45 protein-coding genes and 1 pseudogene (2 of these 46 cut by a window edge) are annotated in these 57671 nt (G+C 62.6%); 31 read left to right on the forward strand and 15 right to left on the reverse strand.

The features are described from left to right. The 4 genes from R2855_00285 to R2855_00300 form a co-directional block, all read left to right on the forward strand. Positions 1 to 1487, forward strand: partial view of a phosphatase PAP2 family protein gene (locus R2855_00285; GenBank protein MEZ4529438.1) — the 3' portion only. 541 nt of this gene lie to the left of the window's left edge; only the last 1487 of its 2028 coding nucleotides appear in the window; its start codon lies off the left edge, out of view; the stop codon is at positions 1485 to 1487. 154 nt (positions 1488 to 1641) lie between these two features. After that, the gene (locus tag R2855_00290) at positions 1642 to 2898 is read left to right on the forward strand and encodes an MFS transporter (protein ID MEZ4529439.1); all 1257 of its coding nucleotides are present in this window, start codon (positions 1642 to 1644) and stop codon (positions 2896 to 2898) included. A gap of 133 nt (positions 2899 to 3031) precedes the next feature. Then, complete coding sequence (locus tag R2855_00295) at positions 3032 to 4321, forward strand: MFS transporter (GenBank protein MEZ4529440.1); 1290 nt, start codon at positions 3032 to 3034, stop codon at positions 4319 to 4321. Between the two features lie 60 nt (positions 4322 to 4381). After that, a complete protein-coding gene (locus R2855_00300; GenBank protein ID MEZ4529441.1) occupies positions 4382 to 4831 on the forward strand; it encodes a hypothetical protein in 450 nt (149 codons plus the stop codon). Between the two features lie 331 nt (positions 4832 to 5162). Here R2855_00300 and R2855_00305 read toward each other — a convergent pair whose 3' ends face one another. From R2855_00305 to R2855_00320, 4 genes are all read right to left on the reverse strand, one after another. Next, complete coding sequence (locus tag R2855_00305) at positions 5163 to 5444, reverse strand: hypothetical protein (protein ID MEZ4529442.1); 282 nt, start codon at positions 5442 to 5444, stop codon at positions 5163 to 5165. A gap of 219 nt (positions 5445 to 5663) precedes the next feature. Next, positions 5664 to 6170, reverse strand: a complete 507-nt coding sequence (locus R2855_00310) for a YkvA family protein (protein MEZ4529443.1) — start codon at positions 6168 to 6170, stop codon at positions 5664 to 5666. 3 nt (positions 6171 to 6173) lie between these two features. Further along, positions 6174 to 8282, reverse strand: a complete 2109-nt coding sequence (locus R2855_00315) for an alkaline phosphatase family protein (GenBank protein ID MEZ4529444.1) — start codon at positions 8280 to 8282, stop codon at positions 6174 to 6176. A gap of 134 nt (positions 8283 to 8416) precedes the next feature. After that, on the reverse strand, positions 8417 to 9865 hold the full coding sequence (locus R2855_00320) for a metallophosphoesterase family protein (GenBank protein MEZ4529445.1): 1449 nt from the start codon (positions 9863 to 9865) through the stop codon (positions 8417 to 8419). Between the two features lie 62 nt (positions 9866 to 9927). On the opposite strand from R2855_00320, the gene R2855_00325 reads away from it, so the two are divergent. Together R2855_00325 and R2855_00330 are read left to right on the forward strand one after the other, a co-directional pair. Beyond that, positions 9928 to 10881 (forward strand): HD domain-containing protein, encoded by a 954-nt coding sequence (locus R2855_00325; GenBank protein MEZ4529446.1) that lies wholly within the window; start codon positions 9928 to 9930, stop codon positions 10879 to 10881. 83 nt (positions 10882 to 10964) lie between these two features. After that, positions 10965 to 11123, forward strand: a complete 159-nt coding sequence (locus R2855_00330) for a hypothetical protein (GenBank protein MEZ4529447.1) — start codon at positions 10965 to 10967, stop codon at positions 11121 to 11123. 735 nt (positions 11124 to 11858) lie between these two features. On the opposite strand, the gene ilvD is transcribed toward R2855_00330, so the two are convergent. The 3 genes from ilvD to R2855_00345 all read right to left on the reverse strand — a co-directional run bounded on the left by ilvD (position 11859) and on the right by R2855_00345 (position 15629). Next, complete coding sequence (gene ilvD / locus R2855_00335; protein MEZ4529448.1) at positions 11859 to 13637, reverse strand: dihydroxy-acid dehydratase; 1779 nt, start codon at positions 13635 to 13637, stop codon at positions 11859 to 11861. Between the two features lie 117 nt (positions 13638 to 13754). Further along, positions 13755 to 14642: an EamA family transporter gene (locus tag R2855_00340; GenBank protein MEZ4529449.1), complete on the reverse strand. Its 888-nt coding sequence runs from the start codon at positions 14640 to 14642 to the stop codon at positions 13755 to 13757. 90 nt (positions 14643 to 14732) lie between these two features. Further along, positions 14733 to 15629, reverse strand: coding sequence for a dihydrodipicolinate synthase family protein (locus tag R2855_00345; GenBank protein ID MEZ4529450.1), 897 nt, complete (start codon positions 15627 to 15629; stop codon positions 14733 to 14735). A 225-nt stretch (positions 15630 to 15854) separates the two neighbouring features. Between R2855_00345 and chrA the strand changes: the two genes are divergently transcribed. Next, entirely contained in the window at positions 15855 to 17093 is a 1239-nt protein-coding gene (gene chrA, locus R2855_00350; protein MEZ4529451.1) for a chromate efflux transporter, read from the forward strand. 91 nt (positions 17094 to 17184) lie between these two features. Here chrA and R2855_00355 read toward each other — a convergent pair whose 3' ends face one another. The 3 genes from R2855_00355 to R2855_00365 form a co-directional block, all read right to left on the reverse strand. After that, on the reverse strand, positions 17185 to 18201 hold the full coding sequence (locus tag R2855_00355) for a substrate-binding domain-containing protein (protein MEZ4529452.1): 1017 nt from the start codon (positions 18199 to 18201) through the stop codon (positions 17185 to 17187). 123 nt (positions 18202 to 18324) lie between these two features. Next, entirely contained in the window at positions 18325 to 19344 is a 1020-nt protein-coding gene (locus R2855_00360) for an ABC transporter permease (GenBank protein ID MEZ4529453.1), read from the reverse strand. Between the two features lie 28 nt (positions 19345 to 19372). After that, positions 19373 to 20914: a sugar ABC transporter ATP-binding protein gene (locus R2855_00365; protein ID MEZ4529454.1), complete on the reverse strand. Its 1542-nt coding sequence runs from the start codon at positions 20912 to 20914 to the stop codon at positions 19373 to 19375. Between the two features lie 339 nt (positions 20915 to 21253). Here R2855_00365 and R2855_00370 point away from each other — a divergent pair, with 339 nt between their 5' ends. From R2855_00370 to R2855_00385, 4 genes are all read left to right on the forward strand, one after another. Then, positions 21254 to 24412, forward strand: coding sequence for a glycosyltransferase (locus R2855_00370; GenBank protein MEZ4529455.1), 3159 nt, complete (start codon positions 21254 to 21256; stop codon positions 24410 to 24412). A 49-nt stretch (positions 24413 to 24461) separates the two neighbouring features. Next, positions 24462 to 26306, forward strand: coding sequence for a hypothetical protein (locus R2855_00375; protein MEZ4529456.1), 1845 nt, complete (start codon positions 24462 to 24464; stop codon positions 26304 to 26306). Beyond that, complete coding sequence (locus tag R2855_00380) at positions 26291 to 28111, forward strand: hypothetical protein (protein ID MEZ4529457.1); 1821 nt, start codon at positions 26291 to 26293, stop codon at positions 28109 to 28111. The genes R2855_00375 and R2855_00380 overlap by 16 nt, the downstream gene beginning before the upstream one ends. Before the next feature lie 161 nt (positions 28112 to 28272). After that, positions 28273 to 31704 (forward strand): sulfotransferase, encoded by a 3432-nt coding sequence (locus R2855_00385; GenBank protein ID MEZ4529458.1) that lies wholly within the window; start codon positions 28273 to 28275, stop codon positions 31702 to 31704. Between the two features lie 389 nt (positions 31705 to 32093). On the opposite strand, the gene R2855_00390 is transcribed toward R2855_00385, so the two are convergent. Continuing rightward, a complete protein-coding gene (locus R2855_00390) occupies positions 32094 to 32486 on the reverse strand; it encodes a hypothetical protein (protein ID MEZ4529459.1) in 393 nt (130 codons plus the stop codon). 408 nt (positions 32487 to 32894) lie between these two features. Here R2855_00390 and R2855_00395 point away from each other — a divergent pair, with 408 nt between their 5' ends. After that, complete coding sequence (locus R2855_00395; GenBank protein ID MEZ4529460.1) at positions 32895 to 33548, forward strand: redox-sensing transcriptional repressor Rex; 654 nt, start codon at positions 32895 to 32897, stop codon at positions 33546 to 33548. A 54-nt stretch (positions 33549 to 33602) separates the two neighbouring features. Here the strand turns inward: R2855_00395 and R2855_00400 are convergent, their stop codons facing one another. Further along, positions 33603 to 34367: an SDR family NAD(P)-dependent oxidoreductase gene (locus tag R2855_00400; GenBank protein MEZ4529461.1), complete on the reverse strand. Its 765-nt coding sequence runs from the start codon at positions 34365 to 34367 to the stop codon at positions 33603 to 33605. 898 nt (positions 34368 to 35265) lie between these two features. Between R2855_00400 and R2855_00405 the strand changes: the two genes are divergently transcribed. After that, complete coding sequence (locus R2855_00405; GenBank protein ID MEZ4529462.1) at positions 35266 to 36945, forward strand: SH3 domain-containing protein; 1680 nt, start codon at positions 35266 to 35268, stop codon at positions 36943 to 36945. A 69-nt stretch (positions 36946 to 37014) separates the two neighbouring features. Here R2855_00405 and R2855_00410 read toward each other — a convergent pair whose 3' ends face one another. The 3 genes from R2855_00410 to tnpA all read right to left on the reverse strand — a co-directional run bounded on the left by R2855_00410 (position 37015) and on the right by tnpA (position 40749). After that, entirely contained in the window at positions 37015 to 38238 is a 1224-nt protein-coding gene (locus R2855_00410; protein ID MEZ4529463.1) for a hypothetical protein, read from the reverse strand. Positions 38239 to 38416: 178 nt separating this feature from the next. After that, positions 38417 to 39976 (reverse strand): glutamine-hydrolyzing GMP synthase, encoded by a 1560-nt coding sequence (gene guaA / locus R2855_00415; protein ID MEZ4529464.1) that lies wholly within the window; start codon positions 39974 to 39976, stop codon positions 38417 to 38419. Between the two features lie 317 nt (positions 39977 to 40293). After that, positions 40294 to 40749 (reverse strand): IS200/IS605 family transposase, encoded by a 456-nt coding sequence (tnpA, locus tag R2855_00420; protein MEZ4529465.1) that lies wholly within the window; start codon positions 40747 to 40749, stop codon positions 40294 to 40296. Between the two features lie 953 nt (positions 40750 to 41702). On the opposite strand from tnpA, the gene R2855_00425 reads away from it, so the two are divergent. From R2855_00425 to R2855_00510, 18 genes and pseudogenes are all read left to right on the forward strand, one after another. Next, positions 41703 to 42041: a hypothetical protein gene (locus R2855_00425; GenBank protein MEZ4529466.1), complete on the forward strand. Its 339-nt coding sequence runs from the start codon at positions 41703 to 41705 to the stop codon at positions 42039 to 42041. Then, positions 42038 to 43189, forward strand: coding sequence for a GNAT family protein (locus tag R2855_00430; GenBank protein ID MEZ4529467.1), 1152 nt, complete (start codon positions 42038 to 42040; stop codon positions 43187 to 43189). The genes R2855_00425 and R2855_00430 overlap by 4 nt, the downstream gene beginning before the upstream one ends. Positions 43190 to 43386: 197 nt before the next feature. Then, positions 43387 to 44601: a GNAT family protein gene (locus tag R2855_00435; protein ID MEZ4529468.1), complete on the forward strand. Its 1215-nt coding sequence runs from the start codon at positions 43387 to 43389 to the stop codon at positions 44599 to 44601. A 149-nt stretch (positions 44602 to 44750) separates the two neighbouring features. Then, positions 44751 to 45785: a Gfo/Idh/MocA family oxidoreductase gene (locus R2855_00440; GenBank protein MEZ4529469.1), complete on the forward strand. Its 1035-nt coding sequence runs from the start codon at positions 44751 to 44753 to the stop codon at positions 45783 to 45785. 987 nt (positions 45786 to 46772) lie between these two features. Continuing rightward, positions 46773 to 48359: a hypothetical protein gene (locus R2855_00445; protein ID MEZ4529470.1), complete on the forward strand. Its 1587-nt coding sequence runs from the start codon at positions 46773 to 46775 to the stop codon at positions 48357 to 48359. Between the two features lie 276 nt (positions 48360 to 48635). After that, a complete protein-coding gene (locus R2855_00450; protein MEZ4529471.1) occupies positions 48636 to 49304 on the forward strand; it encodes a GntR family transcriptional regulator in 669 nt (222 codons plus the stop codon). Next, the gene (locus tag R2855_00455; protein ID MEZ4529472.1) at positions 49301 to 50344 is read left to right on the forward strand and encodes an LLM class flavin-dependent oxidoreductase; all 1044 of its coding nucleotides are present in this window, start codon (positions 49301 to 49303) and stop codon (positions 50342 to 50344) included. The genes R2855_00450 and R2855_00455 overlap by 4 nt, the downstream gene beginning before the upstream one ends. 3 nt (positions 50345 to 50347) lie before the next feature. Next, the gene (locus tag R2855_00460; GenBank protein MEZ4529473.1) at positions 50348 to 50734 is read left to right on the forward strand and encodes a four helix bundle protein; all 387 of its coding nucleotides are present in this window, start codon (positions 50348 to 50350) and stop codon (positions 50732 to 50734) included. Positions 50735 to 50788: 54 nt separating this feature from the next. Beyond that, positions 50789 to 51796 (forward strand): aminopeptidase, encoded by a 1008-nt coding sequence (locus tag R2855_00465; protein MEZ4529474.1) that lies wholly within the window; start codon positions 50789 to 50791, stop codon positions 51794 to 51796. A 185-nt stretch (positions 51797 to 51981) separates the two neighbouring features. Continuing rightward, entirely contained in the window at positions 51982 to 52356 is a 375-nt protein-coding gene (locus tag R2855_00470; protein MEZ4529475.1) for a cupin domain-containing protein, read from the forward strand. Positions 52357 to 52509: 153 nt separating this feature from the next. Then, positions 52510 to 53349: a class II aldolase/adducin family protein gene (locus R2855_00475; protein ID MEZ4529476.1), complete on the forward strand. Its 840-nt coding sequence runs from the start codon at positions 52510 to 52512 to the stop codon at positions 53347 to 53349. Beyond that, entirely contained in the window at positions 53349 to 54218 is an 870-nt protein-coding gene (locus tag R2855_00480) for a xanthine dehydrogenase family protein subunit M (protein MEZ4529477.1), read from the forward strand. Before R2855_00475 ends, R2855_00480 begins: the two co-directional genes overlap by 1 nt. A 163-nt stretch (positions 54219 to 54381) precedes the next feature. Next, the gene (locus tag R2855_00485; protein ID MEZ4529478.1) at positions 54382 to 54717 is read left to right on the forward strand and encodes a 2Fe-2S iron-sulfur cluster-binding protein; all 336 of its coding nucleotides are present in this window, start codon (positions 54382 to 54384) and stop codon (positions 54715 to 54717) included. Beyond that, entirely contained in the window at positions 54714 to 55361 is a 648-nt protein-coding gene (locus R2855_00490; protein MEZ4529479.1) for a hypothetical protein, read from the forward strand. Before R2855_00485 ends, R2855_00490 begins: the two co-directional genes overlap by 4 nt. After that, positions 55310 to 55848 (forward strand): annotated as a pseudogene (locus R2855_00495) (molybdopterin cofactor-binding domain-containing protein). The gene R2855_00490 and the pseudogene R2855_00495 overlap by 52 nt, the downstream one beginning before the upstream one ends. A 42-nt stretch (positions 55849 to 55890) precedes the next feature. Next, positions 55891 to 57030, forward strand: coding sequence for a molybdopterin cofactor-binding domain-containing protein (locus tag R2855_00500; protein ID MEZ4529480.1), 1140 nt, complete (start codon positions 55891 to 55893; stop codon positions 57028 to 57030). Further along, entirely contained in the window at positions 57030 to 57260 is a 231-nt protein-coding gene (locus R2855_00505; protein MEZ4529481.1) for a hypothetical protein, read from the forward strand. Before R2855_00500 ends, R2855_00505 begins: the two co-directional genes overlap by 1 nt. Next, positions 57260 to 57671, forward strand: the 5' portion of a protein-coding gene (locus R2855_00510; protein MEZ4529482.1) for an N-acyl homoserine lactonase family protein. 353 nt of this gene lie beyond the right edge of the window; 412 of the gene's 765 nt are visible here — the first part of the coding sequence; the start codon lies at positions 57260 to 57262; its stop codon lies off the right edge, out of view. Before R2855_00505 ends, R2855_00510 begins: the two co-directional genes overlap by 1 nt.

Consider the following 57671-nt stretch of genomic DNA (forward strand, 5'->3'; position numbering starts at 1 on the left):
CGGTAGTTATCGTGGCGTCCAGCGCGTTCGGCCGCGTCTGGCAGGGAGCCCACTGGCCAAGTGACGTGCTCGGCGCGCTGCTCCTGGGCGGTGTTCTGGCGATCGTGCTCGCGGAAGTCGCAGAGCGCACCCAGTCGCTGGACAAGCTGCCCTTGATCAAGGCGCAGTGGCTCGATCACAACGAGACCACCCCGCACGCGCACGCCCTCACGAGTCTCGTGCTCTTCCAGGGTTCGACCGTCGCCAAGGTCTATGCTCCTGGTTTGCTTCCTCGCGCGTTGTACTGGGCCGCGTTTCAAGCCCCGTTCCCGTACATCTCCAATGTGCACGCGCTCTGGGCCGCGGCATACCGCCGCAACCTGGCCGGAATGCTGACCGAGTATTGGTACGGTGAGCGGCTGACCGCCGGTGTGCTTGGAGTCGACAAGATCAATGGCCGACTGGCGTTGGTGAGCGAGTTCGTCCAGGCGTCCGAGGTCAAAGACCGCGATGCGGCCAAAGCCTTCCTGACCGATCTGCGCGGCCGGTTCGAAGACGCAGGATTCCCGACCTGGCAGATCGATCCGCGCCAGCCGCGTGCAGTCGATAACGTGCTGCAAACCGCGGACGGAAGCTTCCGCATCGTCGATCTGGAATCGGGACTCGTCTCGCCGCTCGCATCGCTGAAAACCTGGAAGCGCGCGTTCAGCCGGCAGATGGTTCCCTTCTTCGATGACATCTTCTTCGACATTCTCCGGGACTACGTTGCCCGCGAAGAAGCCGCCATGGTTTCCGCCATGGGCGAGGACTGGGTGACCGAGCTGCGGGCACTGGTCGACGACGCAGAAACACAAGTCGCCAAGTGGCACGCATCGGAGACTCGCTTCTGGAATCATGCGTTCGCCTTTGCAGCCGGTGGATTCGGCATCAAAGCAACGATTGCCAAGGGCCGCGACCTCTGGCAAGGCGGCAACGTGAAGGCACTGAGCTGGATCGATGCCGGCGTGACCCGCTGGGAGACCGAAGGGCGGCTGCGCGACGACGAGACGATCAAGCTGCGCGAGCAGATCACGCAGCCGGACTTCCAGAAGATGATGCCGTACCTGGGAGGGCACATTCTGCTGAGCATTCCGCTCCGCTTCCCGTTCGGCAGCATCATTCGCCCCATGCTGGTGGCAGGCGCCCTGGGCTGGTCGACCGTGCTGCTGATGCGGCGCAAGATCGATCGCGCTGAGTGGAAACGCGAATTCGGGATTCACTCACCGCTGGTCATGCTCGTCGCCGCGATCCCGGGAGCTGGTTCGGTGGCCTATCTCGCTTCGGAACCGATCCGGCGCAATCGCCTGATGATGCGGGTCATGACAGACGCGATGCTGTTCAAACTGCCCAAGCAGGTCTATCTCAAGTCCGGAACGCGCAAGTGGATTGCGCGGCCGGCCCAGGTGGAGCCAATCGAGCTCCTCCCGGCACGCACACTGACAACTGACGCGGAGCCGCTCGCCGCATAGGGATCTGCCCCCTGGCTACGACTCCAACCTCCTCCTCACCTGGCATCGAGATCCGACGGAGCGGGACCCCTCAGCCCGCTCCCCATCGGATCTCGATGTCGTGGTGTATGATCCGCTGCCGTTCCAATCATGCGCGATCGACGCGAAGGCCCACATGAAACGTTCGAGCTCGGTTCGACGCGATCCGGATTTTCAGAAGCTCTGGTTTGGGCAAACGGTTTCGGTGTTCGGTTCGCTGATCAGCCGAATCGCCATTCCGTTCCTGGCGGTCATCGAGCTCGATGCCACCCCCTTCGATATGGCAGCGCTTGGGATCGCCGCGCTGCTGCCAGGCTTCATCGTGGGGTTGGTGGCGGGCGCGTGGATCGACCGGCGCAAACGAAGACCGGTGATGATCGGCGCGGACCTCGGGCGCGCCGCGGTGCTCCTCACGGTGCCGGTCCTGGCGCTCTCCGATCACCTGCAAATCTGGCACCTCTTGATCGTCTCTGGTTTGCTGAGCATCCTGTCGATGCTGTTCGATATCGCCTATCAGAGCTACCTGCCGGGATTGGTCGGCCGTGACCGGCTGATCGAAGGCAACAGCACGCTTACCGCGACCGAATCGGTTGCGGAGTTCGGTTCGTTTTCCATCGGCGGCTGGTTGGTGCAGATCTTCACCGCGCCGTTTGCCCTGCTGGTCGATGCGGTCACCTTTCTCCTGTCTGCAGCCGCGATCCGCAAGATCGAGCTGCCGGAGGAGATCGAACGAGACGAAGCGGTCGACACGTCGCTGGTGGAAGAAGCAGTCGCCGGTTTCAGCTACGTGCGTGACGATGGTGTCATGCGCGTGTTGGCGATCGCGCAAGCGCTCCTCAGCCTGAGCCACGGAATGACGACCACGGTCTTCTTTCTGTTCGTGGTCGACACGCTCGGATTCGAAACTGGGCCACTGGGAATGATCTTCGCCTTTGGCGGAATCGCTTCGCTGGGGGCAGCGCTCGTTTCCGGTAGGCTCTATGGCGCCGGACACCACCTGCTGCGCATGTCGTTCCTGCTCTTTTTCGTCGCATCCGCAAACGCGCTCCTTCCGTTCGCCCATACGGCGAACTGGATCGCGGTTGTACTCCTGCTCATACCCCAGCTCCTATCCGACCCCGCCGAAACGATCTTCAACATTCACAGCACCACCTTACGGCAGGTACTCGCGCCGGACGCCTGGCTGGGACGCATCAATGGATCGTTTCGGGTGCTGGAAGTCGGGGCGGTCATCGTTGGATCGCTGATCGCCGCATGGACCGGAGAGCATCTCGGCTTGCGCGCCACGATGTGGTTGGCCGCCGGACTCGTCGCACTTGGCGGATTCGCTTGCCTGCTTGGAAGCCGGCGAGAACCGATTGCGGCGAGCGTGCTCCTGGAGGAATCGGTATGAGACGTGTGTCCAGGGTCCAGCGTCCAGCACAGTCCAAGTCGAGCGCCTTCGTGTTTGGCGATGAGCAGCACATCCGCGTTCCATCGCGGGAGAGCGTGCTTCCCTGCACCCTGGACCCAGGGGACCGGACCCGATGACCACGCACTCCTACCGACAGGTTCTGCGGAACACCCAATTCAAGAATCTCTGGGCCGGGAACTTCTTCTCTGGATTGGGAGAATCCGTCGGACAGGTGGCGTTGCCGCTGCTGGTCTACGACATGACCAGTTCTGCCGCGCTCATGAGCGTCATCTTCGTCTTGCAAATGCTGCCGCGCGCGATTCTCTCGCCCTTTGCCGGAGTGCTGGCGGACAACCTCGACCGCCGCGGCATCATGCTCGTCGCGAATGCCCTTCGTGCTGGATCCATCGCGTTTGTGCCATTCGTCGACACACCTTCCCAACTCGGTGTCATCGCCGTCTTGCTCGGGATTGGGCAGACCTTCGCCATGCCAGCCAGCCTGGCCGTACTGCCGACGATCGTGGAACCAGACGCATTGGTGCCGTCGCTCTCGTTCGTGCAAGTCACCGGCGCCATCACGCGCATCGTCGGCCCGGCGCTCGGTGCCGCGATCGTAGGAATTGCCGGGCCCCGTCCGCCGTTTGTCCTGCAAGCGATCTGCTACGCCATCGCCATTGCCTGGATCTGGCGCCTGGTGCTCCCAGCGGGCGACCGGGGTTCGCGCAGTCGGTTCGGCGTGATCGCGCGCAACTCGACCCACGAGATGCGCCAGGGATTTCACACGATTTGGACCACTCCGATCCTCCGCGGCGTGTGCATCACGGAAGGTCTCTGGTCGCTGATCTTCGGAGTGCTGTCGATCACCCTGGTCGTCTACTTCGAGGAAACGCTCGATCTTGGGAACCGCGCCGACTTCCTCTATGGTTTGCTGGCCGTTGCGATGAGCACTGGCGCCGTGATCGGCGCGCTCACCGCCAGCCGGCTGGAACGGCGTACCGGACGCGCGAACATGCTTTTCCTTGGCTATCTCGGGCCACTCATCATGGTTCCGGCCGTGCTCGAACCGCCGATTCCTGTGCTCTATCTGCTTGCATTTCTCTTTGGGCTGGCCGACGCGTGGGCCGTGATCGCCATGCAGGCATACATGGCCGAATGGACCGCCGACGAGATGCGGGGACGGGTCTACGCCATCTGGGGAGGGGTGATTGCAGCGTCGGCGCTCGTCTCCTTTGCCGTCATCGGCCAGATCACCGATGTGCTCGGACCACCGCTCACCGTCGCGCTTGCCGGCCTGGTGGTTGGGCTCGGCGGCCCCGTCGCGCTGGTGACCACCGGCGCGTTGCGCTCTGTGCTGCATGGCGTTCCCCCGCATCTGCCGGTGAACGACATACCGGCCAGGGATGAAGCCCACTCGATCGGGTAGAATCTGCACGATGCGCGTCCGGCCAGTTGCCGGTCGAATTCAGCACGTCCGAGGGAAGAGATGGGCATTTTCAGCCGGCAGAAGATCAATCCGGGACAACCCTGGTGGACTGTGAACCGCAAGAAGCCCGTGCCGAAGAAGGTCGACGGCTATCGCTTCTCGCTCAAGGGTTCTCCCCGGCATTACGAAGATGTCCTTCGCATCATCGAAGCCGACCCCAAGGCGACGGTCTACTTCGGAGAAGCGCTGACCTATGAGCGCGGCGCTGGTGTCGCGCTGTGGCGTGTCAACGCCGAGAGCTTCGATTGGCTGCCCAAGCTCTACAACTGGTGGGCGGAAGCCGAGCGCATCGAGCCGGTCGTCTCCACCTTCCACCTCTACCTTCCCTCGAATTCAAAGTACCCGGCGGTCGATTTGCGCACCCAAACCCCGGCCGAAGTCGAGCGATACATCAAGGCCTACGCCCCGCAGTCGGAAGCGCAAGTCCAGGCGGAATCGAGGCGGATCTAGAAGGCAACAGGCAATAGGCAAAAGTGAAAAGCTGAACTTCGCAGCGTTGCTTTGCCGAGCCTCCCGTATACGAAATCCGGGTGTTGCCGAGGGGTATAGCCCAGCGTTTCAACGGTGGGATTTCGCGGACAGACGGTGTGCCGCCCCTGTGAGTCAGGTCTGATTCCGTATCAGATCTCCCCTCCGCCGATTACCCCTCTATCTCTTGCCCATTGCCCTTTGCCTGTTGCCCATTGCCTCTTCCTCCGCCCGTTCCCTCAAAACACCAAACACCCGCCCCAGTAGACCGGGACGGGTGCTATTCGAGAGATTCTGGCTTCGTTCGAATGCCCTAATCAGCAGTGGCCTTAGATTCGATCAGCATCACGGTCTCGATCTCGACGATCGGGAGTCGTTCTGGATGGACTTTCCAGCAATCAGCTACTGACTCGGTCGCCTGACAGTTCGCCGCATCCCCGGCCCCGTGAATCGCCCAGCCGATATTGCATCGCCACGACGGCTGGTCGGGATCGATAGGATTCGAACGACACCTGGCAAGCATGGGGCAACCGAACTGACCCGAGTCCTCCACCGGCTCTTCGACCACGAAGAGCCCGCGCCGGCCGCGGCTCATAGTTGACACCTTCCCGTGTCCGTGCGCTCCCGCAACTCTGCCGAAAGCTGCCTGGATTTCGGGTGAAATCACGTACGTTATGCGGTGCTGTCATAATCGGCGAACTCGCCGATCACATTCGCTCCGCACCTTCAGCCAGCATTGGGAGATGGGCTTTGCACGTCCGATATAGCCCATCGAACCCAGTATACACAACCATTTCACAATCTCTTCAGATTGTCAGACCGATGCTTCCCCGTGGTCGATCCTGCGGCGCAAACGCCCACCGGCCGAGCGGACCGCCCGTCCCACCCCACGCGCGGTCCGGCGCGCCCCGGATTTGACGAGGTAGATCGACGTGTCGCGTACGGTGCGCAGGTCTTCGGCGAAGTCCTCGTCGCGCAATCCAGCGCGCTCCAGATGCTCTTCTCGCACCTCTACGGGCGACTGCGCCAGCGCGAACCGCAAGCCCAGCAGCGCCACGAGCAAGTCGTCGAGCTGACCAAGCACCGGAATGAAGCCGGGAATCAGGTCGATCGGCGAAATGACATAGGCGCCACCCGCCACAAGCGCGCTTCGCGCCTCCAACGGAACGCGATCGTCTCGCAACATATTCGCCGCAAGCCGGCCGTACCGGGGCAAGCGCCGCACACTCGCCTTGAAACGCGCCATGATGCGGTCGTATTCGGTGACTGGCTCCTCGAATGGACGCTCGCCCTCAGAACCAAGACTCTCGTCGGTTTCCATGGGCTAGTCCGCCGCCGCGGTCGAAGGCGCCGATTCCACAGCTGGTGGCAGCGCCGGGAACGGACCTTGCGCCTGGTCGATCCACCCCTTCATGATCTTGCTCAGGTGACCTGCTCCCACGATCGGATCGGTCGGCGCGGCGTAGATCGCCGGGTGCAGGATGAACGGCCGTTGTTGCGGGCCGCCCAGGCCGCCATGGTTGCCGACGAGTTCTTCGAACGCGGCAACCTCCTCAGTGTCGGGATCGAACATGCTGTTCACATAGAGATCTGGCGCGTTCGAGAAGCTGTTCGCGCGACGCAAATGCTCGGGCGCGAAGGGTCCGAAGTTAGCCAGCGGGTTCTCGCCTGCGAACGTGTCGTTGTCGAGGTAGTAGACCCCCTTCGGGCCAAAGACGACGCCGCCATCGACACTCGAATTCGCCAGCACAAAGCTAATGCCTGGATGCGTCATCAAACCGGGGACCAGATTGGGATAGAGCTCGGCGATCTCTTCGGCAGTCAGACGCTGGGGATGCTTCGGAAACGAGATCAACCCGAGGTTTCCGGACGCGAGCACGACCACGTCGACCTCGCCCTGCTGTGTCGTCGATTCGACCGCCTTGTCCTTTTCCTTGTAGGCGCCGAGATGAACGGAGCCGTTGTCCGACTTGCCTTTGAGCATGCGAGCGGTCAATGCCGAAGTACGGCTATCTCCCTTGACGGCCTGGGTCACTGCCATATTGATGTTGCCCATCGCCTCTTGCGAATCGAGAATCGCCTTGATGTTGGCATCTTCCCCAATGAGCTCCTGCACCAGATCCTCGAGGGACTTGCCAAAACGCTGCAAGAAGGTTTGTCCCTGACTCTGACCATGATCGCTGAGCAGGAAGAGATGCACCGGCCGCGGCGCATCCTGAGCCGCGCGTTCCAGACCGGCCAGCATGCGGTCCATCACGTGGAGTACTTTCAGACCATCCGTGCTTCGGATATTGGAATGGTGCGCCACTTCGTCATAGCTGAAGAACGTGTAATAGGCCGATGGGAGTCCCTGCATGATGTCCGCGGTCGCCACGAAGCGTCCGCCTTCCAGCATCACCGTAGTGGTGGCCGCGCGGGTCAGCACATATTTGAACTTGCGATGCCCGCGGGGAATCTCGTTCGCGCGGCGCTGCTTGAAGCTTTCGATGACTTCGCGTCCGCAATCGGCGATGAAGAGTCCCAGGGTGCGTGGCAAGAGATACGGATTGGCCAGATACGCCAGATATGACGCGTTCTTGCCCAACTTGGAGGTAGACACCTTGCTGAATGTAGCCACGGAGTCGGCCGCATCGCCGGAGAAGACGTTGAAGCGGCTCCCTCCCTCGTGCACCAGCAGTCCGTCTCCAGACGAAAGCTCATCCTCCAGCGCGGCGGCGGTATGCATCGAGCTCGAGACCATCAGCTGCCCACGCGTCTTGTCCCACCAGCGGAACGCGGGGATGTTCTCGTTGCTGCCCAGCAAGATGCCGGCCTGGCTCGCAGACGTCTGGGAGGAAAGATCCGGCTCCCAGCCAGTCAGCACATACTGGCCTGAATCCATCCAGCGCTTGACCGTGGGCATATAGCCTTCGCGCACCGCGCGCTGCAGCACGTCGATGGAGAGCCCGTCGAACTCGATGAACAGGAGCGCCGGCTTGTCGGATGTGACCTTGATGTTGTCATAGCTCTTGCGGAGCTGGTCGGTAACGAAGCGGTCATATCCGACCTCATCGTTCAGTGAGAAGATCGCTCCAACGATGGTTCCGACGAAGGTGATGCCGAGCGCTATCCAAAGCGCCGTCTCCCATCCCACGATGTGAACGCCATCGATACCAATTGCGTCGAGGAGGTCGGGAGAGATGAAAACCAGGATCGCCGAGAGCGCGAAGGCGATCAACGGAAAGACGATCGGGTGAATCAGGCGCGCAAACCGAAACGCGATGGCAACCGCCACACCGGGAACGATCGACATGAGCAACGCCATGCCGAGCAATCCCCACCATGTTTCGATCCTGAAGTCGTCGATGATCCAGTTCAGGATGGCAAGGCCAACGATATTGACCAGCGTTGTCCCGACGAAATACTGAAGATAGCTGAGGAAACGGCTGTTCATTCGATCGCAGACCTCGAATTGGCGGGCTTGACGAACCCCCGAAGGCGCCAGAGGTTAGGGAACATTCGGTTGATTGTCTCTGTTTGCCTATCAGACGGTCAATGGATGCTGGCAGTTTTCGCGTGAATTGGTTCCTATGAGGTTGGCAATCCCCAGGTCGAAATCCAGTCAGCTCGATGCGGCATGGCGCTGGTTGCCTGGGCGCGCACCCGTTCCAGATCGAGCGGAACCGCGCGCAGCGAGACGTCGATCGTGCCGCGCTCCACAGTGACTACCCCATACTCCGCCCAGGGAGGAGCGCCGCTTTCCCAATCGGTCTGCGTACGTCGATGGGTGAGTCCGACACTCCCAGGATTGATGAGCCATTGCCCGTCGAAACGACGCAGCAGCTGATGGTGAGTATGTCCGCCCGCCAGCAACGTGGCAGTCGAACCGTCGATCGCCTCCCGCAGCGCATTCAGCCCAGTCTCGGCTGCGATGATTTCCGTGTTCGAACGCGGCGATCCGTGAAAACAGAGCAGGCGCACACCCGACCCGAGATCGAGCTCGAGCGTCGGCACGAACGCCGACACAACGGCGCGTTGATCGGCGCTCATCAGTGATTGCGTCCAGAGAATCAGATCGCGCACGATCGGATTCGAGACCCTGGCCGCGACTTCCGACAGGTTGGTGAAGAGCTCGGTGTCAGCGTTACCCATGATCACCGGACAGCCAACCGAACGCAGCAACTCGATCGATCCGATCGGATCGGGTCCCATCACCGCCACATCACCGAGGCAAACGATCTGGTCTGGCGCATCTCGTTCGATCGCAGTGAGGACGGTCTCCAATGCCACCGTGTTTCCATGAATATCGGAAATGAGCGCCACACGCATCAGACCGCCTCCGGAGCGTTCCGCGGGACCAGTCCCCCCGGAACTGCAATGCCGACCACTGCCGCACAGATCATGATCGCGGGGAAAGAGAAACGCGGCGTCATAGCTGAACGCGTCCGTAATCACGCCAGCCAGGAGCGGACCGACAACGAGCCCGAGATCGCTCGTCTGCCGCAGCGAGCCGACTGCCCTGGCGCTCGCTCCCCCGCGTTGCAGCACGATATCACCCGCGCAGTTGACCGAGCCAACCATACCAGCCCCGTAGAAGATCAGCGGAATCGCCAGCCACCAGAGCGATGGAGCCAGCAAGACACTGACCGCTCCGATCCCCGCGAAAACGACAGAAACAACCAGCACCCTTGGCGCCCCAACTCGGTGATGCCGCGCCGCGCCGGCTGGCGCGAACAGATTGATCGACGCCCCGGCCACCAACACGCCGCCCATCGAGGCAGTGCGCGGCGAGCCGAGTGAATCGAGCAGGCGCGGCGCAGGGAAGTTCCCAATCAACCGCCCGACAAAGAGGAAGGAAACGATCAACCCCGCGGCAGCCGCGGAGAGCCCGAAATCGTCCTGCATGGAAGGCAGCGCGGGCGACGTTGCATCGACCGACCAGACGGTGCAGGTTACCAACACCAACGCGAAACCGTACGAAATGAACGGCACGGGAGCCGCTCGGCTCGATTTGATCAGGCTGCCTGCCCGCGACACAGTTCGCGCTCCATCGGTGGTTTCCGCCCAAGCGCGGCGGTGTTGACGCGTATTCTTTCACCATGCTGGAGAAGACACCTGTCACACATCCAGAATCGCGCCTTGGGCGCACGGCTGGCACCGGGTTTCCGGTGTCCACCATGCTGCGCGACAGTCTGTACGATATCGTCCCGCTGGCGGACGCCGAACTGGCGTTGATCGATGCGCAGGCATTTCTGCGGCTGGAGCGCGTCCAGCAACTGGGTTTCGTCTCGCGTGTCTGGCCGGGTGCGCGGCATACCCGCTTCGAGCACTCGATCGGGTTCCATCTCGCCCGGCAAGCCATCGAACACTTGCGTGCTCGGTCCGACGCGCAATGGATCACCGATGAAGACGCTCGCACGATTTGCGCGGCAGCGTTGCTTCACGATATCGGTCACTATCCCTTTTCGCACGCCATCGAGGAACTCGGCGATCCGGTGATCTCGCACGAGCAGGTGGGGAGAGCGATCGTGCTCGGCGACGAGATCTCCCCGATTCTGCGGGAGCATTGGGGGGTCGATCCCAAACGGGTTGCATCGATCATCGATCCTGCCGGGCAACAGTTGCACCCTGCGGACACCGTGCTCCGCGGCATTCTGTCTGGTCCGCTCGATGTCGACAAGCTCGACTATCTCCCGCGCGATGCACATGCATGCAGCGTGCCTTACGGCGGCGTCGACACCAATCGACTGATCGCGTCGCTCATCTTTGCCACGTCACCGATGGTTTCGGCCACCGAACTGACCGACAACGACGACGCGTCGCTGCTTGCGCTCATGATCCGCTTCCGCATGCCAGAAACGACCAGGCGGTTGGCGAATGCGCTGCAACGGCGCGAGATCCACAAGCGCGCGGTCGAGATCGGCGCCCAGGCAGCCGATCTCTACGACCGCGTCGGCGCGCTCTTCCACAATCCAGCGCAATGCCGGACGGTCGAACTCGGCATGACCCGCCGCCTGGAAGCACTGCTGGCGAATCGCTTCCCGATGAAATAATCCCATCGATATTCCCAAACTGGCTGGCGAACCGACGTTTGGGTCTGGTTCGAATCCGCCCGCCGGTGGGATTCCGGCGGCTCATGCCATGGCGAGAGGTCGTCGGGCTTGGCGACGACGACTTCAAGCGGTTCGAGGAACACCGCCGTCTGGTGCGCATCATCGCGGCCGGACCCTACCGTGACGCGGTCCGGCAGCACTGGGAGGCACTCCTGCTGCCAGAGCTCGGTGGGGTTATCTGAAGGTTGCCGAAACACGTGCCTGCCGTGCGAATGCCGTCATCCCGACCGAAGCGAAGCGGAGTGGAGGGATCTCCTCGCCACAGCGAGGGCAACAAGGTCACGCTTCTTTGAGATGGCAGGCACTTCCTTGAAGAACCGCTCTAGCAGTCAGGGTGCACGGCTGGAATACTCCAATTCCGCGCACCGAACTCCTCACTCCTCGGGTACACTCTCCCCGTGGAAGGAAACGACACCATCGACGTTATCGAAATAGAACAACCGGACACCGATCCGGAAGTCGAGCCCATCGGCGCACAGCCAGTCGAACCGGAGGAACCCTCCAACCCCGACGCCTGGCTGCAATGGGCGCTCATCACTACTTCTGCTCCCTCTTCCCTCGGGTTCGCCTGGCGCCCGTCCTCATCGGCTGGAACAATCGGTAACCCCTGATCGCGCCCGGATCGTAGTGGCGGCACCCGTGGCCGCCAACCGCGCCGCGGCGCGATAACGGGGTCGTCAAGCAACCATGTTGCGCGTCCGAAACGTTGTCGATTCGAAACGAAGTAGCGGCCTGCGGCCGCTGGCGGGCACAGGTCCCGCCACTACGAGGAATTCGAAAACGCAACGGCCCCGGAAGGTAACACCCTTCGGGGCCGTTCGAATTCAGATTCGTTACTACTCAGGGCCCAAGACTCAGGACTCCGGACTCCAGGCTCCGGACTCTGGACTCTGGACTCAGGACTCTGGACCCAAAACCTAAAGAATCGGACGCGTCACCGCGCCTTCGTCTGCCTGCGTCACCAGCGACGCGTACTTGGCCAGGACGCCCCGCTTGTAGCGTGGTTCGGGCGCCTTCCAGCTCTTGAGCCGCTTGGCGATCTCCTCGTCCGACACTTCGATGTTGAGACCGCGGTTCTCGATGTCGAGCACCACCATGTCGCCCTCATGCACCGCGGCGATCGGACCGCCCACATAGGCCTCTGGCGCGACGTGGCCGCACATGAGTCCCTTGGTGGCGCCTGAGAAGCGCCCGTCGGTAATCAACGCGCAGGTGCCGCCGAGCCCCTGACCGATCATGCCGGCGGTGATGGCCAGCATCTCCTGCATGCCGGGACCGCCCTTCGGTCCCTCGTAGCGGATCACCACCACATCGCCGTCATTGATCTTGTTGGCATAGACCGCTTCCAGCGCGTCGTGCTCCGAGTCGAAGACGCGCGCGGGACCACGGTGGTATGGCCGCTCGTATCCGAAGATCTTGATGACCGCGCCGTCCGGAGCGACGTTCCCCTTGAGGATGACCAGGCCACCCGAGTCCTTGATCGGTTTCTCGACGGTAACGACCACCTCCTGGCCGGGTGTTTCGACCGCGTCGGAGGCTTCCGCCTCGAACGTCACCCCGCTGGCGGTCATCAAGTCGCCACGCAGCTTGCCGCCCTCGATCATTCGCTTGGCCACCAACGGCGTGCCGCCGGCCTTGTCCAGATCAGCCGCGGCGAAGCGGCCGCCCGGCATCATGTCGCAGATGAGCGGCGTCCGGCGCGAGATCTCGTCGAAGTCGTCGATCGTAAGTTCGACCTCGGCCTCGTCGGCCAGCGCCAGCAAGTGGAGGACCGCATTGGTGGAGCCACCGCTGGCCGCCACGCCGGCGATCGCGTTCTCGAACGCCTCGCGGGTGAGAATATCGCGCGGCCGGATGCCGTTCTTGAGCAGATGCATGATCAACTCGCCGGCCTGGCGTCCGATCTCGAGCTTCTTCGGATTGACGACCGATTGCTTGGTACCCTCACCGGCTTCGAACTGTTCCCAGGAGACCGCGGGCGGCGAGGCCGAACCGAGTGGCGAGAGCCCGATGAACTCCATCGCCATCGCCATCGTGTTGGCGGTGTACTGACCGCCGCACGCGCCGTGCGAGGGGCAGGCATGATCCTCGATCAGCTTCAGGGCTTCGGCGCTCAGCTTGCCGGCCTTGTGGCCGCCGATCGCTTCGTAGACCGAACGGACCGTAGCCTCGTGCATTTCACCATCGATCTCGACTTCGCCCGGCAGGATCGTGCCACCGTAGATGAGAAAGCCGGGAACGTTCACGCGAGCCAGCGCCATGGAGAGACCCGGCAAGGTCTTGTCGCAGGCGCCGAGACCGATGATGGCGTCGAACATGTGCCCTTTGGCGACCAGTTCCACCGAGTCGGCAATCATTTCGCGGGAGACGAGTGAGGTTTTCATCCCCTCGGTGCCCATGGTGATGCCGTCCGAAATGGCGACGGTATTCATCTCCATCGGATAGCCGCCGGCCGCCCGCACCCCTTCCTTCACGACATGCGCCAGGGTGCGCAAGCCGAAATTGCAGGGCATGGTTTCGATCCAGGTATTGGCGATCAGGACCATCGGCTTCTTCAGGTCCTCGTCGGTCAGGCCAATGCCCTTGAGCATCGCGCGGGCGCCGGCCCGCTCGACACCGTCGAGGATATGCCGGCTTTGGTGCCGCATATCGAAGGCGCCGTTCTGGTGCCCATTGGACCCGTTCTTGGAGGTCATCGTCGGTCCTTCCTGGTGTGTTCTGGCTGCACGCCACAGAGCTCGAAACTACGTTCCGAAAGCGGTTCGAATTGGGGGTAAGTTTCGCATAGGGCGCGTGAAAAGCGCCGGGCGCGGTCATGCAGAGCGGATGAAATTCCGACGCAATTGCTCGGGAATTGCCAACACCAGCAACCCAACGAGCAGAAGCGCAACTCCAAACCATTGCAGTCCGGAGAGCCGCTCGCCTAACCACGCGACCCCCAACATGGTGGCCGTCAACGGCTCGAGCAGCGCAAACGTCGCAGCGGTCGCGACAGGCACCATGGTCAGTCCGATCCCGAAGAGAAGATTCGGAAGCGCATTGGTTGCCAGACCGAGATAGAGTGCTACTGCGGTGCCGCGAGGTTCCAGCACCCATTGCCAGTCGCTCAGAAAGAACACCGGAATCATCAGGATTCCGGCCCCGCAGAAGAGCGATGCCGTGACGTCGACGGCATCGTGCCCATCATCGATCATCTTCTTGCTAATCGTCACGTAGATCGCATACCCGGCGCCGCCCAGCACACCAAACAGCAATCCAGCTGGGTCGCCGCCCACCGTTTCCGCTGTGCCCAACACCATGATCGACGCGCCGATCACCGCGAGCGCAGTGGCGACCGCCCATTTTCGACCCGGGCGGTGGTGCAGGTAGACGGCGCTCAGGATACCGGTGAACACCGGCGCTACGCCGATCGTGAGCACGGTGCTGACCGCGACTCCGGCCCGTTCGATTGCGGTGAAGAAGGCAAGCTGCCCGCCAGCAGTGCCGACCGCTCCAATGAAGAGCAGCAGCCATGGCCAGGTGGGCCGAGTCCGCCCCCGACCCTCGACCAACGCAAGGACCAGCAATCCCAATGCGCCGACGATCGTGCGAATCGCGCCGATCGAAAGCGCATCGGCCGATTCGGGAGCGTAGGTGCTCGCCGTGCCGGAGGTTCCCCAGAACATTGCGGCGAGCAGGACGAGCAGAATCCCACGTCCCATGAAGTCGTACTACCCTCTGTGCCCTGACGATAGAAATCTATCCCTGGGCGGACCAGGGCGGACGAATGTTCCGTGGTTTGCGACGGTACTTTAGGCGATGCTCTGCACCGGCGCCCCGGACCGCTCGAGTGTGGCGGCGAGAAACGCGCGCACCTCGTCTGACACCGGCAGGATCGGATGCCGCGCGGTCCCCGCGGCACGGCCTTGCAACGTCAGCATCGCCTTTGTGCGCGCCGACATATCTGGATGGTTCATCGCCCGCCAAACCGGGAGCAATCGCTCATGAAGCGACCGCGCCTCGGCGTGATCGCCTCGTTTCACCGCTTCCCAGAGAGCCACCGACTCGGCCGGCATGACCGTCAAGATCGCGGCAATCGCCCCATCGGCCCCGAGCGCGAACGACGGGTAGAGCAGGTCATCGACCGCGGAGTAGATGATCAGTCGGCCGTCGTTCATCAGGAGCAAATCGGCCAGCTTGTGGATGTCCCCGCCACTCTGCTTGACCGCCACCACCTGATCGATCTCGGAGAGACGCATCAGGGTCTCTGGCGAGACGGTATTCCAGGGCACCACGTTGTAGATGACGATGGGCAGCCCCACCTCATTGGCGATGCGTTCGTAGTAGGCGTAGGTCCCATCGTCGCCAGAGGTAAAGAGATAGTGCACGGGCGTAATCTGCAGCGCATCCGCGCCCGCAGTCTTCAACGCCTTGCCATAGGCGATGACCTCCCGGGTCGAATCGCGAATGATCCCGGCAATCACCGGCACGCGCCCGTTGGCTTCTTCCAACGCTATCTCGGTGATGCGGCAGGTTTCCTCGATCGAGAGGGTATGGCCTTCGCCGGTGCTCCCGCCCACACAGAGGCCGTGCACCCCGGCATCGAGCATGAACCTCGCCTCCGAGCGCAATCCCGCTTCGTCGATCGACTCGTCATCGCCAAACGGTGTCACCATAGGCGGCAAAATGCCGTGGACCAGCGCGGTCATCGCAAACGCCTCCCTCTTTCCAATCGAACGGCTTGTTGCCGGGAGCATAGCAGGATGGGCGTCCGCTTCCCGGCTCGAACAAGATCGGCGCCACGCGGAGCAGCATCACCGGTCTATCCGCATAGTAGCCGGTGGGCACGCTCCGTCCGCGTGGCCGATGATTGCGCCAGATTGCGTTCGACGATGCGGACGGGCGACTTCGGTGAAGCGAGGAAACGCACGCGTATGACCGAACTGCCACCGGATGACGAGCGCCCACGCTCTGCTCCTCCAGAGTCGGCGCTCTCTGGCGCGCTGGAAGTGGGATGGGTTGCGTTCAAGCTCGGCCTGATCTCGTTCGGTGGGCCGGTCGCTCATCTTGGGTATTTTCGGGAGGAGTACGTCCGGGCGCGACGATGGCTCGACGACGAGACCTATGCCGATCTTGTCGCGTTGTGCCAATTTCTGCCCGGACCGGCGAGCAGCCAGGTCGGCATAGGCATCGGCACACTTCGGGCGGGAATGCTCGGAGGCTTCATGGCGTGGCTTGGGTTCACGCTACCGTCCGCTGTCGCGCTCACCCTTTTCGCGTATTCGGTCGACCGCTTCGACATCGCGCAGAGTGGCTGGATTCATGGGCTGAAGATCGTGGCCGTCGCCATCGTCGCCCAGGCAGTATGGGGAATGGGACGCCAGTTCTGCAGCGACCGCACGCGGGCAACCATCGCCATTCTTGCCACGCTGACGTCGCTTGCAATCCCGCGCGCATCGGTTCAGCCAGCCATCGTCCTCGCTGCCGGAGTGGCTGGTTGGTGGTTGTTCCGCAATCTGCCATTGCCCCCGCTGGCCCATGGCCGCGAGGGCGGCCTCGACCGGCGAGTGGGCGCGGTCTGCCTGGCAATCTTTGCGCTCTTGCTCATCGGGTTGCCGATCCTAAGCCTGGGGCAGGCAACAGGAGCAGCCGAGCTCTTCGCGCGGTTCTATTGGGTTGGCTCGCTTGTCTTTGGGGGTGGCCATCTGGTGCTGCCGCTTATGCAGACCCAGGTCGTGCCAACGGGTTGGCTCAGCAACAATCAGTTCCTGGCCGGGTATGGCGCGGCGCAGGCAGTTCCCGGGCCACTCTTCTCGTTCGCCGCATATTTGGGAGCTGTCAGGGATCCCGAACCAAACGGCGTCACTGGCGCCGTGCTTGGACTCGTGGCCATCTTCCTGCCGTCGTTCCTGCTCGTCTGGGGCGCGCTGCCGTTCTGGGAAGCGCTGCGGGCAAAGGCAGTTTTCCGGGGAGCGCTTCATGGCATCAATGCGGCAGTGGTGGGCATCCTGCTGGCGGCGCTCTATTCGCCGGTCTGGACGAGCGCGATTCTCGGCCCGGCGGATTTCGGGCTGGCGGTCGCCTGCGCTGCCCTGCTCATGATCTGGACGGCTCCCCCCTGGACTGTCGTGGTGTTTGGAGCGCTCGCTGGCGAAGCATTGTCCCGCTTCTGACGACGCGAGTCTGCTGGCCGAGTATCGACCGAATACACAACACCCCCAGATCGGCAAGGATCTGAGGGTGTTGCGTCACTATCCGAAGCGATTACGCCGCCGGGGTCGCATCCCCGCCGACACCAGCCTCTACCGCGCGCTCAGCGGCGGACAGGTTGTCCTTGGTGATGAGGATCGGCGTGAGATACGTGTCGTGCTCGGCCGGGGTCACATCGTTGAGCAGGTAGTCGACCAAAATATCGATCGCCTGCGTCGACTGGCCACCTGGGAACTGCTCGACGGTCGCGGCCATGCTGCCATCGTTGATGGCAATCAAGGCCTCGGGCAATGCATCGAACCCGATGATGGGAATCGAAAGCCCCTGCGCTTGCGCAACTTCGGCCACTCCGAAGGCCATGTCGTCGTTCGCGCAAACAACCGCGGCCGGCTCAGGGTTGCCAGCGAGCGCGGACTCGAAGACCGTGACCGCTTTGTCCCGGGCGAACTCGGCCGTCTGGCTGACGACGATCTTGACCGCATCCTGCGCGGCGATCACCTCGTCCAGACCGGCATGACGGTCGATGGCCGGGGTAGCGCCCGGCTGTCCTTGCAGCTCATAGACATCACCGCCATCCGGCAGGATCTCGATCAGGTAGCGGCCCTGCAGGCGCCCACCCTCGACATTGTCCGCGCCAACATGCGCGAGCGTATTGACATCGGTCACATTGCGATCGACCGTCACTACCGGAATACCGGCATCGATCACCGACTGGATGGCTGGAGCGAGTGCTGCCACGTCGTTCGGGCTGATGACCAACCCGTCGATTCCCTGGGCAATCATCGCCTCCAGATCAGCGGTCTGCTTGGTCGAACTCGGAGCGCCGTTCTGCTGTCCGTCGAGCGGAATGAAGTCGATCCCACCGAGCTCAGCAGCGTGCTGCTCGGCGAGATTCATCATGTGCACGAAGAACGGGAAGTTCAGACCTGGAACCGAAAACGCGATCTGCAGATTGTCCTGAGCGGCCGCGGGGCGAACCGATGGAAGCGCCATCCCGGCCGCGCCGGCCACGGCGCCGGCCGCCATCGCGCCCTTGATCATCGTCCGCCGATTCATCGTTTTCTCGAGCATCTGGTGCAACTCCTTTGTCATACCCGCCCCATATTGGGGCACCGGTGCGTTTGCCGTTGTTCGTCACGGCACTCCTGCATCATACCGGAGCCAAGAGAGAGGATTGTGCTCACTGCTGCGCACCTATCGGCGCCGCTTTTTCGCCAACTGGTCGAAGAACACACTCGAGACCAGGATGACTGCGACGACGATCGGCTGCCAGTAGGGTGAGACATTCAAGATCACGAGACCATTGTTGAGCACCCCGATCAACAGTGTCCCGATCAACGTTCCAATGACGCCGCCCACGCCACCGAAGAGGCTGGTGCCGCCGATAACGACCGCCGCAATCGCCTGAAGTTCGTAGTTCTGTCCGGCAACCTGCTCGGCCGAGTTGAGCCGCGAGGTAAGCAGGAACCCGCCCACGCCCGCGCAGAATCCTGAAATCGCATAGACACTGATGGTAAGCGCGGTGGTATTCAAGCCGGAGAGCCGCGCAGCCTCCCGGTTTCCGCCCAATGCATAGATCCAGCGGCCATACTGCGAATAGCGCAAGATGATGAAAGCGACCGCTACGAACAAGAGAAAGATGACGACCGGCACCGGCACTCGGCCGATGAATCCCTGCCCCCAGTACTTGAAGTCCTTGGAGAACCCGCTGATCGGCTGGCCCTCGGAAAAAACCAACGTGGCCCCGCGCCATGCGCCAAGACCACCGAGCGTCACAACGAACGCAGGGATTTCGAGCTTCCCGATGAGGAATCCCTGGAAAAGCCCGATCGCGAGCCCGAGTCCGATCGCTGCCAGCGCCGCCAGCAATACCCGCGTTCCCCCCGGGTCGGTGGTGCCGCCTGCCAGCAACGAACGCGAGCCTTTCGCCGTTGCCGCGCAGACGATTCCAGTAAAGGCAACCATCGATCCGACCGAGAGGTCGATGCCCGCGGTAAGGATGACGAAAGTCATGCCCACAGCCAGGATGCCAATGATCGAGACCTGGCGCAGAACATTCATGATGTTGCGCTCGGTTCGGAACCCGGGTTCGAGGTATGAGAGCACCGCCACCAACCCGAGCAGGAAGATGAGTGGTGCAAATCGCCCGAGCAGGTCGATGATCGAAATTTCTCGTTTCTGGGTCGCTTCTACCTGCGCCGCACGTGTCGACATCGACGGTTCCTCACCATTCTTGCTTCGATCAGGCCGCGTGCGCCCCAGCGGCGACACCGGTTGCCAGTTCCATCACGCGTTCCTCGGTCGCCTCACTCCGGTCGAGAACGCCCGTGATCTTGCCTTCCCGCATAACGTAGATGCGGTCGCTCATGCCCAGAATCTCCGGCAACTCGGAAGAGATCATCAGGATCGCCACTCCTTGCGCGGCCAGCTGGCTGAGAAGCGAATGCACCTCCGCCTTGGCGCCAATATCGATCCCACGCGTCGGCTCATCGACGATGAGCACCTTCGGGTTCAGCGCCAGCCATTTGGCGAGCACGACCTTTTGCTGGTTTCCACCGCTGAGATTGATGACCTTCTGCTCCATGCTGGGTGTGCGCACCGACAGAGCCTGAATGTAGCGATCTGCCAGCGCGCGTTCCTCGCGCCGACGCACAAATCCAAAACGGCTCAAGCGGCCCAGATTGGGCAGGGCAATGTTCTCCCGAATAGCGAGCGCCAACACCAGCGCTTGCAGTTTGCGATCCTCCGGCGCCAGAGCAATGCCCTTGCCGATGGCCTCCGCGGGTGACTTCACATGTACGCGTTGACCCTCGAGGTAGATCTCGCCGCTGTCAAATGGGTCCGCGCCGAAAATGGCACGGGCGACTTCGGTCCGCCCGGATCCGACCAAGCCAGCCAGTCCAACGATCTCTCCGCTCCGCACCTGCAGATCCACTCCATCGAGCACGACCTTGGAGTCATCCCGTTGCGTTCCGCGACGGCTGAGTCCGCGAACTTCCAGCACGACCTGATCGGATGTGGAAGAGTTCTCCTTTTGGAAGAGATCGGTCATCTCGCGGCCGACCATCATGCGCACGACCTGATCCGGCGTAGCCGTCGCGGTCGAAAGCTCGCCAGCATTGCGGCCGTCGCGCAACACCGTGATGCGGTCGCAGATTTCGAAGATCTCTTCCAGCCGATGCGAGACGAAAACGATGCCAAGTCCACGCGCCTTCAATCCTCGAATGATCTCGAAGAGCGCGCGCACCTCGGTATCGGTCAAGGCCGAAGTCGGCTCGTCCATGATGACAATGCGCGCGTTGTAGGAAAGCGCTTTCGCAATTTCGACCATCTGCTGTTGCGCCACACTGAGGTCACGCACCATGGATCGCGGGTCGAGGTCGACGCCGACCTGCCGAAGGTATCCGAGCGCAGATTCCCGCATTTGAGCACGATCGACAATACCGGAGCGGTTCGGCTCCCGACCAATGAAGATGTTTTCTTCGATCGACATGTTGGGGAAGAGATTGAATTCCTGATAGATGATCGACACGCCCAACTGCTGGGCATGATGGGGGTTGCTCGGCACAACCGTCCGTCCATCGATTTCGATCGTTCCCTCATCCGGCGCATAGACACCGGAAAGGATCTTCATCAGGGTGCTCTTGCCCGCGCCGTTCTCACCCACCAGCGCCAGGCACTCTCCTGCCTGCACGGAGAGATCGACGTTCTGCAACGCTCGGACGCCTGGAAAGCTCTTGCTGATTCCGGACATCCGCAAGAGGTCCGGCGTAGGTTCCACCATCGAACCGCAGCCCCCGTCGACAAGGCCATTGCGCGGCCAACGAGAACCGCGCGTTCGAATCGATTGCAAAGGTGCAGCTGGCGATTCGGCGAACCGGCTGCCTGGTCGTGATGCGATGCCGCGGCCCATCGTAGCAAACGATGGAACCGTCCGCAAACAGTTACGCTGCGTCCCGCTAGATTTGTCATCGCTGGCGCATTCGTACGCGCGCGCTGCCGACAGGCAACGGTGCATACTTCGTGCGTTCAGGCACCCCGCACCGGTCCGTCCCTGCTCACCGCGGATCGAGTCGGATGGCGCCACGCGAAACGCAAACGTCTTGAGTAGGATCGTCGCCCCATGCATTCCTTCGTAGTCATTGCCAGCAAGACCGACCAGCCGGTCGATCCGCTGCTGCTGGCCCGCATCGACGATCCCGATCCCCCCGAACTCCACTTCGTTCCTGAGGAATATCTCACCTGGTCGAACGCCAGCGGCACGGTTCACTTCTTCGGTTGGCAGGCCTTCACCGAACTTCACGGCGTCGGATCGCATTGGCACAAGGACGAGGAGGGGCTGACGTCCTTTTCCGGACACGTCTGGCCCCGCTATTCCGGTTGGCAGTGGGACGACGCCCCCTGGGCCCAACAACTCCGCGACTACCTCGCCCACGCCGATATCGTGGAAGCGCCGGAAGATCTCTACGGCATCTTCACCGCCGTCAGCCTGCCGGTCGATGGCATCGGTCATATCATCAGCGATCGATTCTCGTTAGGCATTCTTTACCTCGCGGAAACAGCGGATGCGCTCATCGTCTCCACGCGATCGAGTCTTGCTGCCCGTGCGGTGACACCCCCGGGCGTCAAGCCGAGCCGGGACGCTGTCGGGGTCGGCTGGCTCCCGGCCACCACACAAACCCGCACGCTCGATACCGGCTTTACCGACGTCAAGGCCATCCCGCCGATGGCGCATGTGCATCTCGACCCGGCGGTCGGAGCGCGCGTGGTGGAACTCGACCGGTGGTATTGGCAATTCCCGAATCAGGACGAGATTCCGCACGACATCCCGGCGTTGCGGGAGCTGCTCGAAGACGATCTGCGCAAGGAAATGCGCGCGTTGGTCGAGCTTCCGGCGAGCATGCGCCAGATTCGCCTCAGCGGCGGGAAAGACTCCCGCTTGCTGGCGTCGATCGCGTTGTTGGAAGGGGTCGCCGACGAGTTCGAATTCATGACGTTCGGACTCCCCGGATCGGGGGAGACCGAGGTATCGGAACTGGTGGCCAAGCGCTTTGGCCTGAACTGGACCTTCGAAGACCGCAGCGACCGGGTCGTGGAAGAGCTCGACCGCACCATCCTCACGCATGTCTTCCAGATGTCCGGCGTGCGTTCCGCCTGGGACATGAAAGGCGCCATCGATATTGGCGACTCGCTCACGCTTTCCGGCAACATGAGCGAGTTCTTTCGCATGGGTCCCGCTGCCTGGGCAACCCGTTTCTCGGTCACCCGCTCCGAAGCATGGGATGCGCTCATCGCTGGACAGAGCTTCGACCGGATGAATCTGATGCGCAAAGACGCCCGCGAGCAGTTCATCGAGCGGATCCACCAGTGGATGTCACATCTCCTCGACCGGGGCGAAACGCTCGACCGCATCAGTTCGCACATGTTTCCCGAGTTCATCGCGCGGTGGCAATATGGCGCCGGCACCGAGGCGAACGGCAAGCTGTGGAGCTTTCCGTTCTATACCCCCACCGGAGTGCGTGCGATCCAGCAACTTCCTCCAGCCGAGCGTGTCAGCCATCGATTCCACTTCGAGATCATGCAGCATGTGCACGAGGACATGGTGCGCATCCCGTTCTTCAAGGATCCCTGGCGAGAGCACGCGTATCAGCATCTGCCCAACGCCGATGAGTACGCTGCCATCGAGGCGATTCTGTCGGAAGACGAAGCCACCGACTGGCGTGTGGCCAAGTTCAACGAGAATCACGATCTCTTCGACCAGTTCTTGCTCGACCCGTCCAACCCGGTCTACGAGATCTTCGATTTCGACCGCATCTCCGGCATGCTGCGCCGGCCGGTCAACCCGCTTGGCGCAGTGCGCTATCTCTATGCCGTGCTCACTGCGGCCGTGTGGATGGCGCATGGCGAATTGACCGCGCGCATCAACCGCACGGGCGAGCTCGTGATGGCCCCGTCGCATGCCGATTCGGCGCTCGAACTCCAGACCGGCCAAGCCGACGAGTCGCCAGCAGACGAGCCGATCGACGAAGTGGCTGCCTATCTGGCGTCGCTCGGCGTCACTGGCGCAACGCGCGAACCCGGCACGGTTCTGCTGGTGGACAACAACTTCCCATCGATCTCGCAGACGTTCATCGTCGACAAGTTCTTGCATCTGCTGATCCGCGGGTGGGACGTCCATGTCCTGTCGGTCAACGGTGACAAGGCCGATTGGGATGCCTATCCCGAGATTGCGGAACAGCCTGAGCTGGTGGAACGGGTGCATATCACCCGTGATTTCGAAGGTGTGCTCAAGAAGGTCAAACCCGACCTCGTCCATTTCGAGTTTGGGCACTCCAGCCTCGCCCACCTGTTGACCTGCCGCTTGCATGGCGTGCGCTCAGTGGTCAGCTTCCGCGGTTTCGATATCTGCTACTACGGACTCGAAGATCCTGGCTTCTACAACGATGTCTGGAAATTCGCCGACGTGATCCACTGCCGCAGCGAGGGCATCTGGCAACGGTGCCTGCAACGCGGCTGCCCCCCGGACAAACCCCATCAGGTCATCGTCGGTGGGATCGACGTCGATTTCTTCGATCCAGGTGGCCGCGCGCATGGCATGGTGGCCGGTTCGCAGGAACGGCCGCTCCGCATGCTGAGCGTCGGGCGGCTCGTCTGGAAAAAAGGGCATGAGTATTCGATCGAAGCGTTGGCAAAGTTGGTCGATCAGGGGATCGAGGCAGAGTTGCGCATCATCGGCTCCGGCACGCAAGACCGGTCCATCCGTTTCGCTGCCTTCGACCTGGGGGTCCTCGACCGTGTCACCTTGCTCGGCTCCATGCCGCGCAACGACGTGCGCGCCGAAATGCGCAACGCCGATGTGCTGGTCATGCCAAGCCTGAGCGAGGGCTTCGGCATTGCCGCGCTGGAAGCGCAAGCGATGAAACTGCCGGTGGTCTGCTCGGATGCCGAAGGGTTGCCGGAAAACGTGCAGGACATGGTGACGGGGTTCGTGGTGCCACGCCGCAATTCTGATCTCCTGGCCGAACGGCTGGCAATGCTTGCCGGTGATCCTGAGATGCGCATGCTCATGGGGGAAGCCGGCCGCGAGCGCGTGTCGCACTTCTTCCGAGTCGACCAGGAAGTCGACGCCTTCGAGCGGCTCTATTCCGAAACGATCGACCGGCGATTCCAGGCCCACCGGCTGCTCTCCATCCTGAACGAGACGCCGCCGAACGCCGAACCGGATATTCTGACGCTGATCCGGCTCGAAGAAGAGTTCAGCAACCGCGCGTCGGTTCTCTAGTTCTCGTCAGCTCGCACGGTCTTTGCCGGATCGTCGTGGAGAATCGCGCATGCTCGCGTTCGTGCTCCTTGCTTCCCGCGCCGGACAGCCGATTTCCACGGAAACACTGACGCATGCTGCCGCGAAAGCAGCGCCCGTTCTCCCATTCCTCCCGGAAGTGTCCCTCTGCTGGGCAAACCGTTCGGGCACGATCACCGTGCTCGCTTGGCAAGCGCTGACCGAGAACGCATCGATCGGTTCTCATTGGCATGTCGATCGAGAGGGCGGACTGACCCTCTTCTCCGGGCACTGCTGGCCACGGGACACTGGATGGGACGCAGAGCCGAGCGAAAGCTGGGCGGAACAACTCGCCCGGTGGCTCGACCGGCATTCCGCTCTCGACGCGCATGAAGAGTTGTTCGGGTTCTACACACTCGTCCGGCTCGATCCGGACGGGGCAGGCAGCGTTACCACCGATCTTCTCGGCGCCGGCCAACTCTTTACGGGAGACAGCAGCCGCTGGACAGCGATCTCCAATCGGGCGGGGTTGGCCGCGGCGGCCGCCAATGACTTCGATTCCGATCCCGAGCGAGACCCGCTGGCAATGGGATGGCTCGCGTTTTGGGGGTCGTCGCTGGGAGACGACTCCGGCTATTGGGACGCGGCTCGGGCGCCGTTCAACAGCCAGATAACGACTACTGCGAACGCATCCGTCAAAATCGAACCGCGTCCACGACCGTTCTGGCACCGCCCTGGACCCAACCCGACCACCGGAGACTATCCATCGCTGCTGGACGAAATCGATGCCGATCTCCGTTCCACCTTGCGGGCCATCATGCGGTTGCCCACGCGCGAGTTCGAGCTCCGCCTCAGCGGTGGCAAGGACTCCCGTCTCCTGACCGCTCTCCTTTTCGATGAAGGCTTGCACGAGCGTGTGCGATTTCTCACCCATGGGCTACCCAGTCATGCCGATGCCCGATCAGCCTCGCTCATCGCGGAGCGTCTGAGCCTGGACTGGAGCATGGATGATCGTTCCCAGGTTTCGCTCGAGGAAGAAGAGCGTCGCCTGCTGCGCCACACATTTCTGGTCGAAGGCGTCACCAACGGATGGGACAGCGCTGGCGTGCCAACCGCCTTGCAAGGAGTCAGTCTCTCCGGTATCGGCGGAGAATGCACCAAGTTCGGTCCCACCGCCACAGCTGGCCTGTCGGCAACGTCCATCGCTGACGTCAAGCGCATCTACGCAGAGAAAGAAGGATTCGATCCCGCTCGTGTGCTTACCACCGACGCTCGCCGCCACTTTCATGCTGTAGTGGACGATTGGATCGATGCGCAAGCGGCGCTCCACCAGGAACCAAGTCGCATTCCGTCGCTTTTCATCACCCAACAACGCACCCGAAGTTGGAGCGGACCGTCGCGGGCGGTCAAGCCGAACTTGTGGTTGGGGCCATTTCTGATCCCCTCCTATATCCGCTTTCGCCAACTGCTGCCCCTGGCGGATCGGGCCAATCCCCGTGTGCATCTCGATCTGCTCCGGCGATGTCGCGTCGATCTCTCCACCATTCCCCTGGCGAATGACACCTGGCCGGAAGGCGCCATGTCGGTATATCCCGATGCCGACCAGTTGCGCGCCATTGCGCCAATGCGCAGCCTGCCCGGTCCATCTGCCGGCTGGCGCACCGCCCGTGCCGATGAACTGCGGCCCATGCTCGGCGCCTACCTCGCTGACCGGACCAACCCGATCTACGAAGTGGTCGACTACACTGCCGTGCAACGACTCCTGAAAAGCCGAAAGATCACAGGGCAGGGTCTCCGCGTTCTCTATGGCGTCGCCACGGGCGCGATCTGGCTGGCGCATCGGGAAACGCCCGTGCACGCGAATGCCGACTGGACAGCTGGATGCTTGCCTATCTGATCCTGGTTCACGCCGATGGCGAGCCAATCGACCCCGAGCTGATCGCGCGGTTCGAACAGGCCGACCCGCCCGACGTCCCTTTTCGAGTCGACCAACGTGTCGTCTGGCGTAACCACAACAGCAGCCGTGTGTTCTTCGGCTGGCAAGCCTTTGCCGAGGTCGCCGGAATCGGGTCACACTGGCTGGTCGATGATCGCCAGGTAACGGCATTCAGTGGGCACTGTTGGCCTGCAACGACCGGCTGGGTGCATGGCACGGGACGAAGCTGGGCCGCGCAGCTCCGGGAGTGGCTGGAAACCCGCCAGGACGTTCCCGTGTTCCGGGAGGCGCTGTTTGGCCACTTCACGCTGATTTCCTTGCAAGGGGACGGCGGCTGGATCGTGCCGGACTTCGCCAGCGTCGATCAACTCTTCACCGCCCAGGGCGCGAGGGTTACGGCGATCTCCAATCGTGCCGGGTTGTGCGCCCGCGCCGTTTCCCCGGCTGCGGCCACTCCCGAACGCTCGCTCACCGGCGCCGGTTGGTTGGTCTCGGACGGCTGGATGTTCGACGAGGAAACCGGGTATTGGGACGTCCAGCGCCCGCGCACCGGCAGCTATATAGCCATCACAGGATCCGACGGAGCGCGGATCGTCGAGCCGTTGCGTCCTCCGTTTCTCCGCCCCGATCCAGCCGAGCCGGCGGTGCCCTATGAAGTCCTGCTCGACGAGGTCGATCGCGACCTGCGCTCCACCCTTCGCGTCATCGCCGAACTGCCGCTCGACGATCGTGTGCTTGGACTGAGCGGTGGCAAAGACTCGCGCACATTGGCCGCCATCATCCTGAGCGAGGGTCTGCAAGACCGGTTCCGCTTCGTGACCAATGGCTCTCCTGAGCGTGCGGATGTGATCGCCGCGCGGCAGCTCGCCCTGCAGTTCGGACTCGACTGGGAGATGCACGACGCGAGCGAGCGGACTGCCCAGGAGGAAGAATCGGATACCCGAAGCTATGTCGCGCTGCGCGAAGGGATGAACTCCACCTGGAGCTCGTATGAGGAGCCGGTGTTTTCCACAGGAGCCACCGTCTCGGGTGTGCTCGGCGAAGCGTTGCGTTGGGGTCCGGTCTCGATGACCGGAGTTGGCGCCACCACCGAAGACGAGCTGGTCGAGCGAATTCAGCGGCAGCGTCCGGTCGACCGGCTCGGCATCATGCTGCCCGAGGCCCGGAGATACTATCGCCAGGTCCAGGGCGACATCATCCGCGAAATGGCCGCGTATGGCGAACCGTTCGGCACCGTTTCCACCGTCTACTACCACGAAGGACTGGTACGTGGCCGTAACGGTCCGGACTATGCCTGGTCCCCGCAGATGCGGATCAGTCCATTCATTTCGCCGATCTGCATGCGGGCCAGTCATCGGCTCGCAGCCAGCGCGCGGCCCGACAACCGCTTTCACCTCGATCTGCAGCGGCGTTGCAATGTCTTGCTGAGCAAGCTTCCGTTCGCGGATTCGGCCTGGGCAGAGTCGAGCTACGCGCATCTTCCGGATGCGAACGACTACCGCGCCATCCGGCCGACATTCTCCACGTCGCCGGACGGCCGTACCTGGCGCGTCAAACGATACGCAGACTATCGCCCCATGCTGGAACGCTACCTCCTCGATCAGGACAACCCGCTCATGGAGCTGCTCGATATCGGGCGCGTCACTACCAGCCTGGAGACCGGCGCTGTCCACCCCGGCCGTACCCGCTTGCTTTGGAGCGCCTTGTCGGCAGCTATCTGGATGGGTGGGCACGAGGTTCGCGTCGAATTCACTCGCCCTGCGTGATTGCAGGCTGTTGGGACTCGGTAGCGAGCATCTCGAGCCGTTCTCGCTGAATCCCAGAAAGCGTCTCCACGGGTCAACAGGGCATACTACGCACTATTGCGCGCGGGCGATGTCCGTACACCCTCCCGCCCACTGACATCGACGAGAGGATTCACTCCTGAATGCTGGCTTTCATCCTGCTTGCGAGCCGCCTTGGGCGCCCTGTGGCGGCGGCCGACGCCGCCAAGTGCACCCGGTACGACATGGCAGAGCTCGCGTTCGAGCCCGACCAGTATCTCGGCTGGCATAGCAAAGACCGGCGGCTGTTTCTCTACGCCTGGCAGGCGTTCTCCGAGCAAGGGCAAATCGGTTCCCACTGGCATGTCGACCGGGACAATGTGGTGTTGTTCAGCGGATTGCCAATACCGCTCGACGCGCCGTGGACTCCCGGCATTGGATGGGCCGAACAACTGGCCGAACGCATCGCCGCGTCGGACGCTCCCACAGTCGCAGCGGAACTCGGCGGAGCGTTCGATCTGCTGCACCTTCGTCCCGACGGCACGAGCATTGTCATCAACGACCTGCTCGGTGGCGCTCCCATCTATTCCGATGCGTCTCAGGAACTCCTGGTTATCAGCAACCGGGCAAACCTGGTCGCGTCCGTTTGGGAGCAACCCGGCGCCAACTCAGTGCGCGATTGGCGCGGTCCCGCCTGGCCGGTCTTTGCCGGCAAGGTGTTTGGCAGCGATACGGGCTTGAAGGACGTTGCCGCGCATGCCCCGGGAGAATGGTGGGAGCTCGGATGGAAGAAGCGCCCCGTGCTTCACAGCCGAACGCTTCCGGCCTCTCCATTGCAGACCAAGGCAGACGCCATCGACCAAATCGAAAGTTCGTTGCGGCGCTCGCTGCGGGCCTGCGCATCGCTCCCATTTCAGCGGGTATCGCTGGAACTCGATGGTGGCGCTGCCAGCCGACTGCTTCTGGGCGTTGCCGCGGCGGAAGGCTTGCTCGACCGCGTGGCGCTGACCACCACCGGCGAGCCTGACGAACCAGGTGTGCAGATTGCCGCAGAGCTGGCTGACCGGGTTGGGCGCCCATTGTTGCTGGAATCCCGTCTGATCGAGGACCCGGGCGAGTTCGAACAACAAGCCCGCATTCATTCGTTTCAGACCAGCGGCGTTGGCAGTCTTTGGGATCTGGCCGGTCGGCTTGCGTCGGTCGATCACCTACGGATCGAATCAGCCACGGCCGGGTTCCTCGCCCCTCGATCGACCGACTCGTCTATCGAAGCTGCCGGTGGCGTTTCGGTGCGCCGCGATGAGCAGTCTGCACCCTTCGACCCGCAGTCCATTCTGCGCCAACCGATCGTGTCGTTCTACGCCAACAGGTTGGCCTCGCAGTACGCTCGGGAGGTTGATACGCTCGCCGGTCCGATTTCGGTGGCTGCCGGCATACGCGCGATAGCGGCGGCAGTCGAAACCTCTCCCGTCGCGTGCGCGTGGCCGTTTCTGGACCCAGCCATCTGGAGTGCTCTCGCTTCCCTGGATGACGTCGAACTGGCGTCCCGAACGATCGCAACCACCATCTTGCGACGAATCGCGCCGGAACTCGTCGATATACCCGTTTGCGACGACTTGACCAAACACGATGGCCGGGTGGCTGGATTCCCATCACTGCTGCCGGTGTTCGAGGACTACCTCCTCGACCCAACGAACCCCATGCAAGACCTGGTCGACTCTGAAGGCGTTGCCGCTTTGCTCGCCGATCCAAACCGTCCTGTCGAATCGGTGCGCACGCTCTATGACCTGCTCTCGGTCGCTATTTGGCTTGGGCAAGACGAGCAGGAACTCCGAATCCATCGCGCTGACGAAATGGATCTGCGTGGCGTATTCAGCCCGCTCGACTATCGCGAGCCTGTGCTGCTCGGAGACGAGTCGCTTCTGCCCGCACCAGATGTATCGGTTCGCCATCGCGCCACCGACCAACTGCTGGACAACCTCATCAAGCTCGACAAGGTTGGACATCACCTGCGGCCGGACGCCCGCATCCTTGGCGTCATTCCCTACTACGAAGCCGAAGAGTACCTGGAAGCGGCCATCGACTCGTTGGTCCGCCAGTCACGCCCCTTGCACGGTATCGTGGTCATCGACGATTGCTCGTCTACCCCGCCAACACGAACACTCGAGAAGTTCCCGGGCGTCACCCTGCTACGGTCCGATGAGAACTCTGGCCCCTATCGCATGATTCAGGAGGTCATTTCCAACACCGGCTACGATGCCTACCTCTTCCAGGATGCCGACGATTGGGCGGCCGACAACCGGCTGGAGATCTTGCTCGATCTGGCAACCCGGACTGGCAAAGAGCTCATCGGCAGCCAGGGACATCGGCTTATCGTGGACGAGGGAGAGGTCGTTCTCTACCAGCATCCGCTCAACCCCGAGCTCACATTCCAGAACACGCCCAAGAGCAAACCGGTGCACCATCCGACGTCGTTGGTCACGCGTGATCTCATCATGCGCTCAGGCGGCTTTGCGAACGCGCTGCCGTATTCGGGCGATACCGAGTTCCTGCGCCGCGCGGCCACCATCGGGCCAATCGCAAACACCGCCGAGTTCATTTATGTCTATCGCACACGGTCGGATTCTCTGACCGGTTCAGAAGAAACTGGTGTGCACACTGCCGTGCGCCGCGAGCTCTGGGCGATCCAACACCCGCGCGCGCAGTGGATCGCCGAGCGCGCCAACGCCGGACTCGGTCCGGTGCTTGCCCCAATGGCGGTCACGTCGCCGCCGACGTTGACTCACCTGTCAGGACCGGCGTTGCTGGGTATCGATGGGCGCGCCTGGCCACACGAGGTCGAAGCCGGCATCGGTCTCGAGCCTCCCGCCAAACGATCTGCGAGCCGCCGACGGACCACGCCGCAGCCGCCGCATCCTGTGTTCGTCATTGGGCCGCCTCGATCTGGCGCGAGCATCCTGGCGCTGGCAATTGCACAACTACCCAGTTTCAAACTCAGCCTCGACCCCACCTGGTTGACGAACCTCTCGACGGCACTGCACCTGGCCTTTACCTCGGTGGAAGAAAGCGACACGATCAACGATCTCGAGATCAGACGAGTCGATACCGAACAGTTCGCGGCGCACTTCGGAGTGGCCGCCCACGATCTCATCTTGCGAGGGATCGATCCGAACGTTGCCGCGCCCCTCGATGACGAGTACCTGAGTCAGATGCGCACCGCTGTGAAACCCACCCAAACCCGCATCGTTGCCGAAGGGGAAAAGCTTGCTCAGCACGGCTTCGATCTCTATCGGCTCTTCCCGCACGCGAAGTTCATTCATGTGCTGCGCGACCCCGATGAGGTCGTCGCTGCGCACCAGAAGGACAAGCGCATGCTCTATCGATCACGTTTCGTGTACATGGACGAGGAGCGCGCTTACGATCGCTGGATAGAATCGGTGCAGGCAGCCCGCGACCTCGAGATTGCGCTTGGCGCTGAACGGGTTATGCGCGTCGACCGAGCCGCTCTGCTCTCCGAGCCAGAACCAATCCTGCGCCAGGTGCTGCGCTTCATCGACGAGCCATACGACCCGGTTGTCCTGCGTCCGTTCGTTTAGAGCAGCTGCGGATACATCTGTCCCTGGTCCGTCATTCCCGCGTAGTTGCCGCCCTCCGTGGCCGCCCATACCAGCACACATCGGACGGGCTCCCGTTCTCGGACCAACGCCAAGCGCGGTTGCCGAAACACGTGCCTGCCGTGCGAATGCCGTCATCCCGACCGAAGCGGAGCGGAACGGAAGGATCTCCTCGCCGCAGCGAGGGCAACAAGGTCACGCTTGCTTGAGATGGAAGACACTTCTTTGAAGAACCGCTCAAGTCGGCGAGACCGAAAGACATGACGCGTTTCTCCAATTCCCTTCGTCAACATGCCAAGCGTCTTGAAAACGACAAAACCGCCGGTGGAATCCCACCGGCGGTTTTCGATGCTATGGGTTACCCCGAAGTCTTAGGCCTCGCCCTCGGACTTCTTGGGCTGGCGCATGCGCAGGGCAACCAGCGCAGCCGCAGCGGCGCCAGCGGCCAGCGGGGCCACGATGCTGGACTGATCCTGCTCCGCGACACCGGTCGCCGGAAGCGTCGTGACGGTGGTGGTGCCGCCCGCCGGCTTCGGCGGATGCGGATGATGTGGCTTCGGCGGCTTCGGCGGCCACGGATACGGATCCGGATAGATGTCCGAAGACCGGCTGATGCGCGCCGCGCCACCCGGCGCCGCGCTCACCTTGTCAGCGAGCGCCATGGCCACCGGAACGGAAGCGCCAAGCGCCACCATGCCGCGGACAAACGATCGCCGACTGATTCGACCACTGACGTAGGCGTCAGTCAACTCACTGCGAGACATTGCCCCTCCCATTGAGCAATCCAAGCCCAGGAATCCTGGAACACTTCCGGAAGCGTATCAGACAACGACGACCCAGGCAATCCCCCTATCGAACGAATTTCCGGAAACACCCGGCACGACTCTATTCGAACGTACGATGGCTTTGGTGCTTGCGCACAAATTTCTCGGGCTACTCAGGAATATCACAGCAAACTCACAGCTACTTATGCCGAGTTCCGTTCCCGTTTTGACGATGCCCCCAGAATACCCTGATACTCGTTTGTGACTTCATGCACGATCTGGGTTCGCTCAGACTGGATCTGTTCGCAACCGCACCCGCCGTCGTCGCTTGCGGTGTGCATGGCTCGCTGGCTCCGAAAGTGGCTGTTCTCGGCCTGGCTGGACAGTCCGTACTCGAACGAATTTCACGTGACTCGCTCGCTCGAACCAGACATTCCCGATATCGTGATTCGCCGGCTGCCACTCTACGTGCGCACCCTGCGAGGGCTGCAAGCAGCTGATACACGCTCCGTTTCGTCTGATCAACTTGCCGAACTCATTGGCGTAACCGCCGCACAGATCCGGCGGGATCTCTCCTATTTCGGCAAGTTCGGCAAGCAGGGCAAGGGGTACGATGTCGCCCATCTTGAGCAAGCGATATCGCACATCCTGCAACTCGATAAGAAATGGGATGTGGCGCTCGCAGGCTTCGGCAGCCTAGGACACGCCATCGCCCACTACCGCGGCTTCGTACCCTCTTCGTTCCACATCGCCGCCATTTTCGATCGCAATCCCGATCAGATCGGTGTATTGGTCGGCGGCGTCTCCGTCAAGAGCGACCAGCGTATCGCCGAAGAAATCCACCGCCTCGGCATCAAGATCGGCATCATCGCCGTGCCGTCCGCGAGCGCCCAGGAAGTGGCCGACGCCATGGTCGATGGGGGCGTGCAAGCGATCCTCAACTACGCCCCGACCGTCATCAAGACCCCCGACGCTGTCCAGGTGCGCGAAATCGACCCCATCTGGGCTATGCAATCGATGACGTACTATCTGGACGGCTCGAGGTACGGGTCCAGGGACTAGCAACGGAGACCCCGGTTCAACCGGCCTCGCCCCCACGCTCCAGGCGCCGCGTGCCTACTGCGCCAGATATCCCCCATCCACCGGCAAGACCACGCCTGTGATGAACGAAGCGTCATCTGAGGCCAGGAAAGCGATCGCCTTGCCGACTTCCGATGGATCGCCAATGCGGCCCATGGGGTGAAGAACGCGAATGGCCGCGAGGTATTCCGGTCCGCCTTCCTCGAACTCGAGCTGCTGCACCCGGTCGGTGTTGATCGTCCCCGGCGCGACAGCATTGACCCGGATCCCCTTGTCCGCCCATTCGATCGCCAGGTGCTTGGTCAACCCGCTGGCAACGTATTTGGCCGGCCCATACGCCGCCTGCCGCTTTTGCCCCGCTTCTCCCGAAATCGACGACAGGCAGACGATCGAACCGCCCCCCGTCTTCAACATCTGCTCGATGGCGAACTTGCAGGTCAGAAACATGCCGCGCCCGTCGATCCGCATCACCTCGTCCCAATCCTCGACCGTCGTGTGCAGCACATCGTCGAGCGGAATGATGCCTGCGTTGGCGACAACGCAGTCGACCCGCCCAAAGGCATCCACTGCGGCCTTGATCATGGCGCGGGTGTCGTCTTCCTTCGAAACATCCCCCACGATCGTCACGACCTCGGCGCCTCGTTCACGCAGGCCAGCCGCGACGGCCTCCAGCGGTTCCGGCTGAATATCGGTCAGCACGAGGCGCGCGCCTTCGTCGGCAAACACCCGCGCGGTGGCCTTCCCGATGCCGAACGCGGCTCCGGTGATGACGCTCGATTTCCCCGCCAGTCTCCCTGTCATGTCATGCACTCCTCGATGATCCCGATCTCTGGAGTGCAATCCTACCCAAACTCCCCCTATGAACAGAGCCCCTGGATGCACTGCCCATTGCACCAGTTCTTGCCCTTTGGGCAGCAATGCCCGGCGGAGCAGGTCTGGTTGGCGCTGCATTGCCGCCCGCATGAGCCGCAGTTGAGTCGATCATTCTGCACATTGATACAGCGGCCGTTGCAGCGGCGCCAACCCGAAGGGCACGCACTGCAGTTCTGAGCATTCGAAACGCAGAGCGACCCGCACTGCTTATAGCCGTTCTCGCACTTGCAGACGCCAAGGACACAATCTGCATGCGCGCAGCACTCGCTATCAGCATTGCAGAAGTTCAGCGGACCAGGTGGAGTGCACGTTGCAGCAGCTATCGTCTCGCGGCCGCCGACCACGATCGAAACTGCCAGTGAGGCACATCCTTTGAGGAAACTCCGCCGAGTGCGGAACCCCGCAAACGTTCGCGTTATCTGGTCAAACCGTGCACCGTCCACAGTACATGCCTCCTCGCTATGCACCGAATTCCTTGTGCCTGATTGACAGAGTACATCTCATTCGATTCGGCGTCGTCGGTATCTTTGCCTCCGTTCATCTGCGTCGAAGCGCCAGAAAAACTGGCGTGTTCGTTCACTTGCGCCGCAGTGTTTCCCTGTGGTTAGCTGGCACGAAACCGAGAGAGCCCAGCTCCTTCGACCAACCGAATTTGCACACCCACGAGGAAAGGGGGATGGTTGTGCGAACCCGGCAGGTCAGGCAGCATGGCTTGGCGAAGAACAGCATGTGCCGCACCCTCGCAGCGGCCCTCGCCATGCTTGTCTGTATTGCAGTACCGACAGCAGGTTCCGCTTTGGCGGCTCCCGCATCGAACTCATCTTGGGTGCCAGCGTCCGAGGTCAATCTCGGCGACGGAAGCTATCGCGTCACCGCATCTGTCTTTGCCGAAGGCACTGACGGACAGGTTGGCACCCAGGCATCCAGCGGACATTGGATCCAGCCGAACGACAATCTGGTCGCGCTGCCTGCGTGCACCGAGTCGTCCTGCCCGTGGGTGCCAGTCGGCACCGGGGTCGAGGGCGCCTATGGCCCGCAAACCGAGTGCGCCGAGGCCGACGGTCTCTGCTGGGTCGAGATCGTCAGCGAAACCACCGGCGAATGCACCGTTGCTCCAGTGCATGACCGCGGACCGCTCTTCGTTCGCGACAACTGGTGGGCGCCGCAAAGCCTGCGCGAATACAACGTGCCCCAGGGCATCCCGGCCGCCGAATATGCCCGCGACGGCGCGAACCTCGGGTATGGCGCGGGTATCAGCGATGTGGGCTATGACATCCGCAATGTCTACACCTACGCCGCCGGAATCGACCTGGCCGGGGGTACCTGGCAAGCGCTTGGATTGCCAACCTCCGCGGGCATCACCACCGTCACTGTGACCATGCTCTGGCAAGCCGGCATCACGCACGATGAAGCCTGCGGCAACGCCCCCGAACCGGAACCCACCGCTGTTCCCACCACGCCGCCCACGACTGGCGGCAACGCGACCGTCATCGACGGCGCCCTCAATCTGCGCTCGAGCCCCTCCTACTCGGCTTCCGTCGTGACCGTCATGCCCGGAAACAGCCGGGTGACGGTCACTGGCGGGAGCCAGAACGGTTTCTACCCCGTCACCTACAGCGGCACTGCAGGCTGGGCGCTGGGAACGTATCTCGACATCGACGCCGGCGAGGACCCAGGTAGCGACGACGACCCGCCTCCCACCGGAGAGACCGCGACCGTGATCGACGGAGACCTCAATTTGCGCTCCTCCGCCAGCACCAGCGGCAGTGTGCTTGCCGTGATGCCCGATGGCGCCACCGTTTCGCTGACCGGGCAGAGTAGCAATGGATTCCTCTCGGTCTCCTATCAAGGAACCGCTGGCTGGGCCTACGCGATCTATTTGAGCACCGATGCCGAAACCCCGCCCAGCAGCGGCGTGCCCGCCACCGTGATCGACGGATCGCTCAACCTCCGTTCGTCCGCCAGCACTTCCGCAGGGATCGTGGCCGTGATGCCGGATGGCGCATCCGTGACCCTCAGCGGTGTCACCAGCAATGGGTTCAGCCAGGTGACGTACAACGGGCAATCCGGCTGGGCATATTCGATCTACTTGAGCACCGGAAACGACGGCGGTGCTGGCAACGGAACCTTCGCCACCGTGTTCGATGGCACGCTCAACCTGCGCTCCGGCGCGGGAACCGGGTACAGCGTGCTGCTCGTCCTGCCCGATGGCGCCCGTGTGGAGCTCACTGGATCGGCCAGCAACGGGTTTTCCCAGGTGATCTACCAGGGAACGACCGGCTGGGCCTCCAGCCAGTGGCTGACGACCAGCGGCTCGTCCGGAACGACGGCGACCGTCATCGACGGATCGCTGAATCTCCGCTCCAGCGCCTCGACCGGTGGCAGCGTGCTGGCCGTCATGCCCGATGGCGCAACCGTGACGCTGCTTGGGCAGTCGTCCAATGGGTTTGCCAAGGTGCGCTACAACGGCATCGAAGGCTGGGCGTACGCGCTCTATCTCGACTGAGACGACACTTCATCGATCCTGACTGCAATGGGGGGCGACTTGGCCGCCCCCCATTTGCGTGTCCTGCGGTCAGTCGCAGTAGGTGTTGCCGTCGGGGTCGGTTATGCAACTTTGCCCGGTGGTGCAGCATGTGCCGCCGCAGCATACGATATTCCCGCCGCAATCGGAATCGTCTGTGCATTGGGTCGAACCGACGCACTCGACGTCACTACAGCTGCCATCGCAGCAAAACTGCGTGTCCGAGCAGCCACGCGCTTCGCACATGAAATCGATACATGCGCCGACAACGCAGTTCTCGAAGTCGTTGTATTCCTCGCAGGTTGCCGCTGTGCAGCACGCATTCGGATTCGACGAATCCCAGCAGCCGGCGAAGACATCGTTGATGAAGCAGCAGTCGAGTCCCTGAGCGTCGCACTGACGGCATGCGGGGCTCCCGCAGCTCTCGGCACATTGGGCATCGGCGCCCTCGCCGCAGCAAACCTGGCCTGCGTCGCAACCACGCCCATCGGGACAGCAGTCTCCCGGCTGACACGCGTTCGGGCCGTCGACCGTGGGACAGCAGACGGTCCCCTCACTGCACGCGGTGGTCGAGCAAACATAGTCTTCCGTGCAGTTTCGGCACAGGGTGCCGCCTTCGGTGCAATCGGCTGTGGTGCAACACTCGTCGTTGGCCAGATTCACGCAGCGATTGGCATCTGTGCCGTCGTTGCAGCAGGTCTCGCCTTCGAAGCAGCAGATGTCACCTTCGGACGTTGCGCCGTGGCAGACTCGCTCCGACGGGCAGCAGAAGCTATCGCCCACCATTCCGCCGTAACAGAGCGTGTCGCAACACCCGTCCTCCAGACAACAGTGCTCGTCCCATTCGCAACAATGCGGACCGTTGGGTCCCTCGCAAAGCTTGTGCGTCGGCGGCAGCTGCCCAACCGATCCCCGATGGTTCGTGGGGCAGCAGAGCTCTTCGCCGTAGCAGGTGCCGAAGCAACAGGCGTTGTCGCAGCATTCCGAATGGCCGGGGAGCGGCGCAGGCACAGAATCTTCGGTGCAGCAATCCGGTCCGCATGGATGTGGTGCTGACCCCGGGCATGTGCAGGCGCCTCCGACCAGCACCTTGGGATAGGGACAGGGCTTTGGCTTCGGGGTCGGGGTGGGGCGGCGAGCGGCCTGGGTGTCGTTCTCCAGCAGCACGCCGCCGGCGGCCACCCCTCCCAGCCCGAGCAATCCCTTCAGCACATTGCGCCGGTTTCTCCCAGCAGCGAGCGACTTGACGAGCGCATCGAAACGCCGATCATCCATGTACGAGCCTCCCAATAACGAAAACCAGACGACCACGCGGGAACACTCGATCCAGGGCGACCGTGGCGTAGACCGCGGTCATCCCGGTTCGTTACTCCATCCTAACGAAAATATCCGGAACGTCAATATGTAATCTTGAGTCAACAAATCCTGGGAGCTATTGCGAATCCCGCGATCGCTACTCCCACTCGATGGTGGACGGGGGTTTGGAGGAGATGTCGTAGACGACGCGGTTGATGCCGCGCACCTCGTTGACGATGCGGTTGCTCATCTGGGCGAGCACATCGTAGGGGATGCGGGCCCAATCGGCGGTCATGGCGTCCTGGCTGGCGACCGCGCGGATGGCGCAGACGCGCGCGTAGGTGCGGTAGTCGCCCATGACGCCGACCGTGTTGACCGGGAGGAGGACGGCGAAGTATTGCCAGATGTCCTGCGCCAATCCGGCGGCCTCGATCTCTTCGCGGACGATGGCATCGGCCTGCCGAAGGACATCGAGCCAGGGTTCGGTGACTTCACCGAGCAAGCGAACCGCCAGGCCGGGACCTGGGAAGGGTTGCCGCCAGACGATTTCGTCCGGTAGGCCGAGCGCTTTGCCGACCTTGCGCACCTCATCCTTGAAGAGGAATTTGAGCGGCTCCAGCAACTGGAACTGCATATCGGCCGGGAGACCGCCGACGTTGTGGTGCGTTTTGATCTTGACCGCGGCCTTGGTGTCGGCGGTGGTGCTTTCGATCACGTCCGGGTAGAGGGTGCCCTGGGCGAGGAAATCGAAGGGACCGGCCTTCCGGGCTTCCCGCTCGAAGACGCGCACGAACTCGTCGCCGATGGTCTTGCGTTTCTCCTCGGGGTCGGTGACGCCTTCCAGCCGGTCGAGGAAGTTGTTGGTGGCATCGACATAGACGAGCGGCATGCCGAAGTGGCGCGCGAAGACCTCTTGCACCAGGTCCGCCTCGCCCTGGCGGAGGAGCCCGTTGTTGACGAAGACGGGGGTGAGCTGGTCGCCGATCGCTTTATAGATGAGGGCGGCCGCGACCGAGGAATCGACGCCGCCGCTGAGACCGAGCAGCACGCGCTTGTCGCCGACGGTGGCGCGGATCTCCTGCACCGCGCTTTCGACGAAGGAATCGCTGCTCCAGTCGAGCGAGAGACCGCACATCTGGGTCAGGAAGTTGGCGATCACCTGCTGGCCGAGGGGGGTGTGGACCACCTCGGGATGGAACTGGATGCCGGCGACGTTCCCCTTGACCATGGCGGCGAAGGGGAGGCGGCTGCTTTCGCCGATGACCTCGAAGCCGGGCGGGATGGCTTCGACATGATCGCCGTGGCTCATCCAGACATCGATCGAGGACGGCATTCCCGCGAAGAGGGGTGAATCGCTGTTCACCTCGATGGTGGCGGGACCGTATTCGCGTTTGTCCGCGCCGATGACCTTGCCGCCCAGTTCGTTGGCCAGCAGCTGCATGCCGTAACAGATGCCGAGCACTGGCAGTTCCGCTTCCCAAAGCCATTTCGGCAGCGCGGGCGCGCCGGGTTCGTAGACGCTGGCCGGACCGCCGGAGAGGATGATGCCGGCGGGTTCGAGCGGGGCGACCTCGCTCCAGGGGGCATCGAACTGGACCAGCTCGCTGTAAACGCCGGCCTCGCGCACCCTGCGGGTGATGAGCTGGCTGTATTGCGAGCCGAAATCGAGCACGACGACGGTCTTGGGGTGGGTGGATTCGGTGGGCTGGATGGTCAACTGCTCTCCTGGGTCGGGACAAAGCGGACGGCCGCGTGGGGGAATAGTAAATGAGTGGAAATGGGAAATAGGAAATGGGAAATGGGGACGATGGGTAGTACTGAATCCAGTTGATTGCCAAGGGGGTGTAGCGCGAATTGCACGGCAGTCTCCGCTCCCTACGATCGTAGTCGACGACTTGTCTGCCCTCTCATTCCTCACAACTAGGTCGCGGGCGCCTCTCCCGCACGAAACCAAAGGTGTGTTAGCCCAGCGTTTCAACGGTGGGAACGAACCGAACCCACACGCTCACCTCTCCCCACGCTTGAAAGCCTGGGCTAAGACTCCTCAGGTCTTCGGGCGGCAGGTCGTAGTGACTGCGGAGACGGCAGCAGTTCGAATGCCTGCCAGATGTCGTCTGTCGCATGATGGTCCGCCTGCCGTTCGAGATAGCCAACCACTGCGTCGAGCGACCGTTCCCCAAACGTGGTCACCCCATAATGCTCCTGCCACGCGAAGCCCTCGATTCCGGGCAGCGTGATCTGCTTGGTCAGGTAGCGACTCGACGAGCCTTTCAACCGTTGCACGTACGCCGCCACCGCGATGGACGGAGGGATCGAGACGGCGACGTGCACATGATCTGGCATTCCGCCAATCGCATGGGTGTAGGCGCCCATATCCTTGGCCACTACCCGAAACGCCTGCTGCACCATCGCCATCCGCTCCGGGGTCAGCATCGGTTCCCGATACTTGGTGCTCCAGACCAGGTGATAGAACGTGCGCCAGTACGACATCGTTGCCCCTTTCGCGTGTCCCCCCGCGCGTCATGCAGCTTGCCGACACCCAACCAGTCTCTTGGGGCAACCGGATGATTGCAAGGGATATCCTGGTCTTTCTGCTCTCGACTCCCCGGCATAAAGGTGTGTTCGCCCAGCGTTTCAACGGGGGTGTGGTTCAGTTTTTTGGGAATCGACACCCTTGCTCGATCCGACGTGAACTCGAAGCAGGAGCGACCAGGCGTTGCCGCTCCGCTACGGATCCCAGGTGATTGCCGAGGGGGTATAGCCCAGCGTTTCAACGGTGGGACATCGCAGCACATCAGCGGTCCATCCCGTCGTCTTCTGGCCGATTCCGTGGCAAGCGCTACTTCTGAACGTTTCGGCCGTCAACGCATCCTGGAAATCCCAATACCCGAACCGCCCCCTGACATGCAATCAGCGTTGACACAAAGAGAACAGATGTTCTATGCTTGCCAGCAAGCGGCACATCGGCGGAGAGGGATCCTCGCCCCGCGCGTCCTCAGGCTCGGAGAGCCTTCGCTCCTCGTAGCCCGGTCCTTCAGGGCCGGGACGACGGAGAAGACGCGCCAACGAGACCGGCATCCTCCGGCTCCATCCATGGAGCCGAGCGCACCCCCTTCCCGGACGTCGGGACGGAGCGGCAGCGGTAGATGCATGACCTGGGCAGTGCCCCAGAGTTACCCGCCCGGAATCCCCCCGTCACCCAGGACTCCATTCGCGGCCTCACCCGAACAAGAGGGATCGCTTTTCGAGACAGTTCGATGCACACGCATCCGGCCAGGGCGCAGCCATACCCATCTCCTTTCCCAGAGCCGACACCAGCGGACTGGTAAGTCGGTCCAGCGTATGTCCCCGCTTGTGATGCTTGCCCTTGGCTGTACTCCGTGACAGAATAGTCAGGAGTTGACTAGTCAGGAACGGCGGATACGCGCAGGGGAGGTTTGTCCATGAGGATCAGCGCACGCAATCAGCTCAAGGGGACGGTGACGCATATCGAGGGGCTCGGGTGCTCTACCGACGCGGAGATCGGCGCGCGCTCACCCCAGACGCTCGTCGCGCTCGCGCAGCGGGTCGACCGGCCAGCGGCTGATGTCGTATTCCTTTCCTGCACCAGCCTGAACGTGGCGCAGGAGATCGACTGGATCGAGGGGGTGATTGGCAAACCGGTTGTGACGAGCAATCAGGCGTCTGCGTGGCTGCTGATGCAACACCGGGGAATCGAACCCCGGCCAGGGATCTTCGGGAAATTGATGAATGTACGAATGGAGAACGAGGTAAGCGTATGACCGAGGTGAAACAAAGCTATCTGGTCGGTCCGGCGATTCACTTGCGCGCGGTCGAGGAGAGCGATGCCGCCAGCGAACCCTCCTGGCGCAAGAGTTGGTTTCCGCGGGCGCAGGCGGTTTCGGAAGCGAGGATCGAGGACGACTACTCCACCGGCGACAAGACGCTGGTGGCGGTGCGGAACCGGGACGAGGTCATCGTCGGCTCGGCGCTGATCTGGTTCGATGGTCCCTGGGCGTATGTCGATCCGTTCGCGGCCCGCTGGCTTACCGATGCGGGCGCGGAGCAGGTGCTGGCGGAGATCCTCGAGCTGCTGCTGCCGTTCCTGGTCGACGAAGGCGGGATCATCGCCGCGCTGACGGAGGTTCCCGCGGGTCTGCCGGCGGTGGAGGCAGCCCTGGCGAAGATCGGCGCGCCGTTTTGCTATCGCCAGCGTGAGGCCATGATCTTCCGCGGGCGGCGGCACGACAAAATGGCCTACCAGTATGCAAACAAGAAGTCGATCGCGGTCTTCGGCGAGCCGAAATTCACCCCGGAAGGCCCGGTGGAGCGCGCGGTCAGTCATCCGGCGCCGAAGCAGTGGCCCGCGGTCGTGTCGCCGCCACCCGGCGCGGTAATCGTGGGGGAACGGCTCTACCTGCGCATGTTCACCCCGGCCGATGGCGAGATCATGCGCGAGGCGTCGCTGACCGATACCGAATTCGCCCACGATCCGCGCTTCCCGCGGAGCGCCATGACCATGAACGCCCGGTTCCGCAAGAGCTCGGAAGCCGAGATTCCGGACAATATCACCTTTGCCATCGTGCTTCGTGGGAATGACGAGCTGATCGGGCGCAACGAGCTCGACTATCTCGATCTGGTGCATCGATCAGCGGAAACCGGCACTGAGCTTTTCAGACCGGAGCATCGCGGCAAGGGCTACGGCACGGAGGCGAAGCATCTCCTGCTGGCTTATGCGTTCGATGTGCTGAACTTGCACATGGTCTGGTCGAACGTCTGGGAGGAGAACCCGCGCTCGCGCGCCGCCCTGCTCAAGCAGGGGTACCGTGAAGCGGGCGGCATTCCCTGGCGGGGCACGCACCACGGCATCCCCTCGGGCGACTGGTGTTTCGATTTGCTCGCGTCCGAGTGGCAGGCAGCGAGACGCTAGTCGTCAGTAGTCAGTTGCTAGTTGTCAGTTGATGGTCGCGTGTAAGGGGGGCGAACGTTCGCTGGCCGGTCCTGGGCTCCGGACTCCGGACTCCGGACTCTGGACCCAGGTTGGCGGTCATGGGAGCCGCCACTGCGATTGGACCGTCTCCGGCCTCCGGACTCAGGACACCGGACTCAGAACCAGGACACCACCGTATGCCCCAGCCATTCATCAGCCGCAGTGAGGGACAGGCCTTTTTCGTTGGGCCGAGTCTCTTCCTGCGCCCGGTCGAGCCGGAGGATGCGCCGTCCGCGCCGCGGTGGTGGCCCGAGCCCTGGCCGCTGCCGGCTGAGGTTGTGGAGGAGAAGCTCAAGAACCAGCTCGGCAGCGACCCGGACGCCGAGGCCGATGCGCAACGCATGCTCATCTGCCGTCGCAGCGACGATCGTCCCATCGGTTCGGTCTTCTTCGAATATGACAGCGAATACGCCTGCTTTCTGCGCTTCACGCACGATCCGTTGCGCACCCTCGACCAATGGGCGGCAGCCGAAGCCGAGGTGATGACCGCGTTTCTCCCGTGGATGCTGGAGAAGCGGAATCTGCTCAAGGTGTATACCGAGCACACCTGGCCCACTGGCGATCATCCATTGGTCGTGGCCGCGGCAGAGCAGATCGGGATGCGGCGTTGCTTCCGTTTGCGTGAAGCGGGATCGTGGCGCGGGCAGCGGTTCGACTGGATCGGGTACGAATTGCTCGATCCTCGCTGGATCGTCACCCTCGGCATGCCCCGTGGCATGGAAGAGGGCCCGGTCGAACGCGAGGTGCGTTCTCCGGCCCGGCTGGGTCCAAACGGTGACACGGGCGAGCGCGTCGAACCTCCGGTGAACGCCATCGTCTCTGGCGCGCGGCTCTCCCTGCGGCCCTTCGAGCCGGCCGACGGCAAGCTTGCTTCCAGATGGCTTCTACGAGACACCGAAGATGTTTTCCCCAACGGTCCCGATGTGGTCAATCCCTGGGTCTATGGACAGTTGCACGTCGCGCTGGCGAAGGAATCGCCGCCGACGTGGGCGCGCTTCGCCATCGTGCGGAACGAGGACGATTTGCTCCTCGGCGCCACTGGGCTGACGCATCTCGATCTGCTGCACGGCAATGCCGAAACCGAGAGCACCATCTTCCACCCCGACTATCGCGGCCGCGGGTATGGCACGGAAGCCAAACACCTCTTGCTGGAATACGCCTTCGAGCGGCTTGGACTGCACATGGTCTATTCCTGGGTGTCCGAGCTCAATGCCCGTTCGTCCGCCGCCCTGCTGAAGCAGGGCTACCGCGAGGCCGGGTATTTCGCCTGGTCCCATCTCTACCGGGGCAACTACCTCGGCGGCCGCTACTACGACCTGCTGGCGAGGGAGTGGCGGAACGCCCGGACGTAGCACGCGGCAGGCAGCACGCGGCAGGCAGTCTTTCGTGACGCGCACTGTCGCGATGGTTCCACATTTGTTCCGCCTGCTGCGTGCCGCGTGCTGCCTGCCTGTACACTGCCGCCATATTGCGTCCGCGCTCCATGTGGAAAGGACCATCGATGCCGCCGGTTCGTTTCATCGTTACGGGATTGGGAAGCTGGGGACCCGGCTGGGCCGAGCTGATTCAGGCGCAAGACGGCGTCGAGTTGGCCGCCGTGGTCGAACCGATGGACGACCGCCGGCAGGCCGTCGTCGAGGCGCGCGGGCTCTCCCCGGACCAGGCGTATGCCGATCTGCAAACGGCGCTGGACCATGTCGAAACCGACGCAGTGCTGGTGGTCACCCCGCCGCGCACCCATCTCGAGGTTGCGCGCATCGCGTTCGCCGCTGGCAAACCGGTCTTGATGGAGAAACCGCTCGCTGCCGACATGGCCGACGCAAAGGCTTTGGTCGAATTGGCCGAAGCGAGCGGCAACCTGTTGATCGTCAGCCAGAACTACCGCTATCGGCCGCCCATGGTGGCCCTGCGCAAGCTCTTGCAGGAAGGCGTGATTGGCGACCTGCTCCATGTCCAGGCGAACTGCCAGGAAGACATGCGGCTCTTCTACGAGGCCACCAACTTCCGCTATCTCATGCCGCACCCGCACATCATCGACATGACCATTCACCACTGGGACTTGCTGCGCTATCTCACCGGGCAGGAGGTCGAGAGCGTCTACGCGACTTCATGGAACATCCCGGACAGCCCGTACCAAACCGATGCGTCGTGCGCCATCATGCTCAAGCTCGATGACGGCACTCCGGTGCTTTATGAAGGAAGCAGCGCCACGCATCGTGACCGCACATCGTGGTCCTCATGGTGGGAGTTCGAGGGAACCAACGGGCGCATCTGGACCGATGGCGGGGTAGGCGACCCGCATCTCGACACCGTGCATCTGCACGTCTATGGCGAGGATCCGGTGATCGTCGAGAACATCACTGTCGCCGAGTCCGACCGGCACGGTTCGCTGCTCGCCTTCGTTGCCGCGTTGCGCGGTGGCGAATTGCCGGCCCATACCGGCCGGGACAACCTGAACAGCCTGGCCACCGTGATGGCATGTGTCGAGTCGGTCGAGCAAGACCGGATCGTGAAGGTGGAAGAACTGCTCGGATAGCACGATCCCGCGGAAGGGACGCGTCGCCTCGGGCAGGCGCTCGTTCTGCGCCCGCCTGTTCCTGGGCCGTCGCGGCAGGCTCGCACGGAGATGCGAAGCCTGGGATGGACGGAGAATCTGCATCGGGCACTACGGGATGCGGTTCAGATTTTGGGATTTCCACGATGCGTTGACGGCCGAAACGTCCAGAAGTGGCGCCTGCTCCGGAGTCGGCCAGGAGTCGACGGGATGGGCCGTCGATGTGCTGCGATGTCTCACCGTTGAAGCGCTGGGCTATACCTCTTTTGTTCGGAGCACATACGCGCCAGTATGGCTATCGTGCTCGTCGAGCGTTCAGGTGGAGGCATCTCGGGACGGTCTCGACTCTTCTGCAATCTGCCCTAACCTGGATTTTTTCGTATTCTCCGGTCACGCCCATTTCCTCACGTCGGCGCAGGCCACCGTGCCTGCCCTTCCCTCCTCACGAAGCGCTGCAGCCCTCCGTGGCTGCTGTCTGACAGCGTCAAGAGCAGCCACGGAGGGCTGCGGCTACGGGGATTGGGGACAGGAGCAGCCACGGAGGGCTGCGGCTACGGGGATTGGGGACAAGAGCAGCCAGGGAGGGCTGCGGCTACGGGGTTGGTGGGGCAGCCACGGAGGGCTGCGGCTACGGGGTTGGTGGGGCAGCCACAGAGGGCTGCGGCTACGGGGATTGGGGACAAGCGCAGCCACGGAGGGCTGCGGCTACGGGGTTTGGGGAAAGGAGGAATCTAGTATGAATGCTCCGGGCCAAGCTCCTCGGCAATCGCCTGGAGTTCGTAGCGGAGCGGCCACGCCTGGTCAGTTCACGTCGGATCGAGCCAGGGTGTCGATTCCCAAAATCCGAACCAAACCGGCACTACGGGTGTATTGCGTTCCTGCGGTATTCCCGCTAACATCCCAACAATATGTCAGGTCAACAATGAAATAGTGGGTCGCCGCAAGGCGATACGTCCCGGGGGTGGTTCCATGCATCGTCGTTCTCCCCATGTTCCCGTTGGCGTTGTGCTTCTCCTTCTCATGTCGTTGCTGACGCCTCTTCTGGCGCCTCCCGCCGCTTCGGCGCAATCGGCTGGAAGCTGGTTCGTCTATCACCAGATCACCAATTTGCCGGAGGGTTCCGGCTCGGTCGGCTATCCCGTGCTGAGTGGCGATGGCGCCACCGCCGTCTTTAGCCAGGCGCCCGGAACAGGAGATCCTGCCACCCCGAACCGCATCTTCACCATCGGGTCCGATGGGAGCGGGATGACCGAGGTCGATTCGTATGCGCCGCTTTGCGCGTGTGGCGCAGTCGTCGACATCAGCAACGATGGCGGCACGGTGGTCTCGACCGACAGCGTGCAGGTGCGCATCGCCGATGCCAGAGGCGCGCGCGGACTCGTGACGCTGGCAAGCGGCGAGATCAGCGGTGTGGTCATCTCCGGCAACGGGCAGACCGTGTTCATGATCGTGCGGCGCGACACCTCCACCAGCGACAACACGCTCTCTATCCCGCGGGGGATCTGGGCCATCGACGTGAGTGGAGCGAATCTGCGGCAATTGGTCGATGCAAACGACATCGCCGCGGCAGTCGGAGTGACGGTCGAAGAGACCGGATGCTGTTTCCATTCCGATGGACATCCGATCGATGCCTCTGACGATGGAGGGAGGGTCGTCTTCGCCGCGTATGCCGCCGGGTTCGAACGCTTCTTTTCCACGGACGGCAGTGGCGGCAATCTCGTGCAACTAGGTGGGGAGCAGCAATACTCCATGCGGGTGGCGGTTAGCGGCGATGGCGCGTTGGCGGCCATCGACGGCACGCCAGTTGGGGCCACGTCGAACGAGGTGGCGGTGATCCCTGCCGGCGGGGGCGATGCGCGGGTGCTGACGGAGATGCCCTACTCGGGTTATGACGAACCGTTCCAGCTTACGACCACCGGAAACCGTTTGCTTGTGAGCTCGAACGGGCTTCTGTTCGACACGGACTCCGGAGACGCGGAGCTGCTGGGTGTTTCCATTGCCGGTGTCGGCGGCAATCACGAGGCCGTGCTGACCGACGGTCTTCCGCGAGGAACCATGGATGCGGAGGGACAACAGTTCCTCTATGTGATGCGCACGGTACGCTGCGCCGATTGCGCCAACCAGCAGGAACAATTGGCGACGATGGCGATCGATCCGGTCGATTTGGGAGCGGCCCCGGTGATCTCGAATGCAATCATCGAGCCCGCGGTGATTCTGCCCGATCACGGTTCGGAAGCGGTGGTATCGGCGTCGATCTCGACCGATGGGCAGGTGCTCGGGGTGGGGTACGCGGCGTTGCTCGGCAGCGAGGTCGATCCCAACCTGGGCAGTGCGGTTGTGCTGTTCGATGACGGCACGAATGGCGATGCGGTTGCAGGAGACAGCACCTACACCATTGGGGGCATCATGCATGGGATTGTGGTTGCGCGGGACCCAGACACCGGGCCGCGCATCATCAGGCTAGCAGCGGAGATCGAAGACGCCAATGGCATGCGGCATGCCACCGCCGTCGACATCGGAACCCTGACCGTGGACGATGCCGCCGCGAGCCGATGATCGTTGCGCTCGATGCGGGCGGCTGTTTGTTCGCGAACCGGAGCGGGCGCAACTGGCAACTGAGATGATGTGATCACACTGCGGACCGGACACGCCTCCAACCGCGCAGTGAGCATCGATGCAGTTCTGCATGCGGATTCTGTCTGGCGGACGAACGCGGAGCAGGCGTTCACTGGGCAGTGTTCATTTTGCGGAAACCGACGTATACTGTATACAGGCACCTGTGTAGTTCGGCGAATCAACTGGAGGGGGCGTGCACGCGCACCGATCAGTGCTATGACCACACCGATGAACACGAACACACTGGCTCAACAGGTCTACAGCCATCTGCGCGCCGGGATTCTCGACAACACCTACGCGCCCGGAAGCCCGCTGCCCGAAGAGGCGCTTGCTGCCAGCTTGAATGTCAGCCGCGTTCCGGTGCGGGAGGCCCTCCGCCGCCTTTCCGCCGAGGGGCTCATCGTCATCAAGCCCCGACAGGGCGCCACGGTCTCGGAACTCACGTCGAAGCAGTTTCTCGATGCCTACCAGGTGCGCGAAGCGCTGGAGGTGCTGGCGGTCCGGCTGGCCGCGCCGCGGCTTACCGCGGACGATCTCGATCAGCTCGATGCGCTTCAGCAGGCAATGCACCTGGCGGCCGATGCGAACGATGCCGAGGCCTTTTTTGGCGTCAATGCCGAGTTTCACGGCTTTCTGGTCGACAAGGCCGACAATGGCGATCTGAAGTCGATCTACAAGAGTCTCATAGACCGCATGCGCCGCTATCGCACACCGTCGCTCGATCTTCGCGGCGGCATGGCGGAATCGATCGACGAGCATGCCGCGATTCTGCGCGCCATTCGCGCGGGAGATAGCGGCGAAGCCGCGCGCCTGATGGCGCAGCATATTCATGTTCCCCAAAGCGTTGTCGAGGAAGATCTGGAAGAGGAAGAAGGCCCCTCATGACCACCGCCAAGTTTGGAGTCAACCTGAACAATCGGGAGCCGTTGATTGCGCCCGGGTATGGATTGCAGGATCTGCTCGATCTCTCGGTTGTGGTCGAAGAGAATGGGTTCGATTCGGTGTGGGTGGGAGATTCGCTCTTCTCGAAACCGCGCTGGGAGCCGATCAATGTGCTCTCGGCGATTTCGCAGCGGACGAAGAAGGTCAAGCTGGGCACGGCTTGCATGGTCTCCGGCACGCGCGACCCGCTCTACCTCGCGCTCGAATGGGCCACGCTCGATGCGCTTTCCAATGGACGGACCATTCTCGGCACGGGGATGGGGAATCCGGAAGAGGGGGTGCGGCGGGAGTACGAAGCGGTGCGGCTCGATTTCGAGAAGCGAGCCGCGATCTTCGAAGAAGGGCTCGATGCGCTGCGCCAGCTCTGGACGACGGGCAAGGTCGATCTGGACGGCCAGTTCTACAAGTACGACAACATTTCCTTCTACTCGGGCACCGAGATGAAGCCGCTCGGCCCGGTGCAAACACCACCGCCGATCTGGGTAGTCAGCAATCCGCGCCTAACGGTGGGCAATAAAGAGGAAGCCAAGACGGAAAAAGTCATCAGCAAGGCCGCCCGGCGCATCGCCCGGTATGGCGATGGCTGGATGACCTGCTGCCGCGCGCGTCACCCAGAGGAGTTTGCCGCCCAATTGGCGCAGGTGAACGACGCGATCGAGGAAGCCGGGCGCGACCGGTCCGAGTTCGTGATGTCCTACCAGGTCACCATGAACATCGCCGACACGCGTGAAGAGGCGCACGCCGGAATCAACTCGTACATCAGCCAGTACTACCCCGAGCTCAGCAAGGCGATGGACCTGCTGGAATGGGGCCCGATCGGCACCCCGGACGACGTGATCGCGTGGTTGAAGACCTTCCAGGAGGCCGGGGTGGACTACTTTGTCTGCCGCTTCGGCTCGCTCGACCAGTTCGGACAGGTCGAGCGGTTTGCAAAGGAAGTGTTGCCGGCGTTCGCCGGGGCGGAAATAGGAAATCGGAAATAGGAAATGGAAAGCGGGGCTGCTGAGGTCAAGGATTTCACCGATCTCCGCGTTTGGCGCGGTGCAATGGAGTTGGCCGAAGAGGTGTACCGACTGACCTGGACGTTTCCGAAACAGGAGCAATATGGACTTTCGAATCAACTCCAGCGCGCGGCGGTCTCAGTGCCATCGAACATCGCTGAGGGGCATGGAAGAAGCCAGTCCGGGGAATATGTCCGTTTTCTGAATATCGCCCGTGGTTCGCTTGCCGAGATCAAGACACAGCTCATTCTGGCGACCCGTCTCGGATACACAACGGAACCGGCATGCGGAATCTTGATTGTCAAGATCGATGACCTGCGTCGTCAGATAGGAGCATTGCGAACAGCAATCGAACGCCACAACGGAAGATAACGATTTCCGATTTCCCATTTCCTATTTCCGCTCATGCGAAAGGAGCACCAAGCAATGGCCGAACTGAACAAAGGACTGCGACAAGACGCGGAGCTGATCGTTGGGTTGTGTATGTCGGTGGAGGCCGGCGATACGGTGACGATCATTACGGACAACGATCATCTGACCGAGGCGGATGCGCTGGCGCAGATCGTGGTGGAGCGCGGCGGGTTCCCGGTGGTGATGAACAACGAGTATCAGGTCAAGAAGGCGATTGCCGATATGACCTTCCCGATGGCTCCGCCGAAGAATCTGCACCAGGCGATGGTGAATTCGGACGAGATCATCATCATCACGAATCTGGAATGGGCCAACCGCTTCGCCCATGTTTCGGCGGTGCGCGAATCGTGCGATGCCAACGCCAAGATCGCGTCGGTGGAAGAGGGGATCGGCACCTGGAACCTGACCGAGGCCGATATTCTGGATGCCACCAACCGCGCGGTCGCCGCGATCGAAGCGATGAAGGGCGCGAAGTGGTGCCATGTCACGTCGCCGGCAGGAACCGATCTGCGCGTGAACATCGAAGGCCGTCCGGCGCTGGAAGTGACCCCGATCAAGAAGCGCGGCCAGATGATGGGGCCGATTCCCCTCTGGTCGGAGGTCGCCTTCGCGGCGGTCGAGGACAAGACCGAAGGCCGCGTGGTGGTCGACGGCATCATGCTTGGCATTGGCCTTCCGGGACAAACGCCGAACCCGATCGAATGGCGGGTGGAGAAAGGCAAGGCGGTCGCGATCGAGGGTGGCGAAGAGGCCGAGCGGCTCAAGGCGGTCATCAAGGACGTGCCGGGCGCCGATGTGATCGGCGAGTTTGCCTTCGGCACGAGCGAGAAGTCGCCGACCGGATCGCCATCGGAGAAGGGGTTGCTGGGCACGGTGCATTTCGCGCTCGGTGACAACCACAATGCCTATCCCGGCGGCCAGAACGTGAGCAAGCTCCATCTGGACGGCAACTGTCTGAACGCGTCGCTGATGATCGAGGACACAGGGGTGTATATCGTCAAGGATGGGAAGTGGGCGTTGTAGGGCTTTGAGTCCGGAGTCCGGAGTCCGGAGTCCGGAGTCCGGAGTCCGGAGTTCGGAGTTCGGAGTCCAGGGTCCAGAGTTCGGAGTCCAGGGTCCAGAGTTCGGAGTCCAGGGTCCAGAGTCCGGGGTCCGGGGGCCTGGGGCCTGAGACGGTGGATAGAGACGAAACGAAGGTTCGGTAGACCATGAACGGATCAAACGGTGGGGTGACGGTAGTCCCCCTCGACCAGGTGAACGAGATTCCGTTGCCGAATGGCAGCTGGAGCAAGATGATGCTGACGGGTGATTCCGTGGCTGGCATCGTCTCATCGTTGGGGTACTCGGTTTTCACGCCGGGGACCGAAATGACGATGGTTTCGCATGAGGTCGAGGAGGTCGCGTTCGTCGTCGCGGGGACGGGCGAGCTGCGCACCGAGCAGGGCGCGGTTCCCTTCTCGGCCGGCGACGCCGTGCATATCGCGCCCCATCTTTGGCACGCGGTGGTCAACACCGGTGACGACGACGTGATCATGGTCTTCGGATTTCCCTATCCGGCGTATCCCCCGACGGAGCGGAAATGATGGTGACGGGCGTGGAAATAGGAAATAGGAAATAGGAAATGGCCAGAACGACGAGGGTTGCCGCGAGGCATCGATGTTCAGGTGTGCGGCGCGAACCGCACGACCTTTCCCTTTCCCATTTCCTATTTCCCATTTCCACCCGTGGAGCGCACCGTGTCTGATCAGTATCTTCGCGAGCAACTTGTTTGGGCGTGCCGGATTCTTGGCATGCAGGGCCATGGGGATTACACCCTGGGGCATGTCAGCGTGCGTGACGGCGACACGGTCATCATGAAACGCAACGGCATCGGCCTGGAAGAAGTGACCGACGACGCGCTGCTCACCATCGATCTGGATGGAAATCGGTTGGCGGGGAACGGCCCGGTCCATCTCGAATCGGTGCTGCATACCTCGGTTTACCGCGCCCGGCCGGATGTGCACGCGGTGGTGCACACGCACCCGCTCTACTCGACCGCTTTCGGCGCCACCGACGCCAAGCTGGAGATGATCAATCACGACGCGGTCCTCTTCTATGACGGATTGGCGTACTTCGACAAGACCGCCGAACTGATCATGACCCCGGAGCAGGGGGAATCGGTGGCGGCGGCATTGGGCCAGAAACGCGTGGTGATCATGCGCGGGCATGGCGTGCTGGTCACCGGCAAGACGCTGCCCTGGGTGGTCTACACCGCGTTGACACTGGAGCGGGTGCTGCAGATTCAGTCGATCGCGCGCTCGTTCGGCGAGCTGACGCCGATGTCGGATGAGATGGCCAGTACGGTCTATCAGGACAAGTACCGTGACGAGTTCATCGGGAATTATTGGAACTACCTGATCCGCGAAGTGGAGCGTGCGGGGTACGCGCCGGACGACGAGAGGGCACGGAGGCCCTCTGCTACGAAAGATGCGGAGGGGGCCGGACACGCGCCGGACGACGAGAGGGCACGGAGGCCCTCTGCTACGGATGACGGGGCGGAGCGGTCGATGCGCGCGCCAGTTCGGGAGGTGGTCTGATGCTTGCGCCGATCGAAATCCACGCGCCCCGTTCGGTTTCGGACGCGTCCGCGTTGCTGCGGCAGTTTGGCGATGACGCCGCGGTGTACGCGGGCGGCACCGAACTGCTGATCGTCATGAAGGAACGGCTGACCCCGGTCAACCGACTGATCGATATCAAGAAGATCGATGGGCTGCGGGAGATCGCCCGAGCGGAATCCGGCGCGCTGACCATCGGCGCGTTGGCGACCCATCGCGACATCGCGCGCAACCCGCTGGTGCGGGAGCACGCGCCGTATTTCGCCGCGCTGGAAGGAATCATCGCCAACACGCGGGTGCGGGCGGCGGGCACCATCGGAGGCAATCTCTGTTTCGCCGAACCGCATTCCGATCCAGCCACGTTGCTGGCCGCGATCGAGGCATCGGTCACGCTGGAATCGTCCGATGGCAGCCGCGAGGTGCCGGTGGAGGAGTTCTTTCACGGACTGCTGGAGACCGACCGGCAGGCTGACGAGATCATGACGAAGATCACGTTGCCAGCCCTCTGGAACACGACCGGGGTTTCGTACCAGCGGTTCAAGACCCATGAGCGCCCGGTTGCCACCGTGGCGGCGGCGGTGTCGGTGAAGGATGGCGTCATCGACGATGCGCGGGTGGTCGTCGGTTCGGTTGGTCCGAAACCACAGCGAATGCGTACCGTGGAAGAGACGATCCGCGGACAGGAATCGGGACTGCCCCTCTTCCAACAGGCCGGAATGCTCGCCGCGAGCGAGGCCGAGATCGACGAAGAGGGTTTCGAATCGGCCGACTACAAGCGTCACCTGGTGGCTGTTTACGTCCAGAAGGCGTTGCAGAACGCCGCCGATCAAGCGAAGGCTCGCCAATCATGAGCACCGCAACCGAACTGAACACCCAGATTACCGTCGAGACCACTGTCAATGGGCAGCGTGTCCGCAAGCCGGTCGAAGCGCGGCGCATGTTGCTCGATTTCATCCGCGACGACCTGAATCTCAAGGGAACCAAGCGCTCCTGCGATTCGCAGGTCTGCGGGGCGTGCACGGTGCTCGTCGATGGGTTGCCGGTCAGTTCGTGCTGCACGCTGGCGTACGAGGCGACCGGCAAAGAGATCGTCACCGTGGAGGGCTCGCGCGCAATGGATCGCTCGATCCGGTGCAGGAAGCGTTCATCGCGGAATCGGCCATTCAATGCGGCTTCTGCACGCCTGGCATGGTTCTGGCGGTCAAGGCGTTGTTGGCGGACAACCCGAATCCGACCCGCGCCGAGATCGAGCAGAACCTGAGCAGCAATCTCTGCCGCTGCACTGGCTACTGGAACATCATCGACGCGGTCGAACGCGCGGCCAAGCGGCTGCAGGAGGGGGACCAATGACTGTCGGAACCGATACCCCCCGGATCGACGCGCGCGCCAAGGCGATCGGCGAAACGAAGTTCGCGGGCGATCTGGTCATTCCGGGCATGGTCTACGGGAAGTTGATCCGGAGCCCGTTCGCGGCCGCGAAGATCACCCGCATCGACGCACGCGCCGCCAAGGCATTGCCGGGCGTGATCACCGTCATGACCGGAGACGATGTGCTCGACATCGATCCCTACTACGGGCATGCCATCAAGGACCGTCCCCTGATCGCCATCGATCGGGTGCGGTTCGCGGGTGAGCCGGTGGTGGCGATCGCGGCCGAGACACCGGAGATCGCCGCCGATGCGGCCGACTTGGTGGAGATCGACTACGAGCCGATGGAGGCGGTGCTTTCCATCGACGAGGCGCTCGCCGAGGATGCGCCGCATCTGCATGTCACCGAGCTGCTGCGCAAGGGGCTCTTCCATGGGTTGGGCGAGTTCAAGCTCGATCCCGGGAACTATTGCTATCACCATCAATTTGGCCGGGGGGATCTGGACGCCGCTTTTGCCGAAGCCGATATCGTGGTGGAAGGGAGTACGCTTTCCCGGCGGTCTATCAATACGCCATGGAAACCCACACCACCATCGCCGAGTGGAATCACGCCGGCGATGAGGTGACGTTGCATTCCAACTGCCAGCATCCCTTCCTGGTGCGGGCCGAGATTGCCGATCTTTTCCAGCTTCCGGTCGCCAGCGTGCGCATCGTGGTTCCCTGGCTGGGGGCGGGTTCGGCAGCAAGTCGTACACCAAGATGGAACCGATCACGGTCGCGCTCGCCCGCAAGGCGAAACGTCCGGTGCGGATCCAGAACAGCGTCGACGAATCGATGGTCACGACCCGACGGCATGGCATGAAGGCGTGGATGCGCACGGGGGCTCGCAAGGATGGCACCCTGCTGGCCCGCGAGGTGCGCGCCTGGTTCGATACCGGCGCGTATGCCGACAATGGGCCGCGGGTGGTTGCCACCGGGGCGGACGCGGCGCCCGGTCCCTACCGCTGGACCGCGGTCGATGTCAATGCCTGGGGCGTCTACACGAACACCTCTCCCGCCGGATCGTATCGCGCGTTCGGCGCGTCGCACCTGCAATGGGTGGGCGAATGCCAGATCGACGAGATCGGCCGTCGTTGCGGGCTCGACGGGGTGGAGATGCGTGAGCTCAACCTGCTGGAGCCGGGCGAGTACGTGCGTCCGGGCGGCAAACCGCTCGACGCGGACCTCAAAGGCGACATTCGCAAGTGCGCCAACAATCTCGATTGGGATTCCCCCAAGCCGGCGAATGTCGGGCGTGGGGTGAGCGTTGGGTTGCTGGCGGCGGGCGCGCACCCGGTCAGCACCGCGTTCGCGCGTATGGAAGCCGATGGCAAGGTCGTGCTCTATGTCTCCTCGACCGATATGGGGCAGGGGGCGCGCACGGTGTTCAGCCAGATCGTTGCGGAAGAACTGGCGTTGACCGTCGATCATGTACGGGTCATGGGGGGCGACACCCAGGTGACGCCGTACGACCGTTCGACTGGCGCCAGCCGTTCGACCACGCTGGCGGGAATGGCGGTTCTGCGTTCCGGAACGGAATTGCGCGAGCAGTTGTTCGATATCGCCAGTCAGAAGTTCGGATTGCCGAAAGAAGCGCTCGAGATGCGCGATGGCGCCATCTGGCACGAGGACGAATCGATTACCTATCCCGATCTCATCAAGGCGCATTTCGGCATGGTCGGCGGTGAGCTGATCGGCCGGGGCGAGGTGCGGCCGGAGCACGGCAGCGGCTCCTATGCCGAAGGACCGGTTTTTTGGGAGGTCTGCATCGGGGGAATCGAGCTGGAAGTCGATCCCGATACCGGCAAGATCACCCTGCTCAAGACTGCCAGCGTGGCCGATGTCGGCAAGGCGCTCAATCCCAAACAGGTAGAGACCCAGGAGATGGGCGGTCTGATGCAGGGCATCGGCAACGCCATCTACGAAGAGATGATTTACGACCCATCCAGCGGGCAACTGACCAACGGCTCGCTCTTCGACTACCACATCCCGACTATGCTCGACCTGCCGGATTCGCACCGCTCGACCATCGTGGAGAATGCCGACGGTCCTGGGCCGTATGGTTCCAAGGGGGTCGGAGAGGGCGCGCTGGCGGGGGCGATTGCGGCGGTGACAACCGCGTTGGGCGATCTTGGCATCGACCTGCACGAGCTGCCTGCCACGCCCGAGCGCGTCTGGCGGGCGCAGCAACGGCAGCAGGCAGCAGGCAGCACGCAGCATGCAGAACGAGTTGGCGCCGCTGTGGAGAACGATTAGTGGGCAAGAAGTACGAAGTTCGGGCACGTTCGGCAATTTCGGGTACACCGCTTCCGGCGCGGCTGCTCAACGAGGGCGTTTGGATCGACCCGGAGCGCAGTCTGGAGCAGACCGACGAGCACGACGAAGCCGAGGCGCGCTGGCGCTTCTGGCTCGAGACCTACGAGATCAACGTTTTGTTCGACAACCACTGGCTCCTTTCGGCCGGGTGTGAAGAGGAGGGCATCTGATGGCAACACGCGTTTATCTGCTCGACATGGGCACGCTCATGCTCGATATGTCGTTCGTCACCTGGAACCACGGTCAGGGGATCGAATACCGCTTCCCGGTCTTTGCGGTCTATGTCGACACCGGTGACAAGAAGGTGCTGCTCGATACCGGGTTCGAGAAGGATTGGGTGGAGCGGAACCTGCCGTTCGAGAAACCGGAGCAGAGCGAAGACCAGACCATCGTCGCTCAGCTGGCGAGCATCGGGGTGCGGCCGGAAGAGATCGACATCGTCGTCAATTCCCATCTGCATTTCGACCATTGCTCGGGCAACCGGTATTTCCCGGGCGCGCAATTCATCATGAGCAAGACCGAGCTGCGGCATGCCTATGTGCCCGATCCGTGGGAACGGCTGGGGTACGACAAGAACCTGG

It is taken from the genome of Thermomicrobiales bacterium, from assembly GCA_041390825.1.
Taxonomy (GTDB): Bacteria; Chloroflexota; Chloroflexia; order Thermomicrobiales; family UBA6265; genus JAMLHN01.

Coding starts and splice junctions, on each gene's coding strand:
- R2855_00290 (MEZ4529439.1), top strand. CDS start 1,642: ATGAAACGTTCGAGCTCGGTTCGACGCGATCCGGATTTTCAGAAGCTC.
- R2855_00295 (MEZ4529440.1), top strand. CDS start 3,032: ATGACCACGCACTCCTACCGACAGGTTCTGCGGAACACCCAATTCAAG.
- R2855_00300 (MEZ4529441.1), top strand. CDS start 4,382: ATGGGCATTTTCAGCCGGCAGAAGATCAATCCGGGACAACCCTGGTGG.
- R2855_00305 (MEZ4529442.1), bottom strand. CDS start 5,444: ATGAGCCGCGGCCGGCGCGGGCTCTTCGTGGTCGAAGAGCCGGTGGAG.
- R2855_00310 (MEZ4529443.1), bottom strand. CDS start 6,170: ATGGAAACCGACGAGAGTCTTGGTTCTGAGGGCGAGCGTCCATTCGAG.
- R2855_00315 (MEZ4529444.1), bottom strand. CDS start 8,282: ATGAACAGCCGTTTCCTCAGCTATCTTCAGTATTTCGTCGGGACAACG.
- R2855_00325 (MEZ4529446.1), top strand. CDS start 9,928: ATGCTGGAGAAGACACCTGTCACACATCCAGAATCGCGCCTTGGGCGC.
- R2855_00330 (MEZ4529447.1), top strand. CDS start 10,965: ATGCCATGGCGAGAGGTCGTCGGGCTTGGCGACGACGACTTCAAGCGG.
- ilvD (MEZ4529448.1), bottom strand. CDS start 13,637: ATGACCTCCAAGAACGGGTCCAATGGGCACCAGAACGGCGCCTTCGAT.
- R2855_00340 (MEZ4529449.1), bottom strand. CDS start 14,642: ATGGGACGTGGGATTCTGCTCGTCCTGCTCGCCGCAATGTTCTGGGGA.
- R2855_00345 (MEZ4529450.1), bottom strand. CDS start 15,629: ATGACCGCGCTGGTCCACGGCATTTTGCCGCCTATGGTGACACCGTTT.
- chrA (MEZ4529451.1), top strand. CDS start 15,855: ATGACCGAACTGCCACCGGATGACGAGCGCCCACGCTCTGCTCCTCCA.
- R2855_00355 (MEZ4529452.1), bottom strand. CDS start 18,201: ATGCTCGAGAAAACGATGAATCGGCGGACGATGATCAAGGGCGCGATG.
- R2855_00360 (MEZ4529453.1), bottom strand. CDS start 19,344: ATGTCGACACGTGCGGCGCAGGTAGAAGCGACCCAGAAACGAGAAATT.
- R2855_00365 (MEZ4529454.1), bottom strand. CDS start 20,914: ATGGTGGAACCTACGCCGGACCTCTTGCGGATGTCCGGAATCAGCAAG.
- R2855_00370 (MEZ4529455.1), top strand. CDS start 21,254: ATGCATTCCTTCGTAGTCATTGCCAGCAAGACCGACCAGCCGGTCGAT.
- R2855_00375 (MEZ4529456.1), top strand. CDS start 24,462: ATGCTCGCGTTCGTGCTCCTTGCTTCCCGCGCCGGACAGCCGATTTCC.
- R2855_00380 (MEZ4529457.1), top strand. CDS start 26,291: ATGCTTGCCTATCTGATCCTGGTTCACGCCGATGGCGAGCCAATCGAC.
- R2855_00385 (MEZ4529458.1), top strand. CDS start 28,273: ATGCTGGCTTTCATCCTGCTTGCGAGCCGCCTTGGGCGCCCTGTGGCG.
- R2855_00390 (MEZ4529459.1), bottom strand. CDS start 32,486: ATGTCTCGCAGTGAGTTGACTGACGCCTACGTCAGTGGTCGAATCAGT.
- R2855_00400 (MEZ4529461.1), bottom strand. CDS start 34,367: ATGACAGGGAGACTGGCGGGGAAATCGAGCGTCATCACCGGAGCCGCG.
- R2855_00410 (MEZ4529463.1), bottom strand. CDS start 38,238: ATGGATGATCGGCGTTTCGATGCGCTCGTCAAGTCGCTCGCTGCTGGG.
- tnpA (MEZ4529465.1), bottom strand. CDS start 40,749: ATGTCGTACTGGCGCACGTTCTATCACCTGGTCTGGAGCACCAAGTAT.
- R2855_00425 (MEZ4529466.1), top strand. CDS start 41,703: ATGAGGATCAGCGCACGCAATCAGCTCAAGGGGACGGTGACGCATATC.
- R2855_00430 (MEZ4529467.1), top strand. CDS start 42,038: ATGACCGAGGTGAAACAAAGCTATCTGGTCGGTCCGGCGATTCACTTG.
- R2855_00435 (MEZ4529468.1), top strand. CDS start 43,387: ATGCCCCAGCCATTCATCAGCCGCAGTGAGGGACAGGCCTTTTTCGTT.
- R2855_00440 (MEZ4529469.1), top strand. CDS start 44,751: ATGCCGCCGGTTCGTTTCATCGTTACGGGATTGGGAAGCTGGGGACCC.
- R2855_00445 (MEZ4529470.1), top strand. CDS start 46,773: ATGCATCGTCGTTCTCCCCATGTTCCCGTTGGCGTTGTGCTTCTCCTT.
- R2855_00450 (MEZ4529471.1), top strand. CDS start 48,636: ATGACCACACCGATGAACACGAACACACTGGCTCAACAGGTCTACAGC.
- R2855_00455 (MEZ4529472.1), top strand. CDS start 49,301: ATGACCACCGCCAAGTTTGGAGTCAACCTGAACAATCGGGAGCCGTTG.
- R2855_00460 (MEZ4529473.1), top strand. CDS start 50,348: ATGGAAAGCGGGGCTGCTGAGGTCAAGGATTTCACCGATCTCCGCGTT.
- R2855_00465 (MEZ4529474.1), top strand. CDS start 50,789: ATGGCCGAACTGAACAAAGGACTGCGACAAGACGCGGAGCTGATCGTT.
- R2855_00470 (MEZ4529475.1), top strand. CDS start 51,982: ATGAACGGATCAAACGGTGGGGTGACGGTAGTCCCCCTCGACCAGGTG.
- R2855_00480 (MEZ4529477.1), top strand. CDS start 53,349: ATGCTTGCGCCGATCGAAATCCACGCGCCCCGTTCGGTTTCGGACGCG.
- R2855_00490 (MEZ4529479.1), top strand. CDS start 54,714: ATGACTGTCGGAACCGATACCCCCCGGATCGACGCGCGCGCCAAGGCG.
- R2855_00500 (MEZ4529480.1), top strand. CDS start 55,891: ATGCGTGAGCTCAACCTGCTGGAGCCGGGCGAGTACGTGCGTCCGGGC.